Raw genomic sequence first — 57,671 nt, 5'->3', positions numbered from 1 at the left:
CACGAAGACCATATCGGAGGTCTGCCGTATGTCCTTAAGCATTTGAATGTTCCGGTCTACGGAACGAAACTGACATTGGGGCTTGTTGAGAACAAGCTGAAGGAAGCGAATTTGCTTGGCGAAACGAAACGCATTCTGATCAATGAGGATTCGGTGATCAAGCTGGGCAGCTCGCTGGTCGTTACTTTCTTCAGAACCAACCACAGTATTCCCGACTCTGTCGGCGTGTGCATCGAGACTCCGGAAGGCAACGTGGTCCATACGGGCGACTTCAAGTTTGACCATACCCCAGTCAATGGTCAATTCGCGGACTTGCACCGGATGGCTGAAATCGGACAGCGGGGCGTACTCGCGCTTCTTTCCGACAGCACCAACGCCGAGAAACCGGGATTCACCCCTTCGGAGAAAAATGTCGGAATCGTGCTGGAAGATATTTTCCGGAAAGCTGAACAGCGTGTTGTGGTCGCAACATTCGCATCCAACGTTCACCGGATTCAGCAGGTCGTAGACGCGGCAGTACAGACAGGCCGCAAAATCACCGTCATCGGCCGGAGCATGGTCAACGTTGTCTCCATTGCTTCTGAGCTCGGCTATCTGCACATGCCTGACGGCATGCTGATCGAACCGGAGGAAATGAACCGGATGGCGGCCAATCGGGTTGTCGTTCTCTGCACGGGCAGCCAAGGCGAACCGATGTCGGCATTGACGCGCATGGCGCGTTCCAGTCACCGCAAAGTGGACATTCTGCCTGGTGACACCGTTATTATTGCGGCAACACCGGTACCCGGCAATGAGAAATACATCGGCCGTACGATCGACGAGCTGTTCCGTCTGGGTGCAGACGTGATCTACAGCGGCTCGAATTCCGGCGTGCACGTGTCGGGTCACGGCAGCCAGGAAGAACTGAAGCTGATGCTTAACCTGATGAAGCCGAAATTCTTCATTCCGATTCACGGCGAGTACCGCATGCAGCGCAGACACGCACTTCTTGCGAAGTCCGTGGGCGTCGATCCGGACAACATCTTTATCACCGAGCTTGGTGAAGTGGTAGAGATCCAAGGCGGCTCGGCCCGCAAAGCCGGCAAGGTTACCTCCGGCAATGTTCTGATTGACGGTCTTGGCGTTGGCGATGTAGGCAATATTGTCCTGCGCGACCGCAAGCTGCTGTCGCAGGACGGTATTCTGGTTGTCGTCGTCACGCTTAGCAAGCAGAATGGAGCAATTGTTTCGGGGCCTGACATTATTTCGCGCGGCTTCGTGTATGTGCGCGAATCCGAAGGCTTGCTTGACGAAGCGAACCGGATTGTTTCCAGCACGCTGCAGCGTCTGATGAGCGAGAAGGTCAATGAGTGGGCTTCGCTCAAGACAAGCGTCAAGGACGCGCTTGGCCGCTTCCTGTATGAACAGACCCGCCGCAGACCAATGATCCTTCCGATCATCATGGAAGTGTAATTTATACTAAATCATAAAGCCTCTCTCCCGCTGGAAATATTGGACGGTTTCCGGTGGAGAGGGGCTTTATGCTGTTCATTTACAAGCCTGCATAATGTCGGGGTGCGATTAGTCATACTAACGGGAGATTCATTACCATACGCTTGCTGAATAGCTTCAGTGCAAGCAAATAAGGGAGCGCTGAGCATGGATGGCAATAAACCTATCGAAACAGCTTACCGAAATGAGGAACCGGCAACGCCTCCGGGAAGAGAAGAGCCGGGGGGTGAAGGAACTCAGGAAGCCGGCGGCATGATCGGCACGGTGAAAGAATTCGGTCAAGTGGCGGTTCCGCCCACCGAACCGGAGATTTTTTGCATTACGATCATTGGTCAGATCGAGGGACATATTGTCATGCCCCCGCATAATAAGACGACAAAATATGAACATATTATCCCCCAGTTGGTCGCAGCTGAGCAGAGCAAGACAGTCAAGGGGGTGCTTATCATTTTGAATACGGTGGGCGGTGATGTGGAAGCAGGTCTAGCCATTGCGGAAATGATTGCTTCACTGTCCAAGCCGACAGTTACGGTCGTTATTGGGGGAGGCCACAGCATCGGGGTTCCCATCGCGGTATCTTCGAGCTATTCGATCATAGCCGAAAGCGCCACAATGACGATTCATCCTATCCGCATGAATGGCCTCGTTATCGGCGTTCCGCAGACTTTTGAGTACATGGAGAAAATGCAGGAGCGCGTCGTCCGGTTCGTCACGTCCCATTCCCGGATTTCCGTAGAATGCTTCAAGGACCTGATGTTTAAGACAGGTGAACTCAACAGGGACATCGGTACGGCGGTCGGCGGCAGTGATGCCGTTGCATTTGGACTTATGGATGAAGTAGGCGGGATCGGCATAGCGATGGCGAAACTGAATGAACTGATTGCCCTTAGAGGCGCCCCTGCGGAGACGGGAGGGTTGCCCCAATGATCCTGTATTCCATAATATCCGCCGATCAGGTGTGGGAAGGGGCCATTAAGGCTTCGCCCCCGTTCCGTGAAGTCACTGTACAAGGAATTGTCATGCAGGTTGAGCCGCTGGACGAGGGCAGGGCCAGAATTGTAAGACTTTTGCAATGCCCGCTGCACCGCTATCTGGAGCCAGGCCTTGCGCCGGGACAGATCATTTCATATGCGTCCGGAGAGCCCGGCGGCTCCTGATAAGAAAGACCAGCGTTTTCCGACAAAACAGAACATAGGTACGCCACGCCATTATATGGTATAATACTGATTCGGGGGTGGCTGGCGTGGCTAAACGGAGAAAACGGAAAAAAAAGAAAGCGCTGCTGGGCAGCGTTCTAAAATATGAGATTTATGGCATCCTTCTGATTACCTTCTCGGTTATAGCTTTATCCGGCGAAGCGGCTGTGGGGCGATCATTATCAAGCTTGGCCGCTTACCTTCTCGGCCGGTTTTATTTTGTTTTGCCGCTCGTCGGCATGTATTACGGTTTAATGGTCATGATTTACCGGAAATGGCCTTCGAATTGGAGCAGCCGGCACAGCGGTGTCCTGCTGCTGGTATTCTCGCTATGCCTGATGAGCAGCATCTCGGCCATGGAGCAGAAGCTTGGGCCGGTGTCCATGCTCCATCCGGGCAATGTAATGTCACAGACCCAGAAGGATCTGGCAGGAGCGCTGACTGCATCCGCGAATGGCGGCGGCGTATATATGCTGGGCAAAGACATAAGCGGCGGCTATCTCGGCGGATTGGAATTCGCCGTGCTCCTGTGGTTGTTCGGGACACTCGGCGCGAAGCTGCTTATGGTCGTTATGCTGGCGATCAGCTTTATGCTGGTTACGAATCTTTCCTACATCGAGCTGTTCGGAATTCTGAGAAACCGGGCGGTCAAGCTTGCGGAAGGCATTCGGCTTAGAGCGGCAAACCGCCCGCAGGCGGTACCGGTATCGGGCCGGGGACGACCCAAGAAGGTTCAGGAAGAACCGGAAGAAGAGGAAGAGGAGGAGCTGGAAGCGGGTCTTCCGAGCCGCAAAGCGCCGCAGTTCTTCGACAAACTTCTGCGGCGGAAGACTCCGCGCTCCGAAGGCGAAGCTTTGCCGGAGTCTGAGGAGGAAGATTGGGACGCTGAGCATAAGAATGTTCCGATCATATCCGGTATTCCTTCCCAATCGGATTGGTCCGGTGCGGATGATGATTATGATTTTGATAACGAGGAACAGGAACCTGTAACTCCGATCATACGTGATTTCTTCGAGCATATCCGTGAGGAAGGCTTGAGCGACGAAGACCGTGAGGAATGGAGCGGGTTCTCGCCGGCTGCGAGGAGCAGTACGAAGCCTGCCGATGCCCTGAGCCTCACTGAAGCGGCGGAAGGCGCTGTTTCCGGGGAGGCCGGCATTATTCCGGAGGCAAGCACCGGCGCTGAAGGAGAGGCCGGAGGAGACATACCTCCGGCTCCCAAGCCGGCGCCTCCGCCTAAACCTTACAAACTTCCGCCGTTCCGGCTGTTGTCAAAGCCAAACAACGGCGGCAAAGCCGGCGACCAGAATGATTATATGCAGACGGCCCGCAAGCTTGAGGCGACGCTGGAAAGCTTTGGCGTCCGGGCTAAGGTGCTGGAGGTTGTCCGGGGTCCGGCGGTTACCAGGTACGAGATTCAGCCCGATATCGGCGTGAAGGTCAGCCGGATTGTCAATCTGACCGATGATATTGCTTTGGCGCTCGCTGCCAAAGATATCCGGATGGAGGCGCCGATTCCCGGCAAGTCGGCAATCGGAATCGAGGTGCCGAATCCGGAGGTCTCTCTTGTTACCATGAGAGAAGTGATGGAAACCCAGATTTTCCAGGAAGCCGAAGCCAAGCTTACCATTGCTTTCGGCAGGGATATTTCCGGTCAGACGATCATCGGCAACCTTGCCAAAATGCCCCATCTGCTCGTCGCTGGTGCAACCGGCTCTGGCAAATCGGTCTGCATTAATGGTATTATCACCAGCATTCTGTACAAGGCCAAGCCGGACGAAGTTAAGTTTCTCATGGTCGACCCAAAGATGGTCGAACTGAATGTATACAACGGGATTCCCCATTTAATGGCTCCTGTCGTTACCGACCCGAAACGCGCCAGCCTGGCGCTCAAGAAAATCGTGGTCGAAATGGAGAAAAGATATGAGCTGTTCTCCAAATCCGGAACGCGGAATGTGGAAGGCTACAACCATCTGATGAAGGATAACCCGGAGGCGGTTCTGCCGTATATCGTCGTAATTGTGGACGAGCTTGCCGACTTGATGATGGTTGCCGCGAACGATGTGGAAGACGCCATTTGCCGTCTGGCACAGATGGCTCGGGCGGCCGGAATTCATCTGATCATTGCGACCCAGCGTCCTTCGGTGGATGTCATCACCGGTGTTATCAAGGCTAATATCCCTTCGCGGATTGCCTTTGGCGTCTCCTCGCAGGTTGATTCGCGTACCATTCTGGACATGGCGGGTGCGGAGAAGCTGCTGGGCCGCGGGGATATGCTGTTCATGCCGATGGGCTCTTCGAAGCCGGTTCGGGTTCAAGGGGCTTTCATGAGCGATGCCGAGGTGGAGGCGATCGTCCATTATGTCAGCAGCCAAGGCGAAGCGGAGTATGACGAGTCTATCGTTCCGGAAGTGGATGATGCGACTGCGGAAACCGGGGAGCCGCAGGACGAGCTGTACGAGCAGGCGGTGCAGATCGTGCTTGAAGCCAAGCAGGCTTCGGTATCGCTGCTGCAGCGCAGGATGCGCGTCGGTTACACCAGGGCCGCCAGACTGATCGATTCAATGGAGGCCAGGGGTGTTATAGGTCCATACGAGGGCAGCAAGCCTCGGGAGGTACTGATCTCGCTGGAGCAGTATCAGCAGAGCCGGATCAGTTCCTGATTATGCGTGGCAGCAGCATAAGCCAAGCGTTCTTTTTCTGCGGAAAAGGAACGCTTTTTCTTTTTTTCATCCTCCTTTCTTTTCATTCTTGCGGTGCATAGGATTGTTGCGCTGTCGTCATAATAACGTTAGCCATCCATGCAGAACTTACAAGAGAAAGGTAGAGCGAAGCCAAATGAAGAATCAGAAGCTATGGATTATTGCCGTACTAGCCCTTACGCTTGCATCAGCCCCGCTGGTCGAACGGTTCTCCGGGGGGAACACATCGCCGAAAGTTCCGCAGACCGCTGCGAGTTCTTCGTCCGAGACTTATGCCTATGATGAAGCGATGCCCGCTTTCAGTACTGTCCCCATTAAATACGGCGCCTCCGGGCAAGATGTGTACGAGCTTCAGGGACGCTTAAAGCACCTTGGATATTTCTCGGGCAAAATAGACAGCCAGTTCGGCAGCACAACATTGAACTCGGTCAAATGGTTTCAATGGAAATTTGGCATGAAGGCCGACGGAGTTGTTGGAGCAAAGACGAAGCTGAAGCTGTACAATGCGACCAAGAACTGGCGTCCGACCGAACCGCCCTCCGGAACGAAGACAGCCAAGAAACCAACAAATAATAAGGCTGCGGCGGGATTGGCATCGGGAAATACAATGGGATTGTCCGAGAATGATTTGAAGATTATGGCGAACGCCGTATACGGGGAATCGCGGGGGGAACCGTTTGAGGGGCAGGTGGCCGTTGCCGCGGTCATTCTGAACCGGACAAAATCCCCGAGTTTTCCGAACACGCCATCGGGCGTTATTTTCCAGCCCGGAGCATTTACCGCCGTCGCCGACGGACAGATTTATTTGACGCCCAATGAGCAGGCTCGCAAAGCGGTTCAACAGGCGCTCAACGGCTGGGACCCGTCGGGAGGCTGTCTGTATTACTTCAATCCAAAGACCGCAACCTCCAAATGGATCTGGACACGGCCGCAGGTCAAGACAATCGGCGAGCATATTTTCTGTATGTAATCAGAAACCCCAGAAGCAATCGGAAGACTTGTCTTTCGGTTGCTTCCTTACTTTGGAATGGTTTAGAATAAATATTACTTCATAAATATGGTACAAAAGCATCTATCCAGGCTGTAAAGGAGTTTTCCACTTGACAAATCATGTATTTCAGCATGGCAATGTAGGAGGCATCCGGATTCATGTGCTGCCGACGAAGACGTTTAAGACTTATGCGATATCGCTGTATGCCGGCGTTCCTTTAGCCGAAGAGACCGTGACCCCCACCGCGCTGATTCCGTTCGTTCTTCGCCGGGGCACGGCTTCTTATCCGGAGACAACCCAGTTCCGCGAACGGCTGGAAGAGCTGTATGGAGCGGGATTTGGATTCGACGTGTATAAGCGCGGCGATTACCAGATCATTCAGTTCCGGATGGATACGATCAATGACTCATTTGTGCAGAGCAAAGAGAGCCTGCTTGGCGAGTCCTTCGCTTTCTTGGGAGAAGTGCTTACACAGCCTGTGCTGGAAGGGGGCAGTTTCAGGGCTTCTTATGTGGGAACGGAGCGCGAGACTGTCCGCAAGAAGCTGGAGTCTATCGTCAATGACAAAATCCGTTACGCGGCCGAACGCTGTATCGAGGAAATGTGCCGGGAAGAGCCATATCGGCTCCATCCGCTCGGACAAAGGGCGGATCTGGATGCTATTACCCCAGACTCGCTGCATCAGTCCTATCTTTCTTGGCTTGAAGGAGCGATTCTCGATCTGTACGTCGTAGGCGACACGACGCCTGAAGAAGTTGAGCAGCTTGTAGAGCGGCATTTTGGCTTTGGAGGCCGGACAGTTTCCTCCCAGTATCAATCCCGATTCTCCCCCAAGACCATTACGGACGTCCGCACAGTGGAAGAACGGATGGATGTCGGTCAAGGCAAGCTGAACATGGGTTTGCGGACTTCCATTACTTACAGAGACGACGCCTATGCGCATGCTTTGATGTACAATGGCATTTTAGGCGGCTACCCGCATTCCAAGCTGTTCGTAAATGTCCGGGAGAAGGAGAGCTTGGCTTACTATGCGTCTTCCCGTTATGACGGGCATAAAGGAATTGCCACGATTCAGTCTGGCATCGAAATCGAGAACTACGGCAAAGCTGTGGACATCATACGCAAGCAGCTTGATGAAGTGAAAAAAGGAAATATCAGCGATCTGGAGCTGAATCAGACCAAGGCGATGATACGCAACCTGCTTTTGGAAATCCAGGACTCCGCCTTTGAAATGATTGCATTCGACTTCAACCGCCAGCTGTCAGGCAAAGACCGTTCCGCGGAAGAACTGATGAGCCAGGTGGAAGCTTCCGGCGCTGAGGATGTGAAACGGGCCGCTGAAACCGTCCAGCTGGATACGATCTATTTCCTGACAGGACAGAAGGAGGAGTAGCTGTGGAACAGATCCATTATGACAGGCTTCAGGAAACGCTGTATTACGAAGTATTGGATAACGGGCTGAAGGTATATGTTCTTCCGAAGCCGGGTTTCAGAAAAACATACGCCACATTTGCGACCAAATATGGTTCGGTGGATAATCACTTCCGTGTAGCCGGAGGCGAGGAAACATCGGTGCCGGATGGCATCGCCCACTTTTTGGAGCATAAAATGTTCGAGGAGCCGGAAGGCGACATTTTCGCCACTTTTGCATCTAACGGAGCATCGGCCAACGCTTTTACGAGCTTTGAGCAGACGGTTTACCTGTTCTCGGCCACAGAAAAAATAGAAACGAATATCGAAACGTTAGTCGATTTTGTGCAGCGGCCCTATTTTACAGACCAGAATGTGGAGAAAGAAAAAGGCATCATCGGCCAGGAAATTAACATGTATGCCGACAACCCGGATTGGCGTGTCTATTTCGGGCTGATCGAAGCGATGTATCAGAAAAATCCGGTACGGATCGATATCGCCGGCACAGTGGAATCCATCTCGTCCATTACCAAAGAAACACTCTATACCTGCTACAATGCTTTTTACCATCCGAGCAACATGCTGCTGTTTATTGTCGGAGGCGTAGATCCGGAAGCCGTCTTTAGACTGGTGCGTGACAATCAGAGCCGGAAAGCTTACGAACCGCAGGGCGAGATTGAACGGATTTTTGAACAGGAGCCGGAAAAAGTTGGCCAGAAGCGTCTGGAGAACAAGCTGGCGGTGTCTATGCCTAAATGTCTGTTCGGTTTTAAGGAAAAAGAGACCGGGCTGACAGGCAAAGCCGCGGTGCGGCGCGATTTGACTACCAAGCTGATGCTTGACCTTCTGCTGGGAAGCAGTACCGCCTTATACCAGAAGCTGTACGATGAAGAGCTCATCTCTGACAGCTTCGGACATGAATTCAACAGCTCGCCGCAGTACGCTTTCTCCGCGATCGGCGGCGATACGAAAGACCCCGATCTGCTGCTCACACGGATCAGGGAAGAGATTGACGCCATTCTTGAGACGGGCTTCTCTGAACGCGATTTTATCCGGGCCCGCAACAAGAAAATTGGCGGACATTTACGCATGCTGAACTCTCCGGAGAGCATTGCCCATGAGTTTACCCGTTATCAATTCCGCGGCGGAGACTTCTTCGGCGTCCTCCCGGAATACGAATCGATTACACTGGATGAAGTGAACGAACGGCTGCGTGAGCATATCGACTGGGAGCAGCTTGCCGTATCTGTAGTGGTGAATCCGTAGTGGATACTGTGGGAGCGAGCGGCAAGCCGCTCGGAGAAACGACGGTGCTTATTACCGGCGGCAGCGGGGGGATTGGCGGCGCTATTGCCGAGCGCTTTGCCTCGGCACGGATGAATATTGTGATTCACTATATGAATTCCCATGAGGCGGCTAACGAGGTGGCGCGGCGCTGTATGAACGCAGGTTCACAGGTAATGACCGTGGCCGCCGATTTAAGAGACCGCAGCCAGCTCCAGCGCATGGCTGAACGGCTTTCGGTTAGCGGTATGCAGCCGGACATACTGGTCAACAATGCCGGCAAAGCCCATTACGGCATGCTTGCCGATCTTACCGAAGAGGAATGGGACGATTGTTTGGCCGTTAATCTGAAAGGGACGTTTCTTTGCAGCCAGATTTTTATGCCTTATATGGTTTCGCAGCGGTATGGGCGGATTATCAACGTCTCTTCTGTATGGGGGATTTCGGGCGCGTCTTGCGAAGTTGCCTATTCCGCGAGCAAGGGCGGCGTCAACGCTTTTACTAAGGCTCTGGCTAAGGAATTGGCCCCTTCGGGCGTAACGGTGAACGCGGTGGCTCCGGGCGCGGTGCACACGGCGATGCTGGAAAATTTAACGGAGGACGAGGTTCGCATGCTGGAGGAAGAAATTCCCGCAGGCAGGCTTGCCTCGCCGGAAGAAGTTGCTTCGCTTGTGTATTTTTTGGCTCTGCCGGAATCGGGATATATCAACGGACAAATTATTAGCCCAAATGGGGGCTGGGTTACCTGACAGTGGTAAAGGACCTAAGAATAACGGGCTTTCTTGAAGGGCATATTATGACTGTTGCTTTTAAATCTTAGCGCAAATGGCCTGCTGCCTAAGGGTAAGCAAGGTCATCACCACGAAGGAGGATTTAATATGTCAACAGAGTCGACAGTTATCAAAAATTTTGATACCTGGAAGAAATTTCTGGGCGATCGGGTTGTTCAGGCCGAGAAAGTAGGCATGAGCGAGAGCACTATTGCCGAGCTCGCTTATGAAATCGGGGAATTCCTCGACAAGAAGGTAGACCCGCAAAACGCCTCGAACCGGGCGATCAAAGAGCTGTGGGACGTAGGCGATGAAAGTCAGCGGCATACGATTGCCTCCCTCATGGTCAAGCTGGCGAAGCAGAACGCATAGCCCGGCGGAACAAGCTCCCCCTCAAGGGAGCTTTTCTGCAATTGTCTGACCTTTCACCTTGCCTTTCAATTTCATTTTATATATCATTAACATGACCCGTGAACCTGTGGTGTGTCGCATCTTGCCGTTTTGTGGCGAATCTAGGCTCGGGAAAGGGAATTTACATTACGAGGTGTACAAGTTGGAATACAAAGAATGGTACATGGAATACAAGATACATAAGAATAGACCCGGTTTGCTCGGCGATATCGCTTCGATGCTCGGTATGCTGGAGGTCAATATACTGACCATCAACGGAGTAGAGGATAAGACCCGGGGCATGCTGCTTGAAACAAATGATGATGAGAAGATCCAGCTGATGGGCGATATGCTCAAAAAGGTTGAAAATATAACGGTAACCGCCCTGCGTTCACCGCGCTTGGTTGACAAACTGGCCGTTCGGCACGGAAGATATATCGACCGGGATTCGGATGACCGGAAGACGTTCAGGTTTACCCGGGATGAGCTGGGCCTCTTGGTCGATTTTCTCGGAGAGCTGTTCAAACGTGACGGCAATCAGGTCATTGGTCTTCGGGGAATGCCGCGAGTGGGTAAGACGGAATCGATTATCGCTGGCAGTGTGTGCGCAATGAAGCGCTGGACCTTCGTTTCCTCGACGATGCTCCGGCAGACCGTCCGCAGTCAGCTTGCCGAGGATGAGATGAATCCGAACAATATTTTTATTATCGATGGTATTGTCAGCACGATTCGCTCTAATGAGAAGCATTACAATCTGCTTAAAGATATAATGTCTATGCCGAGTACGAAGGTTATTGAGCACCCGGACATTTTTGTCCGCGAGTCAGAATACACATATGACGATTTTGACATTCTGATCGAGCTGCGCAATAATCCTGGCGAAGAGATCCTTTACGACACATTTACATCCAGCTACAGCGACGATTTATAAATAGACAGAAACATAAGGAGGAGGCAAAGGAATGTCGGAACTGGGCCGGCAATTGAAGGAGGCTCGTCTGCAAAAGGGAATGAGTCTTGACGATGTGCAGGAAGTAACGAAAATTCGCAAGAAATATTTGGAAGCTATTGAGACGGGAGATTATAAGGTGCTTCCCGGCAGTTTTTACGTGCGGGCTTTTATCAAGACTTATGCAGAGGCGGTTGGCGTTAATCCCGATGAGCTTATACAAGAGCCCGGAAGTGTTCCTGTGCCTAAAGAGGAGCCTTCCACTATGGAAACTGTGCTCCAAAAGCGCAGCCGCAGACCCGAGACCGAGCGGAATGCCAAATGGCTTCCGACACTCTTAATGTGGATTTTTCCGGTATTGATTATAGCGGTCATTTATATGTATGCTTCGAACTGGGGTAAATCGGATAACCCGCAGACTGATGCTAATCCGATTACTACGAGCACACAGAATCCTACGCCCGCACAGTCCGCTGGACCGGCTTCTGCGGAAGGTGGGACAGCGACGCCGGCCGCTTCGGTTGGAGCCGATGTTGGAGCAGGAAGCGAAGCTACCGCTTCGCCGTCCCCATCCCCTTCGCCGTCTCCTTCACCTTCACCAGCCACGGAAGGCGGAACGGTCGTCCAGGACCGGAAATCAGGCAAGACTACCGTCTTTAAGGTGACGGGTACCAATCCGCAGGTTGTCATTACTGCAACAGGCGTTAGCTGGCTCGAGGTATATAAAGGAACTAATTCGAGAGGTGAGAAACTTTCTTTTGGCAACACGGCCTCCGGAGACACCAAGACCTTTACGCTGGGAAGTGAAGGCATTTATATTAAATCCGGAAACTCCCCTGCTACGCAGATCACCGTGAACGGGCAGGTCGTAACGGACGGAAAGTCTACCTCACGCATTTTGCTGGAGCTGGGTGACGGCGCAGGATCAACGAACACAACCGAAACGTCGGCGGACAGTACGGATGGGCAAACGACTGACAGCGGTGTAACCGCTGAAGGCGGCACCCCGGAATAACTTACCGATACGCATAGACTCTGCCATTATGGAGAACCTAAGACGGGTTAACAGTTCATCCATTAAAGCGAGGTGTGCATCGATGACGGTCAGCTGGATTGTAATCGCCCTGGGCATTATCGTCAGCCTGCTTGGTTACTACTTGACACCCGGAGCCTGGGGTTACGGAATCCTGGGTTTCGGTCTTGCGCATATCGTGCTGGGGATCTTGGATATGTTCAGAAGTCCGATTCGAAGCAGATAACAGGCATGCCGCAGGCGCCTCCAGCAAAAGGGGAAAGTACCCTTTGACGGAGGCGTATTTTTGAAATATAAGAATTAATAAGCTGAGCGTTTATCAATTTGTCTTATATTTCTACGAGAAACGGTACCGTCCCTAAAAGGACGGCGCAGCCGTTTCTTCTTGAAATATCAGAAAGTATAAGCTTCGCGCTTATCCTTAACCTGATATTTTTACGAGAAACGGATGCCTTCCTCTTCCAGAGGACGGCGCAGCCGTTTCTTCTTATATGCCGGGCCAAATAACAATTGGCAGTTAGACTTGGCCTTGTCTTTTTCATATAATAGTAGCTGAAATAACGCACATAAAGGACGTGGAAATATGGCTTCGGAAAGTTCATTCGATATTGTGTCCAAAATGGATATTCAGGAATTGACCAATGCAATTCATCAGACGGAGAAAGAGATTCAAAACCGCTTTGATTTCAAGGGAAGCAAGAGCAGCCTTAAGCTGGAAAAAGACGCGCTGATCATTGTGTCCGACGACGAGTATAAGCTGAACGCTGTCATTGATATTTTGCAGTCGAAAATGGTTAAGAGGGGCATCACGCTCAAGAATCTTGACTTCGGCAAAATCGAGCCTGCCTCCATGGGAACGGTTCGCCAGCGGCTCGGACTTAAACAAGGAATCGATCAGGATAACGCCAAGAAGATCAATGTGCTGATCCGCGACTCCAAGCTGAAAGTTAAGAGCCAAATTCAGGGTGATCAGATTCGTGTTACCGGCAAGAGCAGAGACGATCTGCAGCAAATTATTCAGCTTCTTAACAAGGCTGATTTACCGCTTGATTTGCAGTACACTAACCTGAAATAATGATTCCGTGCCCCGCAGCGCCGCTCGCGAAGCGAAAATCTGCGGGGTGCTTTGTGTTTTTGACAGCTGAATTCCGGCTATATTATACTTGCTTAAGAAAATGTGGATACGTGCTTTGTATTATTGGAGGATGACTGATGACAGAGAAGATTAACATTGTAACACTTGGCTGCGAAAAAAATTTGGTAGATTCGGAGATTATGTCCGGCCTGGTTCATGAACGTGGATATGCGCTTGTGGACCGTAAAGAAGAAGCTACCGTCATTATTGTAAATACGTGCGGATTTATCGATGAAGCCAAGGAGGAATCCGTCAATACAATTCTTGAGCTTGCGGAGCTCAAGGAGAGCGGCAATCTTAAGGCGCTGATCGTATCGGGCTGCTTAACCCAGCGCTATAAGGCGGAGCTGATGGAGGAGATGCCGGAGATCGACGGAATTGTCGGAACGGGAGATTTTCACAACATCGTTCAGATTGTTGATGAAGCCGTAAGAGGAAGCAGGCCGGTATGGGTTGGGAATCCGGTCTTTAATTATGAGGAGGCGCTGCCCCGTAAGGTATCGACGCCGCGTTATACTACCTATGTCAAAATTGCGGAAGGCTGCGATAACAATTGCACGTTCTGCAGTATCCCGATTATGCGCGGAGCGTTCCGCAGCCGTTCCATAGAGTCAATTCTGGCAGAGGTAAGGACACTAGCGGCGCAAGGAGTGAAGGAGATCAGCCTAATCGCTCAGGACTCCACCAATTACGGAACCGATCTGTACGAGGAATTCAAGCTGCCTGAGCTGCTAAACCGCGTAAGCGAAGTGGATGGCATTGAATGGGTTAGATTGCATTATGCCTACCCTGGCTTTTTCACCGAAGAGCTGATTCAGACGATGGCGAATAATCCGAAGATCTGCAAATACGTGGACATGCCGCTCCAGCACAGTGAAGACTCAATTCTCAAACGCATGCGCAGACCCGGACGCCAGCGGGATATCCGCGAGCTGATTGCTCGAATCCGGGAGATGATTCCCGGCGTGTCGCTGCGCACTTCGCTTATTGTCGGTTTTCCCGGCGAGACTGAAGAGGATTTTCAGCGCTTGTGTGAGTTTGTGAGCGAGGTCGGTTTTGATCGGCTGGGGGTATTTACTTACTCGAACGAAGAGGGAACTCCGGCTTCGCGCCTGCCGGACCAGGTTCCGGATGAGGTGAAGGAATGGCGCGCCAACACATTAATGGAGCTTCAGCGCAAGGTTACCCAGGATCGGGGCAGCCGGTTTGTGGGCCAAGTTCTCGATGTGCTGGTGGAACGCTATGACGGCCGCAGCGATGTCTATATCGGCCGCTCGCAGTACGATGCGCCTGAGATTGACGGAGAAGTATTTGTTAAAGGCAGCAACATCGACATCGGGGAGATTACGAAGGTTCGGATAACCCATGCTTTCGAATATGATTTGTCAGGGGAGGAAGTGCTTCAGTGAATTTGCCTAATCGCATAACCATTGCCCGAATATGTCTGATCCCGATCATGATGTTTTTCCTGCTGGTCAATTTTAGTTTCTATCCGCAGCCGCTGCACTGGGGGTCATTTCAACTCTCGTTCAATCATCTTATAGCTGCGATTATTTTCTTGCTGGCGGCAAGTACGGATGGCATCGACGGCTATATTGCACGCAAGTATAATATGGTAACCAATCTTGGCAAGCTGCTCGATCCCTTGGCCGATAAGCTGCTTGTGTCAGCGGTGCTGATTTCGCTGGTCGAGCTGGGCAGATGCGATTCCTGGATTGCTATCGTCATTATCAGCCGCGAATTTGCCGTTACCGGTCTGCGCCAAGTGGCGCTGCTGGATGGTAAGGTCGTTGCGGCCAGCAAGTGGGGCAAAATCAAAACGATCGTGCAGATTATAGCGATTTCCCTGCTTCTGCTTAACAATTTTCCATTTCAGTTCGTCGGCATCCCTTTTGACAGTATTGCCATTTGGGCGGCCGCTTTAATTACGATTTACTCGGGAATCGATTATTTCGTGAAAAACAAGGAGCTGCTCCAGCTTCATAACGCTTAATATCAGACCGGCTTGCCGTGATCCGCAGCGGGGCAGTAGGACATGCGCCTATTGCCCCGTTTCTATCCGTGTGACGTCCGGTGATTAATCACCCTGGGAGGAATGATGAAATGAAAGCAGAGATTATTGCAGTCGGTACGGAACTGCTGCTCGGCCAAATCATGAACAGCAACGCCCAATTTCTGTCCGTCGAGCTTGCCGCTCTTGGCATTGACGTATATTTTCAGACTGTGGTAGGCGATAACAGCGTCCGGCTGCAGGAGGCTATCGAAATTGCGAAGGGGCGCGCCGATCTCATATTGTTCACAGGAGGGATCGGACCGACAGAGGACGATCTGACGAAGGACGCTTTGGCCGCTTCGCTGGGCCGGGGGCTGCATATCGATCAGATGGCGATGGAACATGTAGACCGGTTCTTCAAAGGCCGGGGCGTGCCAATGACTGAGAACAACCGCCGGCAGGCGCTTGTGATCGACGATTCGACGCCTCTTCCGAATGAGACGGGACTGGCTGTGGGACTTGCAATTAGTCATGAGGGCAACTACTATGTCGTTCTTCCCGGACCGCCAAGGGAAATGAAACCGATGTTCACAGAGCAAGCTAAGCCTTGGCTTCAGCAGCATGCGCTGACGGATGAAACCCCGCTTCATTCCAAAATGCTTAAATTTGCCGGCATCGGGGAATCTTTGCTTGAAGACAAGCTGATCAATCTCATTCACGGCCAAAATGATCCGACGATCGCTCCTTATGCCAAAGAAGGCGAGGTAACGGTGCGTATTTCCACCAAGGCGTCTACTCGCAGCGAAGCGATGGAGAAGCTGGATGCGCTGGAGGAGCAAATCCGCAGCATTCTTCCTGAGAATTTGTACGCCTCTACCGATGTTCCAATGGAAAAGGTTATCGTGGATTGGATGGCGAATGAAGGACTTACCGTGAGCTGCGCCGAGAGCTGTACGGGCGGACTGCTGATGGAGAGCATTACGAGCATCCCCGGGAGCTCATCCATGTTTATGGGAGGCATTGTTTGCTACTCCAACGAAATGAAGCAGAAGCTGCTGAACGTGCCTAAGAATTACTTGGAAGGAGAGGGCGCTTTCGGCGCAGTCAGCCGCGAGGTGGCGGAGGTTCTGGCGGAGCAGGTCAGAATCACCACAGGTACGGATTATGGCCTGTCGATTACCGGAGTGGCGGGTCCGGGCTCCTCGGAGCGCAAGCCTGTTGGTCTGGTATATATCGGCATCGCCGAGAAAGACGGCAAGACGGAAGTATTCGAGCTTAAGCTATCAGGCAACCGCGAGAATATCCGCATTCGCTCCGTCAAGGCCATTCTGTATCGGCTGTGGCGAAGACTGGCGGAACGCAAGGCGAACACGCCGCTTGAGGGTTCGGGCTTGAAATGATCAGCTTTTCTCTTATATAATGGAAGCATACGGAAGAACCGTGGCATTGTATTTCTTTGCCGCGGTTTTTGTTTTTTTTGATTTACAATAAAAGGAAGAGGCGGACTGGAGGGTGAAAAAAACGAATGTATGTTCGAAAAAATGCTTGGCAAAGACTTCAAAACAAGATACAATACTAATATAAGATTTACCTCTCCGATATTATAACAGTGAAAAGGATGTGATCTGATTGTCAGATCGTCGTGCAGCGCTTGAAATGGCGCTTCGTCAAATAGAGAAACAATTCGGTAAAGGTTCCGTCATGAAACTGGGTGAATCGACTCATATGCAAGTTGAGGTTGTGCCCAGCGGATCGCTGGCTTTAGATATTGCTCTGGGAATCGGCGGACTTCCTAAAGGCCGTATTATAGAAGTATACGGGCCGGAATCCTCCGGTAAGACAACGGTTGCCCTGCATGCGATTGCGGAGGTTCAGAAGGTCGGCGGACAAGCCGCTTTTATTGATGCGGAGCATGCGCTGGACCCGAGCTATGCAAGCAAACTGGGCGTTAACATTGATGAACTGCTGCTGTCCCAACCGGACACCGGCGAGCAGGCGCTGGAGATTGCAGAAGCGCTTGTCCGCAGCGGCGCGGTAGATATCATTGTGGTAGACTCCGTGGCGGCGCTGGTTCCCAAGGCTGAAATTGAAGGCGAGATGGGCGATTCCCATGTCGGCTTGCAAGCCCGGCTGATGTCCCAGGCCCTGCGTAAGCTGTCAGGCTCCATTAACAAATCCAAGACGATAGCTATCTTTATCAACCAGCTTCGCGAGAAGATCGGCGTTATGTTCGGTAATCCGGAGACGACTCCCGGCGGCCGCGCATTGAAATTCTACTCTACGGTTCGCCTTGATGTGCGCCGCGTAGAGAGTATTAAGATGGGCAATGATATAGTGGGTAACCGTACGCGGATCAAGGTTGTAAAGAACAAGGTGGCGCCTCCGTTCAAACAGGCGGATATCGATATTATGTACGGTGAGGGTATTTCCAGAGAAGGAAGTCTTGTCGATATTGGCACGGAAATGGATATTGTCAACAAGAGTGGCGCGTGGTACTCCTATGAAGGTGAACGGCTGGGTCAAGGCCGCGAGAATGCGAAGCAGTTCCTGAAGGAACATCAGAATTTGGCGCTTGTCATCGAGAACAAGATTCGTGAAGCGAGCAATCTCTCTACAATCGTTGCCGCTCCAACCGATGCGGAGATCGAAGCAGAGAAGCAGGAAGAACAGGAACTGCTCGAAATCGAATAAATCTTTTGGAAGCAAGGCGCCCTCTTTAATCGTAAGGGCGTCTTTTTTTATGGTGGAAATAAGTTATACGGGAATGATGCTCCCTTCGCTGCATCAGGCGGTTAACCAAAGTAGGAGGGAGGATGCACACTCATGACAATACAGTTAGATTATGATGACGAGCAACTGGAAGAGGATGTGCTCTCACAATTCCCTGATCATGAGCTGCTGACGATAACCAGGGTGGAACGTCAACAAAAATCCGATCACCGCTATATTATTCATTTCGGGACATTCAGCCTGAGCGTCCATGAGGATATTATGGTCAAGTACCGGATGATTTCCGGAAATGCGTTCACGAAGGAAGACCTTCGGCAGATCGTATTGGCCGATGAGCGGCAGCGGGCATATGTTGAAGGCTTGCGTTATTTGGAACGCAAGCCGCGGACGGGGATGGAAATGGCAAGACGTTTGCGGCAAAAGGAAATCGGGGAAGCTATAATTGCCGAAGTGCTGGAGCGGCTTCGGCGTGAACGGTTGATTGACGATACCCAGTATGCGAAGCAGTGGGCGGAGCAGCGGATAACCGGGCATCGCAAGGGGCGCCTATGGGTTCGCCATGAGCTGCGAGGTAAAGGCATCGACAAATCGGTTATTGGCGAGGCGCTGGATGGAATCAGCGCTAAGCAGGAGCGGCAAAGCGCACTTGAGCTGGGCTGCAAGAAGTGGAATGCGATCAAGGGCGAGGCCTCCGACAAGAGAAGGAAGACAGGCGCTTTTTTGATGAGAAGGGGATTTTCGGGCGAGATCGTTCGAAGTGTCATAAATTCATTGCGGCAGGAAGCGGACATGGACGGAGCAGAGGACGAATTCTGCGAGTTCGATTGACTCCCTTGACTTTGCGCCCAGGAATGGCTCTCTTGACAATGTCTTTTTATAAATAATAAAATATAACATGAATCGGCATAAAATAAGAATCCTTTTTCCTTCCCAAAAAGGCCATCTTTTTCTAAACGATTCGCGTATCAACTCATATGAAATGTAATCGCCGGATGCGGCGGGCAGTGTGCATGTGAATCATGTGCAGTTCGGCAATCGGTGGATTTACCGTTTTTTTGTATGGTGATGAACGGATAGTTTGACAACTGCACAATCCCAAGGAATGCCTTGGAGGAACCAACGAGGAGGTGAAACAGATGGACACCTGGATCTGGGTCATCATCGTTCTCGTTGTAGCGACATTATTCTTTGGGTTCGGTTATTTTATTCGGAAATCCCTTGCAGAAGCTAAGATTTCCAGCGCGGAACAGGCTGCTAGCGTAATCGTGGAGAACGCGAAGAAGGAAGCGGAGGCGCTGAAGAAGGAAACGGTATTGGAAGCCAAGGACGAAGTCCACAGAATCCGTACCGAGGCTGAGAAGGAAACTCGCGAACGTCGGAATGAAATCCAACGTCAGGAAAGACGGTTGCTGCAAAAGGAAGAATCGCTGGATAAAAAAATGGAATCGCTTGAACGAAAAGAAGAACAAGTGGCTAACAAAGAGAAACGAATTGACGAAACCCAGCAGCAAATCGATGTAATTTACAGAAATCAGGTTGCTGAATTGGAGCGTATCTCCAATTTGAGCATGGAAGACGCAAGAAGTATTATCCTTTCCAATGTAGAACAGGAAGTTCGGCATGAAACCGCGCAGATGATCAAGGATATTGAACAGCAGGCCAAGGAAGAAGCGGACAAGAAGTCCCGCGAGATCATTACCCTAGCTATTCAACGCTGCGCCGCCGATCATGTAGCGGAAACAACGGTATCCGTCGTTACACTTCCGAATGAAGAGATGAAGGGACGGATAATCGGCCGCGAAGGCCGGAATATCCGCGCTCTGGAAACCCTCACCGGTATTGACCTTATTATCGACGACACGCCAGAAGCGGTTATTTTGTCAGGATTTGATCCGATTCGCCGGGAAGTGGCCCGTACGGCACTGGAAAAGCTGGTGGCAGACGGACGTATCCATCCGGCGCGTATCGAAGAAATGGTCGAGAAATCGCGTAAGGAAGTGGATGAACGGATTCGGGAATATGGCGAGCAAGCCACCTTCGAGGTTGGCGTTCATGGTCTGCACCCGGATTTGATCAAAATTCTCGGTCGACTGAAATTCCGTACGAGCTATGGTCAGAACGTATTGAAGCACTCCATGGAGGTTGCTTATTTGACCGGGCTGATGGCCGGTGAGCTTGGGGAAGACATCGTGCTAGCCAAACGCGCGGGACTGCTTCATGATATCGGCAAAGCGCTGGATCATGAGGTGGAAGGCTCACACGTCGAGATCGGCGTAGAGCTTGCTAAGAAATATAAAGAACATCCTGTTGTCATTAATAGCATTGCTTCCCATCACGGGGACGCAGAAGCGACTTCGGTTATCGCTATGCTGGTTGGTGCGGCTGACGCATTGTCGGCGGCAAGACCGGGAGCGCGCCGGGAAACGCTGGAAACGTATATCAAGCGTCTGGAGAAGCTGGAGGAGATTTCCGAATCTTTCGAAGGCGTCGAGAAGTCATATGCGATTCAAGCCGGCCGTGAGGTCCGCGTAATGGTGCAGCCTGACAAGATCGACGATGCCGAAGCTTTCCGTCTGGCGCGCGATATTACGAAGACGATTGAAAATGAACTGGACTACCCGGGTCATATCAAGGTCACTGTTATTCGCGAGACACGGGCGGTTGAGTACGCTAAATAGGCATAATCAGAGAAGTGGCGCCTTTAAGGCGCCACTTCTCTTTAAAATATAAGAATTGATAAGCTGAGCGCTTATCATTTTATCTTATATTTGTACGAGAAACCGGTGTTTTTTACAGTAGGAGGAGATCAACATTAAAGTTTTATTTATCGGCGACATTGTAGGCAACACCGGCCGCAAAGCGCTGCGGGAAATGCTTCCTTCCCTGAAGAGCAAATACCAGCCGCATATTATTATCGTCAATGGTGAAAATGCCGCAGCCGGAAGAGGCATTACATCTGCAATCGCGAATGAATTTTTCAATTGGGGCGTTCATGGGATCACGATGGGTAATCACACATGGGATAATAAGAATATCTTTGAATTTATCGATGATGAGCCGCGTATAGTACGTCCGGCCAATTTTCCTCCGGGTACGCCCGGCCAAGGTTACACCGTGGTTAAAGGAAATGGTAAGCAGCTGGCAATCGTCAATTTGCAGGGGCGCACCTTTTTGCCGGCCATCGACTGTCCTTTCCGGATCGGTGAAGAGATAGTGGAAGAACTGCGGAGGCAGCACAAGTGCATTTTGGTTGATTTTCACGCGGAAGCCACATCCGAGAAAATAGCCATGGGCTGGTTCATGGATGGACGTGCATCAATTGTCGTAGGCACTCATACCCATGTTCAGAGTAACGATGACATTATTTTGCCTGGAGGGACGGCTTATTTGACCGATGCGGGCATGGTTGGTTCAAGAGAAGGAATTTTGGGTATGGAAAAAGATGCGGTACTCTATAAATTTACAACCCAGCTTCCGTCCCGTTTTGTCGTGGATGAGGGAAAATGGATGCTTCACGGATTGTTTGTGGAGCTGGATGAGGACTCCGGCAAAGCGAAGCGTCTGGAAAAGATTCGAATGCGCGAAGACGAGTGGGTAATGGATTAGGACGAAAGGATGGGATATAGGCATTTCAGACTGGTTTTTTCGGCTGGGGAAAAAGTGTGATCTTTTTTATATCGCTTAACAGCATCTTTTGTACCAATTTCTGCAAAGGGGTTCGCAAAAAGAAGGAATTTTTCTTTTGTACGCGAATAACATCAAAGTAGTGGAAGAACACCATTATTTATCCCAGGGGAGGTACTTACTATGGATGTATTAAAAGTATCAGCTAAATCCAATCCGAATTCCGTTGCCGGCGCATTAGCAGGTGTTCTTCGCGAACGTGGAGCGGCCGAACTTCAGGCCATTGGAGCAGGAGCTCTGAATCAAGCGATCAAAGCCGTTGCTATTGCCCGGGGATTTGTCGCTCCCAGCGGCGTCGACCTGATATGCATCCCAGCTTTTACCGACATTGTTATTGATGGGGAAGACCGCACAGCCATTAAATTAATTGTTGAGCCCAGATAATAAATAGAAGTATAAAATGTAAGCCTGTTTACGCCAGTAGACAGGTTTTTTGCTTTGGACAAAAAAGGAGGACAGACCGATGAATCCAGGGGAACCGCAGGGACAGGGGAGATCATATTTCCCGGTAGTGGATTTTCATTGCGATGCACTGAGCAAAATGCTGGAGAATCCCTCCATTGATTTTATGGCTGACGGGCGGCTGGATGTGACCGGAGAGAGACTGCGGGCCGGCGGTTTGCGGATGCAGTGCTTTGCCATATATTTGTCGCAGAAGCGGGGGATTCCCCGGATTGAGCATGTGCTGCGGCAAATCGAACTTTACCGGAGCAAAGTAGTGAACGCGGGAGGGCTTCGACCGCTGCGCTGGAAGGAGGAGGCTGACGGTTTAGCTAATACTCTGGGGGGCGGTCCCAGTTGGGGAATGCTGTCGCTTGAAGGAGCCGACGGCTTGGAGGGAAATTTGTTCTATGCCGAGATGATCTTTGAGCTTGGTGTACGCTTTCTTGGACTGACTTGGAATTACGCCAACTGGGCGGCGGATGGTGTGCTTGAGAAGCGAAATGGAGGTTTTACCGAAAAAGGGCGTGAGCTTGTCAAATGGTGCAACGAAAGCGGCATGCTGCTGGATGTCTCGCATCTGTCGGAGGCCGGATTCTGGGAACTGGCGGAGCTTTCTCACCGCCCGTTTATCGCGTCCCATTCAAATGCAAGAGCGATCTGCGATCATCCCCGGAACTTAACCGATGATCAGATTAGAGCGATAATCAGCATAGAGGGACGTATAGGGCTTACCTTTGTCCCATGGTTCGTGACCGATGGCAAAGAGGCCGTGCCGGATGATCTCTTAAGGCATATCGAGCATATTTGTACCCTTGGTGGAGAGAAGCACCTGATGTTTGGTTCCGATTTTGACGGCATCGACTCCTGGATTAAAGGCTTGGAACATCCGGGTCATTATCCGGCCTTGGCAGAACTGCTGCTGTGTCATTATTCCGAAGAATCGGTAAAAGGATGGTTGTACGGGAATGCCGTAAGTTATTTGGCGAGCAACCTGCCTTCCGCGCCCAAAGCTGAATGAAGGAGGTATGCGTCTCAAAATGAATTGACGAAAATGCGAACTATTCCCAAAAAGGAGCCTGAAGATGAGCAGGTTCCTTTTTATTTTTGGTTAAATAGTTGTATAATGTTCCTTGGCTTGTACAGATAATAGAGAAAATACAAGGAGTGACCAAGTAATGAGTAAGACAGTACCTGTAGGTGTGTCGGCTAGACATATTCACCTAACGCAAGAACATGTGGAGGCGCTGTTCGGACCCGGCTATCAGCTGACTGAATTCAAACCGCTCTCCCAACCTGGACAATTCGCCGCCAACGAAACCGTTGCGGTAATCGGCAGCAAAGGCAAATTCGACAAAGTCAGAATTTTGGGACCGGTACGTCCGGCTTCGCAGGTTGAAATTTCCCGTACGGACGCATTCGCAATCGGCGTAAAGGCGCCTGTACGCGAATCCGGCACCATTGATGGAACGCCTGGCGTTACGCTGAAAGGACCGGAAGGCGAAGTTGTACTGGAGAAGGGTGTTATTGTGGCAGCCCGTCACATTCATTTCCATACCTCCGATGCCGAGAAATGGGGCATTGCCGACAAGCAGCTGCTGAAAGTGCGCCTTGGCGGAGATCGCGGCCTCGTTCTGGAGAACGTAATTGCCCGCGTATCGGACAGCTTTGCGCTCGATATGCACATCGACACGGACGAAGCAAATGCTGCAGGAGCAAGCAACGGCGATACGGCTGAAATCGTCGACTAAGCTAAGCCTGAGCAGGCTATTATCCATATAAATTATGATAAATGCGGGGGAGCGATCCTCCGCTTTTATTATTTTATACTCCTTGAACATTTATTGAACATTCCTTCTCTACATATTCGGTATAATAGAAGCAAAGATGCCGGGCTCCTGGCTGCATATACGGGCAGCGGGCTTTGGAGAGGAAGGGTGAAGACATGAATAAATCGGCTGTTCGGGCGTGGATTATGTATGACTGGGCCAATTCCGCTTATGCAACAACAGTGTTGGCGGCGGTTCTGCCTGTATTTTACAGTTCGGTTGCGGCTGACGGATTGGACAAGACAACGGCGGCATCCTATTTGGCGTACACCCATGCCATCGGAATGGCGCTGGTGGCCATATTGTCGCCGCTGCTTGGCGCAATTTCGGATCTTTCCGGCCGAAAGACAACCTTCTTAACATGCTTTACGCTGCTTGGTATCGTGTCTACCTCCTGCTTCGCTTTGGTGGAAAGAGGAGATTGGCTGATGGCTTCGGCTTTCCTTGTATTGTCAACGCTCGGATTTTCAGGGGGCAATGCTTTTTACGACTCCATGCTGCCCGATCTCGTTCCCCCCGGACGAAGGGACGAAATCTCGTCCAAAGGATATGCAGCCGGTTATGTGGGCGGCGGCATTCTGCTTGCGCTGAATTTGCTTATGATACAGAAGCCTTCGCTGTTCGGAATAACCGACGGGCTGACGGGTACGCGCTTGTCTTTTGTCACTGTAGGGGTGTGGTGGCTGCTATTTGCGCTGCCGGTAATGCGCCGGGTGCCAAATTTGGAGCGCCAGACTTCGGGACTAACCGCGGCGGGATATGTCCGATCCGGCCTAAGGCGTATTGCGGGGGCTTACCGGGATGTCCGGCGCTACCCTCAGCTGTTTAAGCTGATTGCAGCCTTCTGGTTCTACAATGACGGGATCAATACCATCATATTGATGGCGACCATCTATGGAACGACGATCGGCATCGGGACGAGCGATCTCATACTGGCCCTGCTCATTACGCAGTTTGTCGGCTTCCCCAGCACCCTTTTACTCGGAAAAGCGGCAGTGCGGTTCGGCGCGAAACGGACGCTGTTGGCTTCGCTGTTCATGTATGTGCTCATTGTGGCGCTCGGCTACTGGATGACCCAAGCCTTGCATTTTTACTTGCTTGCAGTCATGGTCGGTCTTGTCCAAGGAGGAAGCCAATCCATTTCGCGATCATTGCTGAGCGATTTGATGCCCATGGGGCGTACGGGCGAGCTGTTCGGCTTTGTCAACATTACGAGCAAATTTTCTTCGATTTTCGGGCCCTTCTTCTTCGGTCTGGTCGGCATGCTTACCGGCAGCTCCCGGATGGGGATACTCTCTCTGCTGCTCTTCTTCGGACTGGGCATTGTGATGCTGCTGAGGGTGGATGTGGAACGGGGGAAGAGCGACAGCTGGCAGGGCAGATCTGCAGATAACGGAGGTCCGGTATCCGATGGAACAGAAGGGCTTGTTACCTAACCTAGCGTAACGATGTGTGCAGACAGACTCCTGCTAATAAAAACAGCGAAGCTCGTCCTCGCAGGACCGCAGCTTCGCTGTTTGCCTATATTTTGTATATCATCCCCATCAGTTTACGGCGGCCGTATCCCAGATCGGTTCGGCATACTGATTGACCAGATTGGAAACGCAATCCTTACCCGTGTCGTAGGACCGGTCGCCGAGAGTAAGCCGGAACTGCTCGCGCATGACTTCCGCTTCTTGGCGGGAATGCGCCAGCAGCCAGGCAGATAAGGCCTTCAAAACCGTTCGTCCCTCCAAAAGCGCCTGCTCCCACAGCTGCGGCACACTGTCCGTTCTGACCTCGGAATACATCGCTGAATGCCTCCATGGAGTATTTCGCTCATTCAGGTAATCCAGCTTTTCCTCGGCTGCCGTTAGCTTGCGGTAGAACAGAGCGGAGTTCGGTCCGTAGATCAATTTTTTCTTCCAGCCGTACGGGTCGAACAGGAGTCTCTGCGCTTTGACCATATCACGATAGGCCTCCTGCCAGCGTGATTTCGGGAAATTCGCCGCTTCAGGGTAAAATGTACAAGCCGCTTCATGTAAAATATTTATAATGCTGGCGGGGAGAGACGGTCCGGCCTCGATCTCTTTCCATCCAGGGATTTTCCATGTGCTCCGGCCGTTTAGACGTTTAATAAACACCGTATCCAGAGCCACCTCGAACCGTTGATGATCCCTATGCTTGTAACCTGATTTCCAATTAATGTAAGGGTGGAGGTTGCGGTCCAGCAGATGATGAGTCAGGAAACCTGCAAAATAAGCCGCAGCCGGTCCCCGTTCCTGAAGCGGAAGCTGAAGAATCTTATCCCAGAACGCCATCAACACTCCGCCGCAGCTTTGGCTGTGCATCAGGTCACTGAGCCGGGCCGCGCCAATATCACGGCTCCAGGGAAGAAAGCTGTGGTAATACAGAAAATCCGGACCCTGGCAGCCCAGTTGGTAGAGGAGAGCATGCTCGGAAGAACCGCCCCTGAAGGGGAAGAATGATTGCAAATCATTTTTGAGCTGCCGTCCGTATTCGATATGCATCCATAAGTTGGGCAAGAGTCTCGCTCCTTTCAACTGCTATCTGGCTTTAGTATACATCCGGATCGTTAGATTCGTGTTAATAAGCTGCCTTATTAATCGGTGCGAATGTCAATTTTGCCGAAGTCTGAGCCCGTCCCCTTAGGTCTGGGAATTCCTTATGCTAAAAAGTATAATGAAAATATGAGATCATGGCGAACGGAGGTTAATGAGCAGTTATGCAGGTCGGCAAAACGAATGCACTTCGAATCTTGGATGCCCATAAGATACCCTATGAAATCCTTACCTATGACAATGAGGATGGTCAAATTCATGGGACGGCCGTTGCGGAGAAGGTCGGAAGACCGACGGAGAGCGTGTTTAAGACACTGGTCTCACACAGCGGCAGCAATCTGTATGTCTTTGTTATCCCGGTTGCGGAAGAGCTCGATCTGAAAAAAGCGGCCAAGGCCGCTGGAGAGAAGAAGATTGAAATGCTGCCCGTGAAGGATCTGCAAAAATGGACCGGATATATCCGGGGCGGCTGTTCGCCGGTCGGTATGAAAAAACATTACCCCACATTCATCGACCGAAGCGCGGAAACGCTGGAAAAAATAGCGGTGAGCGCCGGCAAAATAGGCATGCAGATGGAACTCCCTCCAGGCAGGCTGGCCGAGGTGGTCTCCGCGACGTTTACGGAATTGGTTAAATAATCTGGAACTTCCCGGCCCGTAATGTCTAAAATTTGAGCATATGGATATATCACGCGGCACTATGTTATAATTTTTAATTGCAAGCGAAACCAAAATTCATCGTTTTCGAATAGAGGATGTGACAGCATGACCAAGGAGAACAGCTCACCGGACTTAAAATCCGGCAAGGGTGGCAAGGATTACTCCAAATACTTCGATTTTAGCGGAGCTAAAGTAATCAGCGAAGAAGAAGGCAAGACCACATACCGCATCAAGGGAAGAACGATTCAGGTGAATAGCCAGCCCGACTATAAGGAAGGTAAACGGCGGGGTAAGGAAGAAATAGAGGTCCATTACGATTTTGCCATTCCCGAGGATATGAGAGCTTTTGGCGAAGGCAAATTGTATTCCATCACGACCTACGGCTGCCAAATGAACGAGCATGACACCGAGACAATGAAAGGCCTGCTGGAGCAAATGGGCTACCGGAGCACCGAGGACCGGAATCAGGCGGATATCATTCTTCTCAATACTTGCGCCATTCGGGAGAACGCCGAGGATAAGGTATTCGGGGAGCTCGGCCACCTCAAGCATCTGAAGACGGAAAAACCGGGCCTCTTGCTCGGCGTCTGCGGATGCATGTCCCAGGAAGAGGGAGTCGTAAGCCGGATCATGGCGAAGCACGGCTTTGTCGATATGATTTTCGGAACGCATAATATCCACCGCCTCCCTGCATTGATTAAGGAAGCGATGTTCAGCAAGGAACTGGTCGTGGAGGTCTGGTCCAAGGAAGGCGACATTATCGAGAACCTGCCGAAAAAAAGGGAGGGTATGCGCGCCTGGGTCAACATCATGTACGGCTGCGACAAATTCTGTACCTACTGCATCGTCCCGTACACCCGGGGCAAGGAACGAAGCCGCCGTCCCGAGGACGTGATTGCGGAGCTTCGCGATCTGGCCCGCCAGGGCTTCAAGGAAGTGACGCTGCTCGGGCAGAACGTGAACGCTTACGGCAAGGATTTTAATGATATCGATTATACGTTTGGCGATTTGATGGACGACCTGCGCAAGATTGATATTCCGCGTATCCGGTTCATGACGTCCCACCCGCGTGATTTTGACGATAAGCTTGTGGAAGTGCTGGGCAAGGGCGGCAATCTGATGGAGAGCATCCATCTGCCCGTTCAGTCCGGCAGCAATGCCATTCTGAAGAGAATGAGCCGCAAATACAGCCGGGAGACTTTCCTGAAACTCGTCGGCAAGCTTAAGGCATCGGTCAAGGATCTTGTGCTGACCACAGATATTATCGTCGGCTTCCCCGGCGAGACGGAGGAGCAGTTCGAGGAAACGCTGTCGCTCGTGCGCGAGGTTGGCTTCGACATGGCCTACACGTTCATTTATTCTCCTCGTGAAGGAACTCCGGCGGCCTCTATGGAGGACAATGTGCCTGCAGAGGTCAAGAGCGACCGGCTGCGGCGGTTGAACGAGCTGATTAGCGAGCAGAGCCGGATTGGCAATGATCGGATGCTTGGACAGACGGTTGAGGTGCTGGTTGAAGGAGAGAGTAAAAATAACGCCTCCGTGCTGTCCGGAAGAACCCGCAGCAACAAGCTGGTTCATTTTGAAGGACCGAAGGAGCTTATCGGCAGCTTTATCAAGGTGCGGATCACCGATACGAAGACCTGGTATATCAAAGGCGATTACGTGGCCGAAGCCGCCGCCGTCCATTAACTCATAACGAAAGTGAGCGACCCTGTATGACAGAGGAGAAAGGCCGTGTGAATAAATACGGGATGATGTCCTACGATACCCGCGATCTGATCGTACGTGACGACATCATGGCCAAGGCTAAGGAGCTCGCGTCGCTGATTTCGACCAGTGAAGAGGTTAAGCAGTTTCAGCAGGCGGAGGAGAAAATCCGGAATCATGAACGTGTTCAGGGATTGATTGCCCAGATGAAGAAGAAACAGAAGGAGATCGTCGCCTTCGAAAGCTTTGGCAATAAAGCGATGGTAACGAAGATCGAGGACGAAATCAATGATCTGCAGGATGAGATCGACAGCATTCCGCTGGTCACCGAATTCCAGCAGAGCCAGACCGATATCAATTACCTGCTGCAGCTGGTCGTTTCCGTCATCCGGGACACCGTTTCGGAAAAAATCAATGTCGAGGCCGGCAGCGAAGCTCCGCCTTCCAAATGCGGTGAATAAAGCTAGGACTTGTAGGCCCAGAACTTTTTGCAGATGATAAAAAGCCAAATGAGTTGCTTCCGGATGGATGTGCCGGTGCAGCTCGTTTGGCTTTTTTTGCAGCCGGGAGTTAGTTGCCGTAATATCTTTCCAAACCATCCCCATCGCGGATATCTGAATCTTTGCTATTGGATAAATAAACAAAAAATGTATTGACTTACAAAAAAGTGATATTATTCATAGGGAATGACGTTTATTAGGACTATTCTATTATTGGTTGTAAAATAATGTAGATATTTTCCAAAAAATTAAAACAAATGACGAGAAACCCATTCTAACCAAAGTGAGGTGAAAAGATTGGAGATTCTTGTTTGTCTCAAGCAGATTCCGGTTAATGAAAGCACTTCCGATAACGTGGAGGGGAGGGATCAGTTCGAATTATGCAATAACCGGAATGATCTGTTTGCCTTGGAAGCGGCGCTTAAGCTCAAGGAGGCTTGCGGGGGAAGGTTAACCTGCATTTCAATGGGACCGGCCCAATGCGCCGGACCGTTGAAGGAAGCTTTAAGTTTGGGAGCCGATCGGGCCATACTCCTGTCCTCGCCGGTTTTTGCGGGAGCGGACACGCTGGCGACTTCCTTTACTTTGGCCGCATCGATTCGGAAGCTTTCTCCGTATGATCTGATTTTCACGGGAGAGCAATCTTCAGACGGGGAGACGGGACAAGTCGGTCCCGAAGTAGCCGAGTATTTGGGTATTCCCCATTTAACGAGGGTGATCGATGTTCGGTATGAGGAGGGGAGTCCGGAGATATCCGCTATCAAGGAATGCGGCGATTGTGAGCTTGAGTATGTTCTGCCTCTCCCCGCTTTGTTCAGTGTACGAAAGCATAGCAACCGTCCAAGACTGCCGACGATACGGGGAACGCTTCGGGCGAGAAGGGAGACGATAACGATCTGGACAGAGGAGCACCTGGCCGCTGACCCGGGAAGAATGGGACTAAAGGGATCGCCGACGCGAGTACTGGAGATGACCCGTTTGGTTAAAGCCGGCAAACGCCAAAAGGGTGAAGTTAACCTATTTGAAGAGGATACGGCCTGCGTTTCTCGGTTGGTTTCCCGGCTCGGGTTAACCCGAGCCAAAGGTCAGGAGGGAGGAGGGTAGAGCTTGATCATTCACGAGACCGACTGCAGCGGGTGCGGAATATGCAGAAGCATGTGCCCGGTCGAGGCAATATCCGTTAACGGAATCGTGGCAGTCATCGACGATGAGCGATGCATGGAGTGCGGATTTTGCGCATCATCATGTCCGAACAAGGCGATACGCCAGGATTCTACCGAGTGGCCGGAAGAGGATAAGGAGACAGCGGCGAACAACTCCGCAGCGGCAGATAAGATCAGCGAACATCGGCCCACTGTGATATGTGTTTATATCGAACACACCGGCGGAGTTATGAATGAATCGTCCTATGAGGCAATCGGGGCTGCGAGGTCGCTCACCGGAGAATCGGATTCCTTCAAAATAGCGGCGATCATAGCCGGAAACGGCAGCCGTCAGCTTGCCGGGGAAGTGATGCGCTGCGGTGTTGATGAGATATGGCTGCTTGATTTGGACTGGCTTCCTTTCTATGCGGAAGATGTTCTTACCCGCATAATCGCCGATGTGCTGGCGAGAAGACAGCCGGATATATTTCTCGGAGGAGCAACGGAACACGGCCGTTCCCTGTTTCCGCGAATCGCTGCAAAGCTGGGGACCGGATTGTGCGCGGATTGCACGGATTTAAGCTTGGAGCCGGTAACCCGCCGGTTGATTATTACCCGTCCTGCGCTTGGCGGCGGCGTTCTGGCCCGGATCGTCATTCCGCATCATTCTCCCCAGATGGCGACGTTGAAAGAACGCGTCTTCCCAAGAGCCGATCGTTCCGGGCATCCCGCAGGAATGATTCTGGACTTCAGTGATGAATATCCTGTAATGCAGTCTGTATATACGCTGGGGAAAAGGATATTGCAGGAAGGAAAGCGCTTCAAGCTCGGACAGGCCGATTCCATTGTCGCTGTCGGCCGGGGGATCGGTACGGCTGCGAATCTGCCGCTGATTCACAAGCTGGCCGGGACGATCGGGGCGGAGATTGGCGCTACCCGTCCGCTGATCGATGAAGGATGGCTGGAAGCTTCAAGACAAATTGGCCAAACGGGCGTTATCGTGAAGCCGAGTCTTTATATCGCATGCGGCATTTCGGGCGCGCTCCAGCATACGGTCGGCATGGATAAGTCAGAGATGATTATTGCGATCAATTCTGATGCCGGCGCGCCTATATTTCAATATGCCGACTACGGTATTGTCGGAGATTTATTCCGGGTCATACCGGAATTTATCCATTGCATAGAGTCGGGAACGTTCAGAACTGTTGCTGCGGGCAGTGATAAGGAACTTATTTAAGACAAGAGGAGGCATTTATCATGAACGAAAGAGAACTCATTGCGGGTTTTATACAGGAATTGATCAATGAACCGGTATCCGATCATGCAAGCAACTTATTTGAGCAAGGATTCTTAACCTCACTGGATGTGCTTGATTTGCTGGCGTTCCTGGAGAATACCTTTGGGCTTGAGATTTCCGAAGAAGACGTGGATATGGAGAGCTTCGGCACGATCGACGGCTTGGTGGGACTCGTGGAAAGGAAGCGGAACCTTGGAGTGCGCCAATGATGTTCATTCCCGAATTGCTGTCCAAGGCGGCAATTGAACAGCCGGACAAGGAGGCTTTTCGCTGCAAGGGCCAGGGACTTACCTACATGGAAGCGGAAGCGGCGGTTGACGCCGTCATGGGCTTGCTTGTTGCCAAGGGGATTGGAAAGGGTGATCGTGTCGGCATTTTTTCATCCAAATGCCTGGATGAAATCATCGCTCTATTCGCCATTATGAGAATTGGCGCCGTCTTTGTCCATATCAATCCCTTTTTTAAAGAAGAGCAGCTGCGTCATATTGCGGCCGATTGCGGAATCAAGCTGCTGTTTCTGCATGAAGGCAAAACCGGGACTTTTCTTAAAGCGGAGCTTGCTGAGTCCGTTCCAAATGTGATTTCGCTGCCGCTGGCGGAATATAAACCCGGCGGTAAACCGGGGAAGATTGAGCCTAACCCGGCGTTGGAAGATGATCCTGCGGCCATTTTGTATACCTCCGGTTCTACCGGGAGACCCAAGGGCATCATCGTTACCCACCGTATTTTGTATGAATCGACAGTCGTGTCAGCCGGTCTGCTCGGGAACCATGCCGGCGACCGGATCATCAGCGTCACCCCATTTTCGTTTGACGGAGCTTTGAGCCAGTTGTTCACTTCCGTATTTGCCGGAGCAACACTGATCTTGCAAGATTCTGTCTTCCCCAAAGATATTGTCGGCACCTTGTTGACAGAACGAATCACCGGCTTTCATGCCGTTCCTTCTTTTTGGAGGATGCTGCTGCAAAGACATTCTCCTTTTGCCGGGCACCATTATCCTAATCTCAGATATATATCTATTATCGGGGAGGCTTTTCCCCACGACGAAATAAAGAAGCTTAGGTCTGTGCTGTCTAAGACCCGGTTCTACATGATGTACGGAACAACCGAGGCGTTCCGCTCCACCTGTCTCTTGCCGGAAGATTTTGACCGGAAATTCCCCTCGGCGGGCAAGCCGCTGCCGGGAGTGGAAATCGAAATCCTAAATCCGGAAGGCGAACCCTGCCGGCCCGGAGAGATCGGGGAAATTACCCATCAGGGGGCCTTCGTTTCACCCGGTTACTGGAATCTTCCCAAGCTGACGGCGGAGACATTCAGGAACGGAAGGCTGTACACGGGCGATTTGGGCTGGCTGGATGAAGAGGGCTTTCTTTACGTCGAAGGCCGTAAGGACATGATGCTCAAATTGATGGGAATCCGCGTCAGTCCTGAAGAAATCGAGGATGGCCTTTGCCGGATGCCCGGAATACAGGAAGTCGCCGCAGTTGGCATTACGGATACCAACGGCAACGTCCGCATCAAAGCGGTCATTGTCCGGGAGGAGGGCGCGTCTCTTGAGGCGCAGGATGTCATCTTGCACTGCAAACGGAATTTGCCGCATTACATGATTCCATATGAGGTCGAATTTTGCGACAGTTTGCCCAAGACGGCCACATTAAAAATCAATCGGTCCCTGTTGAGGGAGCCTGCAGGAGGAATGTCGTTGTGAAGCGTTGTACACGTTGCGTTCTGCCCGAGACCTATCCCGGAATTACGTTCGATTCGGATGGAGTGTGCTCCCTGTGCAGGCAAGCGGAGAACAGATCGGCCCTGCCTTCTTATGAGAAATTGCGCGTCAGGCTGTCGGAGCTGCTGGAGGATTGCAAGTCCGTCAAGCACAGATACGATGCACTGGTCGCGTTCAGCGGGGGGAAGGACAGCACTTTCCTGATTCATACCCTGAAGGAGAAATACGGCTTGTCGCTGCTGGCCTGTACTTTTGATAACGGCTATATGTCTGAAGCCTCTTTCCGCAATATGCGGACAGTGCTGAATGCGATGAACGTGGACCATCTGATTGTAAAGCCCCGGGCGGATATGATGAACAAAATTTTTCTTGGCAGCTCGGAGCCCGGCACTTATCCGCCCCATCTAACCGGTTTCGGCAGCGGAATTTGCATCTCGTGCATCCGTATGGTGACCACCATGTCGCTGAGGGTTGCCATAGAGAAGGGGATACCGCTCGTCATGCTGGGCAACAGTCCCGGCCAATTGATCCAGTCGGAGAACGAGATCATTTTTCAGGACAATAAAATACCTTATGAATTAAGGAAAAATCTGTTCCGGCCTCTTGCCGATCGTCTGGGAGACGAGGTTTATGACTATGTCATGCTGAGCAAAGAGGAATACCGAACCCGTCCGTTTCCGTACACCGTCAATGCATTTCCGCTAATCGGGTACGACGAGCGCAACATTTACGAAACGATTTCGTCGCTCGGATGGGTCAGACCGGAGGATGTAGACCCCAATTCATCGAACTGCCGCTTGAATTCGCTGGGAATTGTGAAGCATTTGGAGCACTACGGCTTCCACCCCTACGATTATGAAATGAGTTTGCTGGTACAACAAGGAATAATTACCAGAGAAGAAGCTTTGAGACGAGTCGAAGACCCTGCGGAGACGACATTAATCCTGTCGGAAGAAGTGGAGAAGAGCCTGATGTCTTCATGAATACCGACCGAAAGTGTGTGGTGGTAGTATGGCTTCCCGTGAAAAAATAACCGAATGGCTTGATGCCAATCCAGACATTTTGCGGCTCTTGGTGATGAGCGAGATTGTGGCGGAAGCCCGGGAGCGGCTGTTTGATTATTTGAATCAATGCGAACAGAACGTCCTTAAGAGCGATTGTCCGCTGCATCCGCTTGAACAGAAGAATGTAAGAAGCTGTATCGCGGTATTCCGCAATCTGATCTCCGAAGGAAATGAACGGAAGACGGGACACAGTTGTCTTGCTATCATTTGGGAAATGGCGACGGAGCACTGGAAGCAGGAGGACTGGCCGGATGTCAGCGACGCGTTTCTGGGGGAAATGGCTCATCTGTTCAAAGGTGTGATCGGCCTGTCGGGCATTTACTCCAAGTCGGGAATCTGCAAGCGGGAGGTACCCGAATTCGTCCATCTGGAAGGCCGGGAAGCAGCGGAGGCCAGGTCGGTCCATTTGGACCAAAAGGCGAATCAATATGAGGAGTTTATTAGCCAAAACGAATATATGACAGGGCTGCACCCGATGGTGAAAAAGAGCAGAGACGAGATGCGTGCGCGAATTCTGCGGTATTTAGGCGCCGAGGAAAGGGATTGGGCAGATTACAAGTGGCAGTTGCGCCACCGGTTTCAACGCTTGGAGGATATTGCTGAAATTATCTCCTTGTCGGATGAAGAGGAGGAGATGATCCGGGCGACAACGCGGCACCGGCTGCCGTTCGGGATTACACCCTATTATTTGTCCTTGATGGATATGGAATCATCCTTATCGGGCCGGGACCGCAGCTTGCGGGCGCAAGTCATACCTAACCGGATTTACCTGGATACCTACCTAAAGGCTTGTTCCGGCGGAAGGGAATCGCTGGATTTCATGCATGAGCGGGATACGTCTCCCGAGCAATCCGTAACCCGAAGATATGCAATGATCGCAATCGTCAAGCCTTACTTGTGGTGTCCGCAAATTTGCGTGTACTGTCAGCGGAATTGGGAGCTTGCCGATGAGGAAGATGATCATGCTGAGCCCGCTTTTCAGGATTTGGAGAAAGCGTTCGACTGGTTCCGGTCCAATCCCTCGATCAGCGAAGTGCTGATTACGGGCGGCGACCCGCTTACCGTTAGCAACGAGATGCTGGAATATGTCATCCGAAATTTGTTCGAGATGGAGCATATCCGGCGAATCCGGATTGGGACCCGAACGCTGGTGACGATGCCGATGCGGTTTGACGAGGAGCTGCTGCGCATTCTGTCCGCCTATCATAAGCCGCCCTTTAAAACGGTAACGATGATGACTCATTTTCAGCATGCCTACGAGATTTCCGAAGAGACGGCGGAGGCTGCGCTTAAACTGAAGAGAGCCGGAATCGACATTTACAACCAGCAGGTATTCACGCTATACAACAGCCGGAAGTTTGAGACGAGCTTCTTAAGGGAGCAGCTTCGGGCCATCGGGGTTACCCCCTACTACTTATTTAACCTGAAAGGCAAGGAAGAGACGGCGAATTTTAAAGTTCCCGTTGCCCGGCTGCTTCAAGAGCAAAAGGAAGAAGCGCGCCTGCTTCCCGGTACGGTAAGGACGGACAAGCCAGTATTCAACGTGCCTACACTGGGCAAAAACGATCTGAACGCCTGGCAGGATCACGATATCGTTATGATCCACAAGGACGGGAGCCGAATCTATGAATTTTATCCATGGGAGAAGTACATGGCTCCGGTCAATACCTTTTTGTTCAAGGATGAGCCTATCGGCAATTATTTGGCAAAGCTTGAAGAGCTGGGCGAGGATATCCAGGATTATAGGACCATCTGGTATTATTTCTAATCGCCTGTCGAGGCGCGGGGAGGAAGTATGTGCGGAATATGCGGCATTGTTAACACGGACGTGGAACACCAAGCCCTCGAAGCCGAGCTGCGGGACATGATTGCCCTGCTTCGCCACCGGGGGCCGGATGGAGAAGGGGTGCATATCGGCGCTGGAATCGGTCTAGGGCATACGCGGCTGTCGATTATCGACCTGGCCAACGGCGGGCAGCCGATGACGAATGAAGACGGAAGCATCTGGCTGACCTATAACGGCGAGATTTTTAATTTCCCGGAGCTGCGGCGCGAGCTGATTGAGCGAGGACATGCCTTTCGCACCAACTGCGATACGGAGGTTGTTGTTCACGCCTATGAGGAATACGGACCTGACTGCGTGCTTAAATTTAACGGGATGTTCTCCTTTGCGCTATGGGACGAACGAAACGAAACATTATTCATGGCAAGGGACCGGCTTGGAGTAAAGCCATTGTATTATACGGTGGCCGGCCATCGTTTTATTTTCGCTTCCGAAATCAAGGCGATTCTGTCCCATCCCTCGGTTAAGGCGGAGGTGCGGGAAGGTGCGGTTCCCGAGTACTTGTTCTGTACCGTCCTGCTCGAAGGGCAGACCATGTTCAAAAATATTCACTCTCTGCCCCCGGGTTATACGCTCAGCATACAGGGAACGAAGCTGAAATTGGCCCGGTACTGGAATATGAAGGCGGACATCGGGGAAGAACGCTCGCTTGATTCCTGGAAGGAAGAGACGCTGTCGCTGTTGACCGACTCCATATGGAAAAGACGCATAAGCGATGTTCCGTTCGGCTCTCTGCTCAGCGGGGGGCTGGATTCAAGCTTGCTGACGGCGCTCGCCGTAAGCGGCGGACCTGATTCCCGAATGCGTACGTTCTCGATGGAATACGGGGACAACCGGGACGTGAGCGCCTCCAATTCCGACACAGCCTATGCGAGACTCATGGCGGAACACCTCGGGACGGACCATCGGGAATTTATCTTCCGGACGGAAGATTACAGGGACATGATGGAGAAGGTCACCTGGCATATGGAGAAGCCCGTTGAATTGACGACGCCGTCCTTGTATTTGCTGTATAGGGAAATTAAAAAAGAGGTCTCGGTCGTCATTTCAGGTGAAGGGGCCGACGAACTGTTTGGCGGATACTTCTTCTTTCTGAACGGCGATCCTTCCGGGCAGATCTCCCAGTTCCCGTGGGCTCCCTATTACCGGGAAGTGTCCGGACTGCTTGACCAGGCCGTCGGGGAGCGGACCGGATTCCGGGACAAGGTAGAGTCATCGATCCGGGATTCGTTAAGACAGTTTCCGTCCCGGGACCCGCTCAACCGCATTTTATATTTATTCATGAAATATTATTTGCTTGAGATGCTGGAACGGCAGGACAAGACGAGCATGGCCTCGGGTGTGGAAGTTCGGGTACCTTTTCTGGATTACCGTATCGTGGAGAGCGTGATAAACCTTCCGTCGCAATACAAAATGAAGGATGGCAGCGAAAAATGGTTTCTGAAAGAAATCGGAAAGTCCGTTCTTCCTAGCGCCATTACCGGCCGGAAGAAGAAGCCTTTTCCCTTTCCGGTGGATCCCAAATCCGTTATCGCTCAGAGGCAGCAGGCCTCCGACCTGATCCGTTCCGGCAATTCCAAAATTTCAGCCTATTTCGATAAGAGAAAAACGATCGATTTTTTGAATAAAAGGGGCGATTACGCGGGGCTGGACAATTTGGCCGTCTTTCGCACATCGCATGCCTTGATCGCTCTCGAATTATGGCATAAAACGTTTGGAGTGTGAAAGCAATGACTGTTAACGAAATGCAGCAGATTGTGGAAGAAACGGCGGCGAACTTTATCAAGACCTTTGTGGAGCCGGCTGCGGGCGAGATCGACGAGCAGGAGACTTTTCCGATGAGCAATATGAAAGAAATGGGAAGGCTCGGCCTGCTCGGAATTCCTTTTCCCGAAGAATACGAAGGATTGGACCAGAGCTTTGCCTCTTACATTTCCTTCGTCCGTCAGCTTGCCGGCGCTTGCGCGTCAACGGCGATGACTGTCGTGGCCCATACCTGCCTAAGCGGCCATCCGATTCATTCCTTTGGTTCCCCCCTGCAAAAAACGGTGCACCTCAGCCGGTTAGCAACGGGAGAGGCGATCGGCGCTTTTGCGTTGACCGAATCAGGCAGCGGATCGGATATGGCTTCCATGCGGACAAGGGCCGTGGAGCATGACGATCATTATGTGTTGAACGGGTCTAAGACCTTTATCACCAATGCGAATGTAGCGGATATTTATCTTGTGGCGGCGAGCACGGCACCGGATAAAAAAATGCTCGGTCTTACCGTATTTATTCTGGAAAAAGGAATGAAAGGCATCTCAACTTCCTCCAAGAAGGAACGCAAGCTCGGGATGAGAGGCGCCGATATGGGCGAACTCATCTTCCAGGACGTGATCATTCCGAAGGAAAATGTCGTTGGACGCAAGAATTTTGGCTTGGAAGTTCTGCATGAAACGCTGGCAAGCGCCCGTATGGGTATGGCTGCAATCGCCGTCGGAATCGCCGAGGAAGCGCAGCGGCATTGTCTGCAGTATGTGAAGCAGCGTAAACAGTTCGATCAATACCTTTACCAGTTTCAGACAATCAAAAATATGCTCGCGGATATGGAAGTGAATCTGAATGCGTCCCGGCTGCTGCTGGAAAGGGCCGTGCACCTGAAGGACAGCGGCAAGCCCTTCGCCAAGGAAGCGTCGGAGGCCAAGCTGTTCGCTTCGGAAACCGCGACGCGAATCACTAAGGATGCCGTTCAAATTTTCGGGGGTTACGGTTATTCGCGAGAATTACCCCTGGAGCGGTTGTTTCGGGACGCTAAGCTAACGGAAATCGGTGACGGGACTTCGGAAATTCAGCGGCTAATCATTGCCGATGAGCTCATCAAGCGCAGGGCAAAGTCTTCATTTAATCCGGTAGGAGGGCAGAAGCTATGAGACAAGGCAAAAGAAAGTATCCAGCGATTGAGCATAGGGAAGAACGGAGGGATTACCCGCTGTCCTATCAGCAGGAACGAATTCTGTATCTGGATCAGTTGACGCAAGGTGGCGCCCTGTGGAACAAAGTATCGGCCAAGCGGCTGACGGGACGGCTGAACGCGGAAGCGATGCAGGCGGCCGTGGAGGAACTGGCCGGGCGCCACGCCGCGCTTCGGACGACGATTAAATGGGTCCAGCCCCCCGTCCAATCGTTCGGTTCCTTCTCGCCGGAGCAGTTCAGGCTGGTCGACCTGGAGCAAGGGGACCCGGACAGCCGGGAGCAGGCTTTGGCGGAATGGTTCTCCAAGGAATGCCGGGAGCCGATCGACATCCGGGGAGGCGATCCGCTCTTTCAGGCGATCCTGGTACCGTACGGAGCGGATCAGGCCCTCCTGGTCTTGAAGCTGCATCATATCGTCTCCGATGCGACGACGTTCCAGCTTCTGTGGCGGGACCTGAAGACGCTGTATAACCGCCGGACCGGAGCGGAGGCGGGTGAGCTGCCTCAGCCTGGCATCGCCTATGGCGACTATGCGCTGTGGCAAAAGGAGACGTTCGGGGAAGAGCGGACCTTGGAGCAGGAAGCGTACTGGCTGGAGCAGTTCAAGGGCGAGCTGCCCGTGCTGGACCTGCCGGCCGACTTTCCGCCGCCGCCGGGAATCAGCTTTCGGGGCGGGCTTGAGAAGCTGGATCTGCCGGACGACTTGATCGGCCGTCTGAAGTTCCAGTGTCTGAACAAGCGGGTCATCTTGTTCTCGGCGCTGCTGTCGGCTTATTACGTGCTGCTGCACAAATGCAGCCGCCAGGACGATGTGGTCGTCGGGACGGTGTTCGCCGGCCGGCATTACAGCCAGGAGCTGAGCCGGGCGGCAGGCTTCTTCGTGAACACGGTGGCGATCCGGGCCGAGGTCGACGGGGAAGGGGCCTGGGAGGACCTGATGAAGACCGTACATGGAAAAGTGGACGAGGCGTACTATATGCAGGATTATCCGTTCGAGCGGCTGGTGCGCAAGCTGAATCCGGATCGGCAGCATAGCCGGAATCCGATCTTCCGGGCGATGTTCAACATGGTGACGGAAGCGAAGGAAGAAGGCGGATTTGCGGACCTTGCGGAGACGTGGCAGGAGGCGGAAAGCGACGCGACGCAGGCGGACCTGCTGTTTGATATCCGGCAGCGGGAAGGGGAGACGGCGGTATGGGCGGAGTACAACAGCGACCTGTTCCGGCCGGAGACGGTGCGCCGGCTGCTGAAGATGTACGGCAATCTGCTTAAGGACATTGCCGAAAGACCGGATGCGCAGGTGAAGGAGCTGCGAATGACGGACGCGGCCGAGCGGGAGAAGCTGGTTAAGGAATTCAATGATACCCGCGCAGCCTATCCGGCGGACAAATGCATCCATGAACTGTTTGAGGAACAGGCAAACCGCACCCCGGACCGGACGGCTCTCGTTTTCCTGGAGCATGCCATGACCTATGAGGAGCTGAACCGCCAAGCCAATCGGCTGGCCCGCTATCTCCGTGACAAGGATATTGCGGCGGGAAGCGTCGTTGGTATTATGAGCGAGCGCTCCTTCGAGCTGGTGATTTCCATTCTGGCCGTTCTCAAAGCGGGAGCCGCCTACGTGCCCGTCGATCCGCAGATTTCCGCGGAGCGGAGACGTTATATGCTGGAGGACAGCAATGCCCGCTTGCTGCTCGTCCATCCCGTGCTGGACGGAGCGGATAGCAGCCCGGTTCCAGTAGTCAGCATCCAGGAAGCGCTGGCTTCCGTCAATTCGGCAGATCATCTGGAGCCCGTCAGCCATGCGGAAGATTTGGCCTATATCATGTACACCTCGGGCTCAACCGGCAAACCGAAAGGCGTTATGGTCGAGCACGGCTCCGTACTGAATACATTGTTTTATATGCAGCAGACCTTCCCGGTTCATTCTAACGACGCCCATCTGCTCAAGACTCACTTTGCTTTTGATGTTTCCGTTTCCGAGCTGTTCGGCTGGTTCTTTGAGGGCGGCAAGCTGGTGATCTTGGAACCGGGAGCGGAAAAGGAACCGGTCAAAATCGTGAAGGCGATCACGGAACACGGGGTTACCCATGCCAATTTCTCGCCGTCCTTTCTTCAAGCGTTCTCGGAAGATCTTAAGGCGAGGGGAATCCGTGAGTTGATCAGCTTGCGGTATGCGTTTGCCGCCGGAGAAGCGCTTAAACCCCATGTCGTCAGATCCTTCCATGAACAAGTAAGCGGCACGGAATTGGTCAATGTGTACGGTCCGACGGAAACGACCATTTATGCGACTTGCCACCGTCTCCGGCAGGACACGCCGGAAGAGCAAGTTCCGATCGGAGCTCCGCTGACGAATATGCAGGCCTATGTCCTGGATCGTTACAGCCAGCTTTTGCCGATAGGCTTGATCGGGGAACTATGCCTTTCGGGACCGGGACTCGCGCGCGGATACGCGAATCTTCCCGAACTTACAGCCGAGAAATTCGCTCCGAACCCTTACCGCCCTGGAGAAAGATTGTACCGCACCGGAGATTTGGTCCGCAGACGGGATAACGGCACACTGGACTATATTGGCCGGATTGATCAACAAGTCAAAATTCGCGGATTCCGGATTGAGCCTGGCGAGATCGAAGAAACGCTGGCTTCGCATCCGTCGATCTTGTCGGCGGCAGTCATCGCCAGAGAGGATGAGCCTGGCCGTCAGATGCTGGTTGCTTACTGTGTCGTGAATCCGGACACCGAGGTACCGGAAGAGGAATGGAAGCGGCATCTGGCCGAGTGGCTGCCGTCCTATATGATACCTTCCGCCTTTATCCGGCTGGAGTCTATGCCTCTGAATAAGAGCGGTAAGGTCGACCGCTCCGCACTGCCTATTCCCGGCCTTAATAAAGATTCGGAGAATGAACCTGAACAACCGGTAAGCGAAGTGGAACGGAAGTTAATTGAAATAACCGAGTCCATTCTAAACCTATCCGGCATTCATCCGAATGATAATTTTTTCGATTTAGGCGGCAATTCGTTGTTAACGATCCGTTTTATTACAGAGATTGAACAGACATTCGGCATCAGTCTGTCACTCATGGATTTCATCGATCTGCCCGTCCTGGCGAAATTGGCAAAAACGGTTGAATCCCTGCTGCCCGTCGGCGCTTCTTAATCTGTAAGAGGCGCTCGGCAAGCTCTTCACATTATTCAAATAACGGGGAGTGAAATCATTGACAACTTCGATAAGGAGATATCCGGCGATTGAGCACAGGGTAGAACGGCGGGATTACCCGCTGTCCTATCAGCAGGAACGCGTCCTGTATCTGGACCAGTTGACGCCGAATGGCGCCTTGTGGAACCTGATATCGGCCAAGCGGCTGACGGGCAGACTGAACGCGGAAGCGATGCAGGCGGCCGTGGAGGAACTGGCCGGGCGCCACGCCGCGCTTCGGACGAAGATTGAACTGGCCCAGCCCCCCGTCCAATCGTTCGGTTCCTTCTCGCCGGAGCAGTTCAGGCTGATCGACCTGCCGCAAGGGGACCTAGGCAGCCGGGAGCAGGCTTTGGCGGAATGGTTCTCCAAGGAATGCCGGGAGCCGATCGACATCCGGGGAGGCGATCCGCTCTTTCAGGCAATCCTGGTACCATACGGAGCGGATCAGGCCCTCCTGGTCCTGAAGCTGCATCATATCGTCTCCGATGCGACGACATTCCAGCTTCTGTGGCGGGACCTGAAGACGCTGTATAACCGCCGGACCGGAGCGGAGGCGGGTGAGCTGCCTCAGCCTGGCATCGCCTATGGCGACTATGCGCTGTGGCAAAAGGAGACGTTCGGGGAAGAGCGGACCTTGGAGCAGGAAGCGTACTGGCTGGAGCAGTTCAAGGGCGAGCTGCCCGTGCTGGACCTGCCGGCCGACTTTCCGCCGCCGCCGGGAATCAGCTTTCGGGGCGGGCTTGAGAAGCTGGATCTGCCGGACGACTTGATCGGCCGTCTGAAGTTCCAGTGTCTGAACAAGCGGGTCATCTTGTTCTCGGCGCTGCTGTCGGCTTATTACGTGCTGCTGCACAAATGCAGCCGCCAGGACGATGTGGTCGTCGGGACGGTGTTCGCCGGCCGGCATTACAGTCAGGAGCTGAGCCGGGCGGCAGGCTTCTTCGTGAACACGGTGGCGATCCGGGCCGAGGTCGACGGAGAAGGGGCCTGGGAGGACCTGATGAAGACCGTGCACGGGAAAGTGGACGAGGCGTACTATATGCAGGATTATCCGTTCGAGCGGCTGGTGCGCAAGCTGAATCCGGATCGGCAGCATAGCCGGAATCCGATCTTCCGGGCGATGTTCAACATGGTGACGGAAGCGAAAGAAGAAGGCGGATTTGCGGACCTTGCGGAGACGTGGCAGGAGGCGGAAAGCGACGCGACGCAGGCGGACCTGCTGTTTGATATCCGGCAGCGGGAAGGAGAGACGGCGGTATGGGCGGAGTACAACAGCGACCTGTTCCGGCCGGAGACGGTGCGCCGGCTGCTGAAGATGTACGGCAATCTGCTTGAGGACATTGCCGAAAGACCGGACGCGCAGGTGAAGGAGCTGCGGATGACGGACGCGGCCGAGCGGGAGAAGCTGGTTAAGGAATTCAACGATACCCGCGCAGCCTATCCGGCGGACAAATGCATCCATGAACTGTTTGAGGAACAGGCAAGCCGCACCCCGGACGCGATCGCACTAAGTGGAGCCGGTAAGGTATGGACCTACGCCGAACTGAAGGCGAGGTCCAACCGGCTGGCCCGCGTGCTGCAAAGCCGGGGAATCGGTCCCGAGTCCGTCGTGGCCATTCTGGCGGGACGTTCTCCCCACATGATACTCGGCATACTTGCCATTCTGAAGGCAGGCGGCGCTTATTTGCCCATCGATCCTTCTTATCCGCCGGAGCGTATCGAATTTATGCTGCGGGACAGCGGCGCGGCGCTTGTGCTTGTCCAGGCGGCAATACCGGGACAAGGAAATACTTGGCTAGAAGCTGGGTACGCGGGTATTGAAGTTGTTAAAGTCGAAGTGCAGGAGGATGGAGCGGCTCTAGGCGGTGCGCCCGATTGCGCTAACCTGGTGAACACAAGCAAGCCAGGCTCTCTGGCGTATATCATGTACACCTCCGGTTCAACCGGACATCCGAAGGGCGTGATGGTCGAGCATCGAAACGTCGTCCGGCTGGTGAAGAACGGCGGGTATTTAGAGCTTCAAGAAGGGATGAGAATGCTGCTGACCGGCTCGCCTTCGTTCGATGCGGCAACCTTCGAAATATGGGGCGCCTTGCTAAATGGTCTAACGCTGTATGTAGCGGAAGAGGATGTTTTGCTGAAAGCTGATAAGCTGGGCATCTTTATCGCGGAGCATCAAATCAATCTGCTGTGGCTGACAACCCCCTTATTCCGTCAATTGGCGGAACAACAGCCGGACCTGTTCTCGCCGCTGACTGCGCTGCTGGTAGGCGGTGATGTACTGCCGGCGAAGGCTGCAGCTCGGGTACGGCAAGCCTGTCCGGGATTAACTCTGCTGAATATGTACGGGCCTACGGAAAATACAACGTTTACTACCTTCCACAAGGTCGGCGAGGAGACGGCAAGCCGGGTTCCGATCGGCAAACCGATTGCGAATACGGCGGTATACATTATGGACGGTTACGGGAATCTGCTGCCGCCGGGCGCTGCGGGCGAGCTGTGCATAGGCGGAGACGGTCTGGCCCGCGGATATATGAACCGGCCCGATCTGAATGCAGAGAAATTTATATCCGTTTCGTTTCTTCCGGACGAACGCTTATACCGGTCCGGAGACCTGGCGAGATGGCTGCCGGATGGGAGCGTTGAGTTCTTAGGCAGGATCGACCAGCAGGTGAAAATTCGCGGCTACCGGATCGAGCCTGGGGAAATCGAGCGGGTATTGATCAGCCATCCGGGTATCCGGGAAGCGGTGGCTGTTGTCAATGAGACGCAGGAAGGCGAGAAACGTATCGTCGCTTACCTTGTTTTGCAAGGGGCGGCGAAAGGCGATGCCCACACGTGGCGTTCTTTTCTGGAGGGGCATTTGCCGTCTTACATGATTCCCTCCCTGTTCATTCCGCTTGATTCACTGGTCTTGAAGGCAAACGGCAAGGTTGACTTGGCGGCGCTGCCTGATCCGGAAGAAGTCCCTGTGTTGCTTCACGCGGAGAAGCAAGCGCCCCGTTCAGATACGGAACGGAAAATGGCGGAGTTGATTAAAAAAATGTTCCATCTTGAAGAAGCGAATATGAACGACAATTTATATCTTCTGGGCGGAAACTCTCTGCTGTTCATCAATGTGGCGCTGGAAGTCGAGAAGCTGTTTCATGTGGAGCTTTCCATTATGGATGTGATGGAATCCGCTACGGTGGGCGAGCTTTCAGCGAAGGTGGAGCAGCTGCTGGGAGACGATTTGCTCTTGAACAGGTAACCGAATTTGATACAAGGAGGGACTGCGGCATGAACGCGCCGACTAACGGCAGCTTGTATTCCTCTTGGCCTTACCCGGCCAGAACCCGGCCGATTTTGCTCGGACGGGGAGTGAGTCCCACGAGAACATTGTTTCTCATCCATGACGGAACCGGAGGAATTGAAGGCTATTTCAAGCTGTGCACCCGAATTCGGTCCGACTTCTCCGTATACGGAATCTTGTACAACGAATTAAGCGACGGCATTCCTCAGACGTTGTCTATTCCGCAATTATCCAAGGATTATATCGGCAGGATCGCGGAAATACAGGCATCGGGGCCCTATTATTTAGCCGGCTGGTCAATAGGAGGAACGATCGCGTTTGAGATGGCGAGCCAGCTGGAGGCCGGCGGCCACGAAGTCGCTTTTTGCGGGCTGTTTGATCCGCCTCCGCCGGGATATTACCCGGCCGAATCGCTGGGTAGCTCTACCTTGCAAGCAGAGCTGGAATGGCTGTCGAAGTATGCCGTGTCCCAGACGGACAAGAACCGGCTTGCGCAGTGCCGCAGCCTGGACGAATTATGGCGCACATTCGCAGGCCAGGAAGAGGAAGGCGGTATTGACTCCGGCCTCTTTCGGCGGACAATAGCGGAGCAGTGGCAGGTTCCGGTGCTGACTGTCTCCAAAGCCCCGTTTCGTGAATGGTTATGCTCCTTCAATACGATACGGAGTCTGCATGCGGCGAGAACGGAGTATCAGCCTGACCGTTATCTGTCGTCGCCTGTCCATCTGTTCGCCGCCACTTGCTCGCCGATTCCGGAGCTTACGGAATGGGGCCGTTATTGCAAAACGCTGAAGATGTACCCTTTACAAGGGGACCATTATTCAATCTTTGATCATGAGCATGTGGAATCTTCAGCCGTTCAGTTAAACACCGCGCTGCAAGAGTAACGCCGGACAGTCCGCGTGGACGAATGACGGAAAGCAAAATAATAATAAGCAAAGGGGATGTCTTCCATGATATCAGTGGGAATCGATATCGGATCGCTGTCCACTAAGTCTGCGATTCTAAAAGACAAGCAGGATGTCATAGCCTATGATGTCGTTTATACGGGAGGTAACAACAGAGCCTCCGCGGAAATTACTTACCGAAATGTGCTTGAAAAGGCGGGATTGTCGGAGCAAGACGTCGACGTCGTGGTGACGACAGGGTATGGACGGGAAAATGTGCCTTTTTCCAATAAGAACGCTTCGGAAATTATCTGCCACGCCAAAGGCATGCATTTTCTGAATCCCGAAATCCGGACCATCCTTGATATCGGCGGACAGGACAGCAAAGCCATTCAGATCGACGAAAACGGCGGTGTGGTCAATTTCATGATGAATGACAAATGCGCGGCCGGCTGCGGCAGATTTCTCGATATTATCGCCCGGGCGCTGGGTGTCAAGCTGGAGGACCTGGGCGAACTTTCCCGCGAAGCGGAGACTTCGGCGCGAATCAGCAGCATGTGCACGGTATTTGCGGAAACGGAAGTGGTCTCCCTTGTCGCGGTCGGAACACCGGCTCCCAATATCATTCGGGGAGTGCATGATTCTATCGCCACAAGAGCCGTCGCCTTGCTCAAATCCGTCGGTATCCAGGGGCCGCTTGGGATGAGCGGAGGCGTTGCCAAAAATGTCGGCGTGATCAGCGCGCTTGAAAGCATTCTGAAACAACCGGTAAACGTGACCAATTACCCGCAGGTTACGGGTGCGATCGGGGCCGCTTTTATCGCCTGATTTGCAAGCAAATGGAGGAGTGAACGTTGAAATCTGCAGAACCTGATATCACGTATCGTTCGATTATCGGCATTACCTATCCGATCATCCTGTCCATGTTTTCCATGAACATCATGGTGTTTGTCGACCGGGCTTTTGTGGCGAGGTATGATCTGGTCGAGTTTGCGGCTACGCTTCCCGCAGGAAACGCCGCAACGGCTATCGCGAATTTGTTCATCGGAATGATCGCCTTTGTTTCTACCCTCATTTCCCAGTATTACGGAGCGGGTAAGTACGAACGATGCGCATCCTCCATGTGGCAAGGGGTTTATCTGAGCATCCTGTTTTCGGCAGTGCTGCTGCTGCTCTCGCCGTGGACTTCGTTGTTGTTCGACATGTTGGGACATACAGGCGAGCTGCTTGTCTATGAAAAAAGATTTTTTCATCTGATCCTTCTGTCAAGCTGTGTGCAATTGTTCTCAACCTCCGTCTCAGGACTGTTTCGGGGAGTAGGCGACACCAAAATCATCATGATTGCGGCAATCGCCGGCAACTTGTGCAATATTGCACTCGATTGGCTGCTGATTTTCGGCAATCTCGGTTTTCCCGAAATGGGCGGCGTCAACGGAGCGGGCACGGCTACAATCGGAGGCTGCCTGTTCACCTTCATTATTTATCTGGCCATGCTCTTTCTGCCTAAATACAAGGACAGCTTCGGCAGTCTCCGGAATTTCAGGCCGGATAAGGAAGCCATTTTGAAAGTGATTCGTTTTGGTTTTCCCGCAGGAATTCAGGCTTTTGTTCAGACAGGCTATTACAGCTTGCTGCTGATTATTATCGGAGGGATTGGCGAAGTGTCTCTGGCTGCCGCCAACATTGTTTTTACCATTGAAGGTCTGTCCATCTTTCCCGTATTGGGGCTGGGTACGGCCGTTGGCATTATCGCGGCTCAGGAGAGAGGGGCCGGGCGGTCGGAGCGGATTCCACTTGTGGTAAGGAAAGGAATCATGCTGAGCCTGGTCTTCAGCGCCTTGATCATTATTCTGTTCAACGTGCTGCCCGTCGCCCTAATCTCGATCTTCCAGGATCATGATAGCCGGGGGATGTTCGAGCAAATCAAGCAGGCGGCCCTTCCGCTCGTCCGGATTACATCCGTATGGATTGCGTTCGATACGATGGTCATTCTCCTTATTAATGTGCTGAAGTCGATAGGCGACACCTTTTTCATTATGGTGGTTTATTTGACGATGCCGGCAATTTTCTACCTTATTTTCCCTTACTGGATTTGTGTTGTCCATGGCCGCCCATTGATTTGGGTATGGTGGGATTTGCTGATCTACACGTTCTTGATGCTGGGTCTTGTCGCTGTCCGGTTCAGGAGCGGCAGATGGAAGAGGATTCACGTTATCCATTCGCAAGCCGCGGATGCATAGCCGAACTGCCAATAATGCGAAACAGGAGGAGCGATATGATTGAGCAAGCGGAAATATTTGCTTTGATGAACCGGAATCGAACCGAATTCGTTAAATCGTCGGGCAGACCTGCCATTGGCTGGCTGTCGATCTATACGCCCGAAGAAATCTTATATGCGGCGGGTCTGGTTCCATTCCGCATTACAGGAGAGTTTGCGCAGAACACTTCGGAAGCCGGCTCGATGATTTGCAGCAATTTTTGCTCTTACTTGCTTCATTCCCTTAGCGAGGGCATTGAGGGTATTTACGATTTTGCGGACGGAATTGTCATTGTCGATGAATGCGATTGGCGCAAAAGACTTTATGAAACATGGAAAAAACAGTTGAATCCTCCATTCACCTATTATTTGGAGCTTCCAAAGATGATTACGCCGGAATCCAAAGCCTATTTCAGACTGCAGCTCAAGAAGTGGGTTGCGGCGTTGGAATCGCACTATCATATTCAGATTACCAACGAAGCGCTGCACCGTTCGATTTCACTTCACAACGAAACGCGGACTCTGCTCCAGCGGTTGTACAAGCTTAGACAGTCGGACTGTAGTCCGGTGACGGGCATGGAGGCGCTGCAAATCATGAAGGCCGCAACTGCGGGCCGCAAAGAAGAATTTAACCTTGAACTGGCGAGATTTCTGGATGATCGGGAAGCGCGCAATGAACCGCCGACGAAGCGGCATCGCGTCTTAGTGTGCGGCAGCTATTTTGACCAGCCCGAATTGGTGGAAATCATCGAACAGACCGGAGCGCAGATTGTCTGCGAAGATACGAGCATCGGCATCAAATATGCGGAGGGCAGCATTGAGGAGACCGAAGACCCTCTTACGGCAATCGCCGATTACTATCTTGAAAAAGCGACCTGCGCCAGAATGTTCGACTCGGACATCCGCCTGAACCATTTACTGGATCTAATCGAGACATATGAGGCCGACTCCGTGATCTATTTCACATTGAAGTTTTGCGATATTTACCTTATGGACTATCCCTACGTGATGAACCGTCTGCAACAGCGGGGGATTTCCGTCTTGTTCATTGAAGGGGAACAGCAAATGTCCAATATTCAAAGCATTAAGACGCGGGTTCAAACCTTTCTTGAAACCCGGATGTTCTGAAAGGAGACGCCGATGAATCTATTTGAAGTTGCGGACAGCGACCGCAAGTCGCAGCACCGGAATATGACGGAGGTGCTGGAGGCTTGCCGTATCCAGGATTTGTCCAGTACCACACATTTGAAGGCAAGCCGGATTCGGTCGCTGCTTAATGCATACCGTCTTTCAAAGGCTTATGAGCCGGACTCGAAGGTTGCCTATGTCGTCGAGCAGTTTCCCAATGAGCTGGTTTACGCCCTGGGGATGATTCCGTGGAATATCGAATCGATGGCGATTCTTTTAGCCCAGTATGGGTCCGCGGATTCGTTCATCAACCTGACGCAGCAAAATCACGTTTCACGGGATATCTGCTCCTTTCTTAGAGGATCGTTCGGCGTTATCATGGCTAATTGTTATCCGAATCCGGATATCGTGCTCGCCAATGACCAGCCCTGCGATTGCCTGAGCAAGCTTGCCAATGTTGCCAGCAAATATTACCGGAGCCCTTTCTTCTCGATTACAACGCCGACGGAATTGAATGATGATACATTGGATTATCTGGCTGAGCAGCAGAGAATACTGGTGAAGGACATGGCGGCGGCGCTGGATATGGAGTTTCATGAGTCGGAAATTGACCGGGTGGTCCGCCAGTCCAACGAAGCCCGGGAGTATTATTGCAAAACGGCGGATTTATTGCGGGATCACCGCTTGCCCGGTGTTTCAAGGGAGCTTCTGGAGATTTTCTCGATGAACGCTTTCGGACTGCCGGAGAATGTACAATTATGCAAAACGTTGTACCAGGAAGCGTTGGAGATGAGCAACAAGCCGGATAGCAAAAAAAGCGGGAAACGGGTGCTATGGGCGGGACAGGCACCGGACGGTTCGCATGAAATCATGCGGTATATGGAGGAGGAAGTGGAGGTCATTTTCTGGGCTCCGCTTTGGAGCAGCAATATCATGAAGCTGGACCCGGATGATCCTTACCGCAGCATCGCCCGAAGGGCCATCGAATATCACTGGCATATGGAAAGGCTTCAAGCGAATTTGGCAGAGGTATGCGACTCTTATGGAATTGACGGCATCGTTATTTCAAATGCGTGGGGCTGCCGGAATATGCTGGCGCTAAGCCCGATGATGCGGGAAGTATGCGGGGAAAAGAAAATCAAGTACTTAACCATTAATGTGGATTTTATCGACCGGAACAACTATGCATTTAATCATGTGAAGAACAGAATTGATGCTTTCCTGGAGATCCTCATGTAGCCTCACCCATTAAAGAGCCAGCGATATCACGCGAGCCATTGTTCTTTGTACACGAAGAGCAATGGCTTGTTATATTTCCTCCAGTATCCGGCATAAAGCCGGAAAAGACATAAACTTGAACTGGTCCGGAATGTCCTCTGTTTCGGCGCAAGCCGAGAGGGAATGGCGGTCATCGGCTTTGAAACTTTTAAAGTGGAACCTGTCGGCTTCCGGAGAGAACCATTCATTATCACCTTTTTGGACTAGTGAAAAATCATTAAAGGGTATAGACAGTCCCTTCCCCATGGCTTTAACATAGCTTTCCTTAAGTGTCCAGAGACGAAAGAAATATTCCAATTGATCCTTCCCCTGCTTTATCACAAGATCGCGATACTCGGTATCTGCAAAAAAACGTTCAGCAATCTCCATGTGTATAGGCTTGATTTCCTCAACGTCCACCCCAAGCGCCTGCTGACGATGGTCCCAGATGATGACTGCCCAGCTTCCGGAATGTGACAGATTGAATGAAAAGCTAGGATATTCAGCAAGAAAAGGCTTGCCGTAACGATTATAAACAAATCGGATGGCCTCATTTTTGCAGCCGATATATTGACAAGCCGTGACGCGGACGAGCAGTTCTCCCAATAAGGAACGGTATAGATCTTCCTTGCGCCGGTATTTTGAGAGTTTATCTCTCTTTTTTTCGCTTACTTTGTTCATTAGCAGTTCCAAACCGTCCGGCTCAATGAACTCGGGAATTCGCAATGCAATGATTTCCATATCGATGCTCCTCTTTACAAACGTTGGTGGATGAATTATAAGTATAATTCTGTAAAACGGGCAAAAGTCCTTTTCTAAGGCCATAATAGCCATCTGAAGCGCCTTTCGCATGGAATATGTAACTTTATGATACAAGGTTGTTGATTTTCGAAGTTTAGGTTTGGTAACATCTAAGGATACGATCAACTAAATTAGCTGCGGCAAAGGATGGATTTATGGTGAGCCAGAACGGGGAACAACACTACAACGCCAAAAAATACCGCACTCCGGATGGTGTTCCGGCCGATATCGTCATGTTTACCTTAACGAAACGCGAGCGGAAGACCGTCACCAAGACGCTTCCGATCCGTGAACTGAGAGTCATGCTGATCAAGCGGAAGAAGTGGCCTTGCGAGGGAATGTGGGCGCTTCCGGGCGGATTCTGCCAGGAGGACGAGTCGATATATGATGCGGCTACAAGGGAATTAAAAGAAGAGACCGGGGTCGATGGCGGCCACCTGGAATACTTGGGGGTGTACAGTACGCCGGGACGGGACCCTCGGGGATGGATTATCAGCCATGCTTTCTTTGCGCTGGTTGAGGAATGGATGCTTGAACAGAGACGGGCTTCCGACGATGCGGGAGAAGTAGGTCTGTTTACGCTGCAGGAGGCGCTGGAAGAGCTGGAGCTGGCTTTTGACCATCATGCCATCATTTCGGAAGCCTACCTGAGAATTCAGCAGCAGATGCTGCAGACAACGATTGCGAAGCAGTTCCTGCCGCGTCATTTTACGCTGAGCGAGCTGTATCAGGTCATTCAGACGGTAGTGCCGGAATTCAAGGAGCCTAACTTTATCCGCAAAATCACTTCCACACGCAGCCGCCAGGGCATTTTGCAGGAAGTGCGGGACGAGGACGGCAATCCGATGAGCTCCAACCAATATTCCCAGCGTCCGGCGCAGCTGTATATGTTTACCGATCATCAGCCGCTGCTGTCCATCTATACGTAATCTTGAGCTTGGACTTGGCAATGGGGGAGAAGCTGAGATTCTGGGAGGAGGCTGCTTGCATGAGAGCGCTGATCGTAATCGATTATACGAAGGATTTTGTCGATGGCAGCCTGCCGGTGGGACAGCCGGGGGTCGATATTGAGGAAAGGATCTGCCGATTGACTGGTGAATTTGCAGAGAACGGCGATTATGTGGTGATGGCTGTGGATTTGCATGAGCAGGATGATGCCTTTCATCCGGAGAGCAGGCTGTTTCCGCCCCATAATCTCCGGGGAAGTGAAGGAAGGGAGCTGTACGGAAGGCTGAAGGATATATATGAGGCCCGCCGGGATGACATCTATTGGATGGACAAGACCCGCTACAGCGCTTTTTGCGGCACCGACCTGGAACAGAAGCTTCGGGAGCGGGGGATCACAGAGCTGCACCTGATCGGCGTATGTACGGATATATGCGTATTACATACCGCAGTAGATGCTTACAATAAAGGCTTTTCGATTGTTGTGCATGAGGACGCCGTAGCCAGCTTCAACCCGGAAGGACATGCCTGGGCGCTGGGGCATTTTGCCGGAAGTCTGGGCGCCAAAGTGGTTAAAGACGCGAAGTCATTATAACAATATATCTTGATGTGAGGAGGAGCGGCGAACAGCCGCTTTTTCCGCCTATACATGAAAAGTGCAGCAACGACAGGAGATGATGATTTGTACAGAGAGCTTGCTTTGCATACGGATAAATATCAGATCAATATGATGTACGCCCATTGGGTGAACGGCACCTATAAGCGCCGCGCGGTGTTTGAAGCTTATTTCCGCAAGCTGCCTTTCGGCAACGGCTTTGCCGTATTTGCCGGCCTTGAAAGGATCGTAAACTATGTCAGAAACCTCCGGTTTTCAGAGGAAGATATCCGCTATCTGTCCGAGCAGGAAGAGAATTACGCTCCGGCCTTTCTGGAAGATCTCCTGCAGTTCCATTTCCAAGGCACGATTTATTCCATGAAGGAAGGCGCTTTGGTGTTTCCGGAAGAGCCCCTGATCCGGGTGGAGGGCACGATTATGGAGGCCCAGCTTGTGGAGACGGCTATTCTGAATTTCATGAATTTCCAGACACTGATCGCAACGAAAGCTTCACGGATCAAGCAGGTGGCCGGGGACGATATTTTGCTTGAGTTCGGCACTAGGAGAGCTCAGGAGGCCGACGCGGCGATCTGGGGCACCCGGGCGGCGTATATCAGCGGCTTTGACGCAACGTCCAATATGCTGGCAGGCCGGATGTTCGGTATTCCTGCCAAGGGGACTCATGCGCACTCCTGGGTACAGAGCTTCGGAAGCGAGCAGGAAGCATTCGATACGTACGCTAAAGTGCTGCCTGATGGGGTCACCCTGCTTGTTGATACGTTCGATACATTGCGCAGCGGCGTGCCGAATGCGATTGCGACAGCCAAGAAGCTGGAGGCCGCAGGTAAACGCATGAATGCAATCCGGCTGGACAGCGGAGATTTGGCCTATCTGTCAATTCAGGCGCGGAGGATGCTGGATGAAGCGGGGCTTCAATACGTCAAAATCGTCGCAAGCAACGACTTGGATGAGAACACGATCTCCAACCTGAAGCTGCAGGGAGCGGCGATCGACACTTGGGGTGTCGGCACGCAGCTGATTACCGCATCCGACCAGCCTTCTCTTGGGGGCGTCTACAAGCTGGTAGAGATCGAATCCAAGGATGGGGAGATGGTGCCTACCATTAAGATATCCTCCAATCCCGAGAAGGTGTCCACGCCCGGCAAAAAGGATGTATACCGCATCATCGGAACGAGTGGAAGGGCCCTGGCTGATTATATCTGTTTTCCGGATGAGGACATCCTGCAAAGCGGCCGCGCGCTGAAGCTGTTCAATCCGCTGCATCCCTATTTGCAGAAGAAGGTTGACCGATATGAGGCGCTGCCGATGCTGGAGCCGATCTTTGTGAATGGCTTTCAAATATACACTCTTCCGGGGCTGGACGAGATTCGCCGTTACCATAAAGAGCAGTTGAGCCTGTTCTGGCCGGAATACTTGCGCAAATTGAATCCGGAGGTGTACCGGGTCAACCTGAGCGAGAGGGTTTGGAACCGGAAGCAGGAGCTGATTACGGAGCATATGCCGGCAGACCGGGAATAAGGCAGCAAAATTCGGCTTTAAATATTTGATATTTTTGTGAAAATCATTTTGCATTACATTCATTTTCGAAGACTACAGCAAAAAGGTGATAAATGAACTTTCTTTGATGGCTTTTGCGGCCTCGGGGAGAGTTTTTTTTTGCGAGATTCAGGAATTTTTCAAGTCATCATTTTTTTCTTTCATATAATGTGATTTTGGTCATTATGGATGTGATAAATTTAACATAAAATTTTAGATTATTTTGCTAGATTAAAGGCAACAAATGTCACAGGTAACCGAAAGACACTTTTTGTACACATTTATCGATTTCCATGGAAGCTTTCTTCCTCTTTCTGTTACGCAGCCCTGTCGCATATAAGAGAATTAATCGTGATTTATAAATTTTTATGATTCTCTTAAGTCATTTTGTGCAAGATTTATCACTTCGCTTGATGTAGAATCAAGGTACAATTTTGAAAAAGTCAAACAGGATGTTATTCTAGCTGACACAGAGGAAAGGGGTTATGTCGGTGGTACAATTACCGAAAGTGAACGAACTCGGGTTTTTCGAGATCCGTCTCGAATCCATAGGAGGTCTCGGCGCGAACCTTGCCGGTAAAATGCTGGCTGAAGCAGGGGTAGTAGGCGCGAATATGAATGGCGTCAGCTTCTCGTCTTATGGTTCGGAGAAGAAAGGTTCGCCGGTTAAAGCGCATATCCGTTTCTGCGATTTGAATACGCCGATCCGCGATACTTCGCCGGTTGAACGGCCGCATGTCGTTGCCGTGTTCCACGAAGCCATGGGCAAGATTGTTAATGTAACAAGCGGTATTACCGCAGAAAGCACGGTTCTGATCAACTCTGCGAAATCTCCGGAAGAGCTGAAGGAACTGCTTGGTGTAACAGCGGGCACAATCGCCGTTGTCGATGCAACCATTATCGCGCTGGAAGAGAAGAACCGCGTTAACATGGCGATGCTGGGCGGTCTGTTCCGCCTCTGCCCGTTCCTTGATCCTAATACAATGAAGAGCGTTATCGAGAAGTCGCTCGGCAAGAAGTATCCTCAAGCGGTTCAATCGGCCATCACGACTTTCGACCGCGGCTACAATGAAGTGAAGTTCCAAACGTTTGAACTGCCGGAAGGCGAGAGCATGCCGGAATTTGTACGGTCCGACATTTCGCCGCTCGGATACGAAACCCAGCCGATTGGCGGCACCATCATCAATCCGGGAACAAGCTTCCTGAAAGATCTCAGCATTTCCCGTTCCGGGCTTGTGCCGGTATACGACAACGAGTCCTGCATCAACTGCGCAGAGTGCGATACGGTTTGTCCGGACATGTGTTTCGTTTGGGAAGAGAAGGTCAATAAAAAAGGCAGATCGATGATGTTCCTGAAAGGGATCGATTATCAATACTGTAAAGGCTGTCTCAAATGCGTGGAAGCCTGCCCGACCTCCGCACTCTCCCGTGCGCGTGAGAAGGAAGGCTTCGCAGAGGCCAATACGGTCCGTCACACTTTTGATCTTGTAAACCAGATCTAAATCCCGAGAGAAAGGTGGAACACTAATGGCTATCGATTACGAAAAGGAAGTCGGCTCCGCCAAAGTGGAGCAGAAGTTTTTATATGAATCCGGTAATGAAATGGCGGCTTACGCTGCACATCAAATCAACTATCATGTGATGGGCTATTTCCCGATCTCCCCGTCCACGGAGGTTGCGCAGTTCCTCGACTCCATGAAAGCCAGCGGACAGCATGACATCATGCTGGTGCCTTCCGACGGCGAACACAGCTCCGCGGGTATCTGTTACGGCGCTTCCACCGCGGGCGGTCGCGTATTTAACGCGACAAGCGCCCAAGGCTACCTGTACATGCTGGAGCAGCTTCCGGTTCAATCCGGTACGCGGATGCCGATGGTCATGAACCTCATCTGCCGGTCCATCTCCGGACCGCTGAATATCCACGGCGATCACTCCGACCTGTATTTTGCGCTGAACACCGGCTGGCCGATCCTGATGTGTCCGGATCCACAGTCCGTATATGATATGAACATCATGGCAATCAAGCTTGCCGAGCATGCCAAGGTTCGCCTGCCAGTACTGGTGGCTATGGACGGATATTTCACTTCTCACCAGAAGCGCCGCGTCCAAGCGATTGCGAACCGTGAAGATGTCCAAAGCTTTATTGGACCTCAACCGAAAGGTTATGACGACACGCTGGACCGCGAGAACCCGATTTCTGTCGGCCCTTACATGAACGAACCCGACTATATCAACAACAAATACCAACAATCCGTGGCTATGTACAATGCC

Annotated in this window: 49 protein-coding genes (2 of these 49 cut by a window edge); 47 read left to right on the top strand and 2 right to left on the bottom strand. The window is 52.1% G+C overall.

Features of this window, described 5'->3' with window-relative positions:
• From PDUR_RS15630 to PDUR_RS15520, 24 genes are all read left to right on the top strand, one after another.
• Positions 1-1,452: the 3' portion of a ribonuclease J gene (locus PDUR_RS15630; protein ID WP_042207078.1), read on the top strand. Its footprint begins 228 nt before the window's first position; 1,452 of the gene's 1,680 nt are visible here — the last part of the coding sequence; its start codon lies beyond the left edge, outside the window; its stop codon occupies positions 1,450-1,452.
• Between the two features lie 186 nt (positions 1,453-1,638).
• Positions 1,639-2,418, top strand: a complete 780-nt coding sequence (locus PDUR_RS15625; RefSeq protein WP_081949550.1) for a ClpP family protease — start codon at positions 1,639-1,641, stop codon at positions 2,416-2,418.
• The gene (locus tag PDUR_RS15620; RefSeq protein ID WP_042207077.1) at positions 2,415-2,648 is read left to right on the top strand and encodes a YlzJ-like family protein; all 234 of its coding nucleotides are present in this window, start codon (positions 2,415-2,417) and stop codon (positions 2,646-2,648) included. The genes PDUR_RS15625 and PDUR_RS15620 overlap by 4 nt, the downstream gene beginning before the upstream one ends.
• Positions 2,649-2,734: 86 nt before the next feature.
• Positions 2,735-5,350, top strand: coding sequence for an FtsK/SpoIIIE family DNA translocase (locus PDUR_RS15615; protein ID WP_042207076.1), 2,616 nt, complete (start codon positions 2,735-2,737; stop codon positions 5,348-5,350).
• Positions 5,351-5,525: 175 nt separating this feature from the next.
• Positions 5,526-6,359 (top strand): spore cortex-lytic enzyme, encoded by an 834-nt coding sequence (sleB, locus tag PDUR_RS15610; RefSeq protein ID WP_042207075.1) that lies wholly within the window; start codon positions 5,526-5,528, stop codon positions 6,357-6,359.
• 130 nt (positions 6,360-6,489) lie between these two features.
• Positions 6,490-7,773: an EF-P 5-aminopentanol modification-associated protein YfmF gene (gene yfmF, locus PDUR_RS15605; RefSeq protein ID WP_042207074.1), complete on the top strand. Its 1,284-nt coding sequence runs from the start codon at positions 6,490-6,492 to the stop codon at positions 7,771-7,773.
• A gap of 2 nt (positions 7,774-7,775) precedes the next feature.
• Positions 7,776-9,056, top strand: a complete 1,281-nt coding sequence (gene yfmH / locus PDUR_RS15600) for an EF-P 5-aminopentanol modification-associated protein YfmH (protein ID WP_042207073.1) — start codon at positions 7,776-7,778, stop codon at positions 9,054-9,056.
• An 8-nt stretch (positions 9,057-9,064) separates the two neighbouring features.
• Positions 9,065-9,823 carry an elongation factor P 5-aminopentanone reductase gene (ymfI, locus tag PDUR_RS15595; RefSeq protein WP_081949894.1) on the top strand — a complete coding sequence of 253 codons (759 nt, stop codon included), beginning with the start codon at positions 9,065-9,067 and terminating at the stop codon, positions 9,821-9,823.
• A 129-nt stretch (positions 9,824-9,952) separates the two neighbouring features.
• The gene (locus tag PDUR_RS15590) at positions 9,953-10,216 is read left to right on the top strand and encodes a DUF3243 domain-containing protein (protein WP_042207071.1); all 264 of its coding nucleotides are present in this window, start codon (positions 9,953-9,955) and stop codon (positions 10,214-10,216) included.
• A 181-nt stretch (positions 10,217-10,397) separates the two neighbouring features.
• Positions 10,398-11,165 (top strand): DUF3388 domain-containing protein, encoded by a 768-nt coding sequence (locus PDUR_RS15585; protein ID WP_042207070.1) that lies wholly within the window; start codon positions 10,398-10,400, stop codon positions 11,163-11,165.
• Positions 11,166-11,196: 31 nt separating this feature from the next.
• Positions 11,197-12,198, top strand: a complete 1,002-nt coding sequence (locus PDUR_RS15580) for a helix-turn-helix domain-containing protein (protein ID WP_042207069.1) — start codon at positions 11,197-11,199, stop codon at positions 12,196-12,198.
• A gap of 82 nt (positions 12,199-12,280) precedes the next feature.
• Entirely contained in the window at positions 12,281-12,442 is a 162-nt protein-coding gene (locus PDUR_RS29185) for a hypothetical protein (RefSeq protein ID WP_169744915.1), read from the top strand.
• Between the two features lie 357 nt (positions 12,443-12,799).
• Positions 12,800-13,291, top strand: a complete 492-nt coding sequence (locus tag PDUR_RS15575; protein ID WP_042207068.1) for a YajQ family cyclic di-GMP-binding protein — start codon at positions 12,800-12,802, stop codon at positions 13,289-13,291.
• Positions 13,292-13,428: 137 nt separating this feature from the next.
• Positions 13,429-14,760: a 30S ribosomal protein S12 methylthiotransferase RimO gene (gene rimO / locus PDUR_RS15570; protein ID WP_042207067.1), complete on the top strand. Its 1,332-nt coding sequence runs from the start codon at positions 13,429-13,431 to the stop codon at positions 14,758-14,760.
• Positions 14,757-15,344 (top strand): CDP-diacylglycerol--glycerol-3-phosphate 3-phosphatidyltransferase, encoded by a 588-nt coding sequence (pgsA, locus tag PDUR_RS15565; RefSeq protein ID WP_042207066.1) that lies wholly within the window; start codon positions 14,757-14,759, stop codon positions 15,342-15,344. The genes rimO and pgsA overlap by 4 nt, the downstream gene beginning before the upstream one ends.
• 110 nt (positions 15,345-15,454) lie before the next feature.
• Positions 15,455-16,744 carry a competence/damage-inducible protein A gene (locus PDUR_RS15560; protein WP_042207065.1) on the top strand — a complete coding sequence of 430 codons (1,290 nt, stop codon included), beginning with the start codon at positions 15,455-15,457 and terminating at the stop codon, positions 16,742-16,744.
• Between the two features lie 229 nt (positions 16,745-16,973).
• Positions 16,974-18,035: a recombinase RecA gene (gene recA / locus PDUR_RS15555; RefSeq protein WP_042207063.1), complete on the top strand. Its 1,062-nt coding sequence runs from the start codon at positions 16,974-16,976 to the stop codon at positions 18,033-18,035.
• Positions 18,036-18,167: 132 nt separating this feature from the next.
• Positions 18,168-18,902 (top strand): regulatory protein RecX, encoded by a 735-nt coding sequence (locus PDUR_RS15550; protein WP_042207062.1) that lies wholly within the window; start codon positions 18,168-18,170, stop codon positions 18,900-18,902.
• 308 nt (positions 18,903-19,210) lie between these two features.
• A complete protein-coding gene (rny, locus tag PDUR_RS15545; protein WP_042207061.1) occupies positions 19,211-20,752 on the top strand; it encodes a ribonuclease Y in 1,542 nt (513 codons plus the stop codon).
• Positions 20,753-20,885: 133 nt separating this feature from the next.
• Positions 20,886-21,680, top strand: coding sequence for a TIGR00282 family metallophosphoesterase (locus PDUR_RS15540; protein WP_081949549.1), 795 nt, complete (start codon positions 20,886-20,888; stop codon positions 21,678-21,680).
• A 201-nt stretch (positions 21,681-21,881) separates the two neighbouring features.
• On the top strand, positions 21,882-22,142 hold the full coding sequence (locus PDUR_RS15535) for a stage V sporulation protein S (RefSeq protein WP_025335291.1): 261 nt from the start codon (positions 21,882-21,884) through the stop codon (positions 22,140-22,142).
• Between the two features lie 79 nt (positions 22,143-22,221).
• Complete coding sequence (locus PDUR_RS15530) at positions 22,222-23,220, top strand: dipeptidase (protein ID WP_042207059.1); 999 nt, start codon at positions 22,222-22,224, stop codon at positions 23,218-23,220.
• Between the two features lie 157 nt (positions 23,221-23,377).
• Positions 23,378-23,950: a phosphate propanoyltransferase gene (gene pduL, locus PDUR_RS15525; protein ID WP_042207058.1), complete on the top strand. Its 573-nt coding sequence runs from the start codon at positions 23,378-23,380 to the stop codon at positions 23,948-23,950.
• A gap of 194 nt (positions 23,951-24,144) precedes the next feature.
• Complete coding sequence (locus PDUR_RS15520) at positions 24,145-25,464, top strand: MFS transporter (protein WP_042207057.1); 1,320 nt, start codon at positions 24,145-24,147, stop codon at positions 25,462-25,464.
• 108 nt (positions 25,465-25,572) lie between these two features.
• Here the strand turns inward: PDUR_RS15520 and PDUR_RS15515 are convergent, their stop codons facing one another.
• The gene (locus PDUR_RS15515) at positions 25,573-26,553 is read right to left on the bottom strand and encodes a zinc dependent phospholipase C family protein (protein WP_042207056.1); all 981 of its coding nucleotides are present in this window, start codon (positions 26,551-26,553) and stop codon (positions 25,573-25,575) included.
• Between the two features lie 200 nt (positions 26,554-26,753).
• Between PDUR_RS15515 and ybaK the strand changes: the two genes are divergently transcribed.
• The 18 genes from ybaK (at position 26,754) to PDUR_RS15425 (ending at position 51,484) form a co-directional block, all read left to right on the top strand.
• Positions 26,754-27,227, top strand: a complete 474-nt coding sequence (gene ybaK / locus PDUR_RS15510; RefSeq protein ID WP_042207055.1) for a Cys-tRNA(Pro) deacylase — start codon at positions 26,754-26,756, stop codon at positions 27,225-27,227.
• Between the two features lie 126 nt (positions 27,228-27,353).
• Positions 27,354-28,937 (top strand): tRNA (N6-isopentenyl adenosine(37)-C2)-methylthiotransferase MiaB, encoded by a 1,584-nt coding sequence (gene miaB / locus PDUR_RS15505; protein ID WP_042207054.1) that lies wholly within the window; start codon positions 27,354-27,356, stop codon positions 28,935-28,937.
• A 26-nt stretch (positions 28,938-28,963) separates the two neighbouring features.
• Complete coding sequence (locus tag PDUR_RS15500; protein ID WP_042207053.1) at positions 28,964-29,416, top strand: YlbF/YmcA family competence regulator; 453 nt, start codon at positions 28,964-28,966, stop codon at positions 29,414-29,416.
• A 336-nt stretch (positions 29,417-29,752) separates the two neighbouring features.
• Positions 29,753-30,559 carry an electron transfer flavoprotein subunit beta/FixA family protein gene (locus PDUR_RS15495; RefSeq protein ID WP_042207052.1) on the top strand — a complete coding sequence of 269 codons (807 nt, stop codon included), beginning with the start codon at positions 29,753-29,755 and terminating at the stop codon, positions 30,557-30,559.
• Between the two features lie 3 nt (positions 30,560-30,562).
• Complete coding sequence (locus PDUR_RS15490; protein ID WP_042207051.1) at positions 30,563-31,834, top strand: electron transfer flavoprotein subunit alpha; 1,272 nt, start codon at positions 30,563-30,565, stop codon at positions 31,832-31,834.
• Positions 31,835-31,854: 20 nt separating this feature from the next.
• Positions 31,855-32,103, top strand: a complete 249-nt coding sequence (locus PDUR_RS15485) for an acyl carrier protein (RefSeq protein ID WP_042207050.1) — start codon at positions 31,855-31,857, stop codon at positions 32,101-32,103.
• The gene (locus PDUR_RS27350) at positions 32,100-33,602 is read left to right on the top strand and encodes a class I adenylate-forming enzyme family protein (protein WP_081949547.1); all 1,503 of its coding nucleotides are present in this window, start codon (positions 32,100-32,102) and stop codon (positions 33,600-33,602) included. Before PDUR_RS15485 ends, PDUR_RS27350 begins: the two co-directional genes overlap by 4 nt.
• Positions 33,599-34,603, top strand: coding sequence for an adenine nucleotide alpha hydrolase family protein (locus PDUR_RS15475; protein WP_042207049.1), 1,005 nt, complete (start codon positions 33,599-33,601; stop codon positions 34,601-34,603). Before PDUR_RS27350 ends, PDUR_RS15475 begins: the two co-directional genes overlap by 4 nt.
• A gap of 28 nt (positions 34,604-34,631) precedes the next feature.
• Positions 34,632-36,452 (top strand): KamA family radical SAM protein, encoded by a 1,821-nt coding sequence (locus PDUR_RS15470; RefSeq protein ID WP_042207048.1) that lies wholly within the window; start codon positions 34,632-34,634, stop codon positions 36,450-36,452.
• Positions 36,453-36,479: 27 nt separating this feature from the next.
• Complete coding sequence (asnB, locus tag PDUR_RS15465; protein ID WP_042207047.1) at positions 36,480-38,252, top strand: asparagine synthase (glutamine-hydrolyzing); 1,773 nt, start codon at positions 36,480-36,482, stop codon at positions 38,250-38,252.
• A 5-nt stretch (positions 38,253-38,257) separates the two neighbouring features.
• Positions 38,258-39,439, top strand: coding sequence for an acyl-CoA dehydrogenase family protein (locus PDUR_RS15460; RefSeq protein ID WP_042207046.1), 1,182 nt, complete (start codon positions 38,258-38,260; stop codon positions 39,437-39,439).
• Positions 39,436-42,639, top strand: coding sequence for a non-ribosomal peptide synthetase (locus PDUR_RS15455; RefSeq protein WP_042207045.1), 3,204 nt, complete (start codon positions 39,436-39,438; stop codon positions 42,637-42,639). The genes PDUR_RS15460 and PDUR_RS15455 overlap by 4 nt, the downstream gene beginning before the upstream one ends.
• A gap of 58 nt (positions 42,640-42,697) precedes the next feature.
• The gene (locus PDUR_RS15450; RefSeq protein WP_042207044.1) at positions 42,698-45,931 is read left to right on the top strand and encodes a non-ribosomal peptide synthetase; all 3,234 of its coding nucleotides are present in this window, start codon (positions 42,698-42,700) and stop codon (positions 45,929-45,931) included.
• A gap of 29 nt (positions 45,932-45,960) precedes the next feature.
• On the top strand, positions 45,961-46,860 hold the full coding sequence (locus tag PDUR_RS15445) for a thioesterase domain-containing protein (protein WP_042207043.1): 900 nt from the start codon (positions 45,961-45,963) through the stop codon (positions 46,858-46,860).
• Between the two features lie 66 nt (positions 46,861-46,926).
• Positions 46,927-47,688, top strand: a complete 762-nt coding sequence (locus PDUR_RS15440; RefSeq protein WP_042207042.1) for an acyl-CoA dehydratase activase — start codon at positions 46,927-46,929, stop codon at positions 47,686-47,688.
• A gap of 26 nt (positions 47,689-47,714) precedes the next feature.
• Positions 47,715-49,100, top strand: coding sequence for an MATE family efflux transporter (locus PDUR_RS15435; RefSeq protein ID WP_042207041.1), 1,386 nt, complete (start codon positions 47,715-47,717; stop codon positions 49,098-49,100).
• Between the two features lie 35 nt (positions 49,101-49,135).
• A complete protein-coding gene (locus tag PDUR_RS15430; protein ID WP_042207040.1) occupies positions 49,136-50,245 on the top strand; it encodes a 2-hydroxyacyl-CoA dehydratase subunit D in 1,110 nt (369 codons plus the stop codon).
• A 12-nt stretch (positions 50,246-50,257) separates the two neighbouring features.
• The gene (locus PDUR_RS15425) at positions 50,258-51,484 is read left to right on the top strand and encodes a 2-hydroxyacyl-CoA dehydratase family protein (RefSeq protein WP_042207039.1); all 1,227 of its coding nucleotides are present in this window, start codon (positions 50,258-50,260) and stop codon (positions 51,482-51,484) included.
• A 69-nt stretch (positions 51,485-51,553) separates the two neighbouring features.
• Here the strand turns inward: PDUR_RS15425 and PDUR_RS15420 are convergent, their stop codons facing one another.
• A complete protein-coding gene (locus PDUR_RS15420) occupies positions 51,554-52,336 on the bottom strand; it encodes a 4'-phosphopantetheinyl transferase family protein (RefSeq protein WP_169744914.1) in 783 nt (260 codons plus the stop codon).
• 122 nt (positions 52,337-52,458) lie between these two features.
• Here PDUR_RS15420 and PDUR_RS15415 point away from each other — a divergent pair, with 122 nt between their 5' ends.
• The 5 genes from PDUR_RS15415 to PDUR_RS15395 all read left to right on the top strand — a co-directional run.
• Positions 52,459-53,232 carry an NUDIX domain-containing protein gene (locus tag PDUR_RS15415; protein WP_042207037.1) on the top strand — a complete coding sequence of 258 codons (774 nt, stop codon included), beginning with the start codon at positions 52,459-52,461 and terminating at the stop codon, positions 53,230-53,232.
• A 59-nt stretch (positions 53,233-53,291) separates the two neighbouring features.
• The gene (locus PDUR_RS15410) at positions 53,292-53,843 is read left to right on the top strand and encodes a cysteine hydrolase family protein (RefSeq protein ID WP_042207036.1); all 552 of its coding nucleotides are present in this window, start codon (positions 53,292-53,294) and stop codon (positions 53,841-53,843) included.
• A gap of 54 nt (positions 53,844-53,897) precedes the next feature.
• Positions 53,898-55,382 (top strand): nicotinate phosphoribosyltransferase, encoded by a 1,485-nt coding sequence (locus PDUR_RS15405; RefSeq protein ID WP_042207035.1) that lies wholly within the window; start codon positions 53,898-53,900, stop codon positions 55,380-55,382.
• A 509-nt stretch (positions 55,383-55,891) separates the two neighbouring features.
• Positions 55,892-56,902 (top strand): 2-oxoacid:acceptor oxidoreductase family protein, encoded by a 1,011-nt coding sequence (locus tag PDUR_RS15400; protein ID WP_042209419.1) that lies wholly within the window; start codon positions 55,892-55,894, stop codon positions 56,900-56,902.
• Between the two features lie 25 nt (positions 56,903-56,927).
• Positions 56,928-57,671: the 5' end (the start) of a thiamine pyrophosphate-dependent enzyme gene (locus tag PDUR_RS15395; RefSeq protein ID WP_042207034.1), read on the top strand. It continues 1,560 nt past the right edge of the window; the window shows 744 of its 2,304 coding nt (coding positions 1-744); the start codon lies at positions 56,928-56,930; its stop codon lies beyond the right edge, outside the window.

This window comes from Paenibacillus durus (genome assembly GCF_000756615.1).
Classification (GTDB): Bacteria; Bacillota; Bacilli; order Paenibacillales; family Paenibacillaceae; genus Paenibacillus_AQ; species Paenibacillus_AQ durus.
The sequence above is the reverse complement of the archived record's forward strand: the minus strand, read 5'-3'. Positions and strand labels throughout refer to the sequence as shown.

Excerpts from the sequence above, each read along its gene's own strand:
- PDUR_RS15625 (WP_081949550.1), top strand. The coding sequence starts at position 1,639 with ATGGATGGCAATAAACCTATCGAAACAGCTTACCGAAATGAGGAACCG.
- PDUR_RS15620 (WP_042207077.1), top strand. The coding sequence starts at position 2,415 with ATGATCCTGTATTCCATAATATCCGCCGATCAGGTGTGGGAAGGGGCC.
- sleB (WP_042207075.1), top strand. The coding sequence starts at position 5,526 with ATGAAGAATCAGAAGCTATGGATTATTGCCGTACTAGCCCTTACGCTT.
- PDUR_RS15590 (WP_042207071.1), top strand. The coding sequence starts at position 9,953 with ATGTCAACAGAGTCGACAGTTATCAAAAATTTTGATACCTGGAAGAAA.
- PDUR_RS15580 (WP_042207069.1), top strand. The coding sequence starts at position 11,197 with ATGTCGGAACTGGGCCGGCAATTGAAGGAGGCTCGTCTGCAAAAGGGA.
- PDUR_RS29185 (WP_169744915.1), top strand. The coding sequence starts at position 12,281 with ATGACGGTCAGCTGGATTGTAATCGCCCTGGGCATTATCGTCAGCCTG.
- PDUR_RS15575 (WP_042207068.1), top strand. The coding sequence starts at position 12,800 with ATGGCTTCGGAAAGTTCATTCGATATTGTGTCCAAAATGGATATTCAG.
- rimO (WP_042207067.1), top strand. The coding sequence starts at position 13,429 with ATGACAGAGAAGATTAACATTGTAACACTTGGCTGCGAAAAAAATTTG.
- PDUR_RS15560 (WP_042207065.1), top strand. The coding sequence starts at position 15,455 with ATGAAAGCAGAGATTATTGCAGTCGGTACGGAACTGCTGCTCGGCCAA.
- PDUR_RS15550 (WP_042207062.1), top strand. The coding sequence starts at position 18,168 with ATGACAATACAGTTAGATTATGATGACGAGCAACTGGAAGAGGATGTG.
- rny (WP_042207061.1), top strand. The coding sequence starts at position 19,211 with ATGGACACCTGGATCTGGGTCATCATCGTTCTCGTTGTAGCGACATTA.
- PDUR_RS15535 (WP_025335291.1), top strand. The coding sequence starts at position 21,882 with ATGGATGTATTAAAAGTATCAGCTAAATCCAATCCGAATTCCGTTGCC.
- PDUR_RS15530 (WP_042207059.1), top strand. The coding sequence starts at position 22,222 with ATGAATCCAGGGGAACCGCAGGGACAGGGGAGATCATATTTCCCGGTA.
- pduL (WP_042207058.1), top strand. The coding sequence starts at position 23,378 with ATGAGTAAGACAGTACCTGTAGGTGTGTCGGCTAGACATATTCACCTA.
- PDUR_RS15520 (WP_042207057.1), top strand. The coding sequence starts at position 24,145 with ATGAATAAATCGGCTGTTCGGGCGTGGATTATGTATGACTGGGCCAAT.
- ybaK (WP_042207055.1), top strand. The coding sequence starts at position 26,754 with ATGCAGGTCGGCAAAACGAATGCACTTCGAATCTTGGATGCCCATAAG.
- miaB (WP_042207054.1), top strand. The coding sequence starts at position 27,354 with ATGACCAAGGAGAACAGCTCACCGGACTTAAAATCCGGCAAGGGTGGC.
- PDUR_RS15500 (WP_042207053.1), top strand. The coding sequence starts at position 28,964 with ATGACAGAGGAGAAAGGCCGTGTGAATAAATACGGGATGATGTCCTAC.
- PDUR_RS15485 (WP_042207050.1), top strand. The coding sequence starts at position 31,855 with ATGAACGAAAGAGAACTCATTGCGGGTTTTATACAGGAATTGATCAAT.
- PDUR_RS27350 (WP_081949547.1), top strand. The coding sequence starts at position 32,100 with ATGATGTTCATTCCCGAATTGCTGTCCAAGGCGGCAATTGAACAGCCG.
- PDUR_RS15470 (WP_042207048.1), top strand. The coding sequence starts at position 34,632 with ATGGCTTCCCGTGAAAAAATAACCGAATGGCTTGATGCCAATCCAGAC.
- asnB (WP_042207047.1), top strand. The coding sequence starts at position 36,480 with ATGTGCGGAATATGCGGCATTGTTAACACGGACGTGGAACACCAAGCC.
- PDUR_RS15460 (WP_042207046.1), top strand. The coding sequence starts at position 38,258 with ATGACTGTTAACGAAATGCAGCAGATTGTGGAAGAAACGGCGGCGAAC.
- PDUR_RS15455 (WP_042207045.1), top strand. The coding sequence starts at position 39,436 with ATGAGACAAGGCAAAAGAAAGTATCCAGCGATTGAGCATAGGGAAGAA.
- PDUR_RS15445 (WP_042207043.1), top strand. The coding sequence starts at position 45,961 with ATGAACGCGCCGACTAACGGCAGCTTGTATTCCTCTTGGCCTTACCCG.
- PDUR_RS15440 (WP_042207042.1), top strand. The coding sequence starts at position 46,927 with ATGATATCAGTGGGAATCGATATCGGATCGCTGTCCACTAAGTCTGCG.
- PDUR_RS15430 (WP_042207040.1), top strand. The coding sequence starts at position 49,136 with ATGATTGAGCAAGCGGAAATATTTGCTTTGATGAACCGGAATCGAACC.
- PDUR_RS15425 (WP_042207039.1), top strand. The coding sequence starts at position 50,258 with ATGAATCTATTTGAAGTTGCGGACAGCGACCGCAAGTCGCAGCACCGG.
- PDUR_RS15420 (WP_169744914.1), bottom strand. The coding sequence starts at position 52,336 with ATGGCTATTATGGCCTTAGAAAAGGACTTTTGCCCGTTTTACAGAATT.
- PDUR_RS15415 (WP_042207037.1), top strand. The coding sequence starts at position 52,459 with ATGGTGAGCCAGAACGGGGAACAACACTACAACGCCAAAAAATACCGC.
- PDUR_RS15410 (WP_042207036.1), top strand. The coding sequence starts at position 53,292 with ATGAGAGCGCTGATCGTAATCGATTATACGAAGGATTTTGTCGATGGC.
- PDUR_RS15405 (WP_042207035.1), top strand. The coding sequence starts at position 53,898 with ATGAAAAGTGCAGCAACGACAGGAGATGATGATTTGTACAGAGAGCTT.